Here is a 57671-nt window from a genome sequence, read left to right on the forward strand (position 1 = left end):
GGGTGTAGAGCGAGAGTCGGTCGATTCCCTTGAGCTGCTGGGCCTCCTTGACGATGACCACCTCGTACTGCCCCATCATCGGCATCTGTCGGCAGAGGTTGACGATCTGCCCGGCGTCCGAATCGCGGCCGTAGACGGTGATCTGGTTGAAGGCGCGGGCGGCCTCGTCGAGGATCGACGCGGCCAGCCGGTCGGCGATCCGGTCGATGAAGTAGCTCTCCTCGCCCATGAGCAGATAGATGCCCGCAAAGCGTCGGGCGGCGATATCGCCCATGATCCGCTCGAAATCGGCCACGGAGTCCTTGAATTTCAGCGTCGTTTTGGCCATTTCAGACGATCTCTTTGGTGATTCGCAACACGTTTTCGGTGGTGGAGGTCAGCCGGTAGCGGTCGTCGATGCGCCGGCCGACGAGCCAGACGATGTCGTCGCCCGAGAGCAGGACGAACTGCCGCTGCTTTTCGGGCAGCGAGACCTTGGCGTCGATCAGGAAGTCGCTGACCTTCTTGCGGCCGCTCATGCCGAAGGGGATGAACCAGTCGCCCTCCTTCCAGCGGCGCAGCGTGAGGGGGAATTGCAGGCGGTCGGCGTCGAGCTGGGCGATCTGCTCGGGGACGCCGAAGTTCTTGATCGTGTCGATGTCGCAGTATTCGAAGTAGAGGACGGCGTTTCCGCAGTAGCTTCGCTGCGTGCCCTTCGGGACGCTCACCAGACAGGGATCTTCCGGGGCGATCGGCGAGACGAGGATGCGTCCGCGGTCGATCGTGGCCACATGGTCGCGGGCGTAGAAGCGGCGGCCGGTTGCGCCCTGCTCGAGGGCGTGGCACAGCGAGTCGATGACGTCGCCCTTGAATCCGTAGGCCGAGTTGAGCAGTTCGTAGATGACGAATTCGCGTGGGAAGGCGGGGTCGATGCGGTCGAGATGGATCGTGTCGATGCCCGCGTCGGAGGTGACGGCCAGGGCGCGGATGCGTTCGATGCCGTGGTTGATGAAGAGCTGGGCGTCGGTCAGACGGGCCAGGTTGCGGCACATCAGACTCGTGAACTTGGGGTTGATCTCGCGGATGCGGGGGATCAGCCCGAGGCGGATCTTGTTGCGCAGGTACTTGGTCGAGCGGTTCGACGAATCCTCGCGGTAGGGAATGTGGTTGGCGGCGGCATACTCGAGGATCTCGCGTCGCGAGGCGAAGAGCAACGGGCGGATGACCTTTCCGACCTGTGTCGAGATGCCGGTCAGGCCGCGCAGGCCGGTACCGCGCAGCAGGTTGATGAAGAAGGTCTCGATCGAGTCGTCGGCATGGTGGGCGATGGCCACGACCGTATAGCCCTCCTGTCGGCTCAGTTCGTCGAACCAGGCGTAGCGGAGCCGCCGGGCGGCCATCTCCATCGACTCGCCGGTGCGCTCCATCTCGGCGGCGGTTTCGAATCTCCGGTTGTAGCACGGAACGCCGTATTTGGCGGCCTCCTTCTGGACGAGCACCTCGTCCTCGTCGCTTTCGGCGCCGCGCAGCTGGAAGTTGCAGTGTGCGACCCCGACCGTGTACCCGCAGCGGACGAAGAGCGAGAGCATGACCATCGAGTCGACGCCGCCCGAGACGGTCAGCAGGATGCGGTCGTCGTGCGTGGCGAGGTTGTTCTCGTCGATGTAGTGTTGAAAAGCTTCAATCAGTGCCATGACTCCTTATAATAGATTGACCTCGGTGTCGATCCGGATACCGAACTTGTCGCAGACGGTCTGCTGGACCTTTCGGGCGAAGGCGATCACCTCGCCGCCCGTGGCGCCGCCGTAGTTGACCAGCACCAGGGCCTGGCGTTCGTGGACGCCGACCGCCCCTTCGCGGTGACCCTTCAGCCCGGCGCGGTCGATGAGCCAGCCGGCGGCCAGCTTCACGCGCCCTTCGGGGGCGGGGTAGTGGGGCATGTCGGGATACTGTTCGAGGAGCTTCCCGGCCACCGAAGCCTCGACGACGGGGTTCTTGAAGAAGCTCCCGGCGTTGCCCAGTACGGCCGGATCGGGGAGTTTCGCGCGGCGGATGGCGCAGATCGCCTCGCGGATGTTGCGGAGCGAGGCTCCGCCGCGGGCCTCGACCTCGCGTTCGACGTCGCCGTAGGCCAGCCGGGGGCGGGGCGTGCGGGAGAGTTCGAGCTCGATGGCGGTGATGATGACCCGTCCGCGGAGCGTATGCTTGAAGACGCTTTCGCGGTATCCGAAGGCGCAGTGTGCGGCGTCGAGGGTGAGCATCGAGCCGTTTTCGACGCAGAACATCTCGACGCGGCGGATCGTATCGGCGGCCTCGGCCCCGTAGGCGCCGATGTTCTGCACGGGGGCGGCACCGGCCCGGCCGGGGATGAGCGAGAGGTTCTCGAGGCCCCAGAGTCCGCGTTCGACGGCCCATTCGACCAGATCATCCCACTCGACGCCGGCCTCGGCGCGCACCCGCACCGTATCGCCCTGCTCGGAGAGGAGCGAGATCTGCCGGGCGACGGGCGTCACGAGCAGCCCGTCGTAATCCTGCGTGAAGAGGATGTTGTTGCCGCCCGAGAGGACCATCCAGCGAGGGGGCACTCCGTGGGCGAACAACGCGCGCAGATCGTCCGGGTTTTCGAACTCGACGAGGCGCGCCGCCTGCTGATCGACGCCGAAGCTGTTTCGGTCGCGCAGGCTGATGTGGTGAAATTCTCGGATCATGATGTGCAAAGTTACGAATAATTTGCGTAACTTTATTGCATGAAACCCCTAACCGATATGTTTACCGAACAGGATTTACAGCAAATTGCCGACCACGGGCTGACCCCGGCCCGGGTCGAAGCGCAGTTGGAGAATTTTCGCCGCGGTTTTCCGTGGCTGAACGTGGTGCGGGCCGCCTCGCCGGGCGACGGCATCGTGATGCTTGACGCGGCAGCGGCCGACGCCGCGGCGGCACGCTACGAGAAGGCCGCCGCAGGGCTCGATATCGTGAAGTTCGTTCCGGCGTCGGGAGCCGCCACGCGCATGTTCAAGGAGCTCTTCGCCTTCGTGAACGAGGGCAAGCGGGGTCCGGGCATCGACACGCTGCTCGAGAACATCGAACGCTTTGCCTTCTGGCCCGAACTGAAGGCGGTGCTTCCGGCCGGGGCCGACGACCGGGCGACGGTCAACGCCATCGTCAACGATGGCCTGGGCTACGGCCACAAACCCAAAGGGCTGGTGACCTTCCATGCCTACCCCGAGGGGGCTCGCAAGGCCGTTGAGGAGCACCTGGTCGAGGGGGCTGCCTACGCCTCGTCGAACGGCGTGGCGCGCATCCACTTCACCGTCTCGCCCGAACACATGGAGGGCTTCAAGGAGTTGTTGGCCCGGAGGGTGCCCCTCTATGAAAAACGCTTCGGGATCCGCTACGACATCTCGTTCTCGGTGCAGAAGCCCTCGACGGACACCATCGCCGTGAACCCCGACAACACCCCCTTCCGGCAGGAGGACGGGCGGCTGCTGTTCCGTCCGGCGGGCCACGGGGCGCTGATCGAGAACCTGAACGAGATCGACGCCGACGTGATCTTCATCAAGAACATCGACAACGTGACGACCGATGCGCGGCGCGGCGATACGATCCGCTTCAAGAAGGTGCTGGCCGGCGTGCTGCTCGACCTGCAGGAGCGGGTCTTCGAGTACCTGCGGGCGCTGGATGTCGACGGCTGCGAACTGGCCCCGATTGCGGAGTTCATCGAGCGGCGGCTGTGTGTGAAGCTGCCCGCGGACTACAACACGGCGCTGCTGCGTGCGGTGCTGGACCGTCCGATCCGTGTCTGCGGCATGGTCCGCAACGAGGGCGAGCCGGGCGGCGGACCCTTCTGGGTGGGGAATCCCGACGGCACGGAGTCGCTGCAGATTGCCGAGTCGAGCCAGATCGGTCCCGACGACCAGCCGCTGATGAAGTCGGCCACGCACTTCAATCCGGTGGATCTGGTCTGCGGCGTGAAGACCTCCAAGGGGGGCAAGTTCGACCTGCGGCAGTACACCGACCCCTCGACGGGCTTCATCTCGTCGAAGTCGAGCGGCGGCCGCGAACTGCGGGCCCAGGAGCTGCCCGGGCTGTGGAACGGTGCCATGGCGCGCTGGAACACGGTCTTCGTGGATGTTCCGATCACGACCTTCTCGCCCGTAAAGGTGGTGCAGGACCTGCTGCGTCCCCAGCACCAGTAGCGGTACGCTTTGAGTCCATGAAAAATCCCCGATCCATTTGTGGATCGGGGATTTTTTTGCGTCAATTTGCGTGGGATGCCCCTCTGCTGAGGCAGACCTCCTGTTGCGTTTCTTTGCAGAGTTTGTCGGGGGCTCGTTTCTCCTATTTCAAGGTATAGCCGTCCGGGGTTTTGCAGACGGTTCCCTGCTCGACCATCTGGCCGATCATGCGCGAAAGCGACGGACGTGCCACGCCGAGGATGAAGGCGACCTCCTGCAGGTTGCGGATCGAGTGGTTGTCCTTCAGATAGCTCACCACGCGCGAGGCGAGGCTCTGCAGGGCGAATTCGTTGATGCGCCGGCTGAGGAAGAGGCTGTGGTCGGAGATGATCGTCAGGAAGTTGCGCAGTACGGTGCGGTCCTGTTCGAGGATCTCGCGCAGGCTTTCGCGGGAGAGGACCCAGAGGCGGCAGTCGGCCTGGGCGATGATCGATACGGGATAGCGGTTTTCGGTTCCGAAGACGAATGCCGAGGCGAGCGTATCGGGGGCCGAGAGGGTGTCGAGGGTCAGTTCGCGCCCTTCGGCGCTGGTCATCTGCGCGTAGACGCTCCCCTCGCACAGCAGGAACAGTGTTCGGCAGACATCGTCCTGCAGGGCGATGAAATCCCCCTTTCGGTAGGAGGCGTATCGGCCCGGGGAGCGTTGCAGAACCGCCTCCAGAACCATCCGGTCGCCCCCGCGGAAGAGGGGCATGTCGTAAATTTCACACTCCATCGAGGGTCGAATTTTGCAGTTGTGGATCCGGCGTAACATGGGTTACGCAAAACGTCGTTCGGGGGTTCTACTTTTGCACCCGGTTCGAAGGGGCGTTCTCCTCGGGACAGGATCCGACGGTGCTGCCCTTCGCCAACACGAACGAACGTACAAAGATAACAATAAAAAGGCCAAATGAGCAGATTTTTGACTGTTGTTTTATGGAGCAGCCTCTTGCTGACGGGGTGCCGGCAGGACGACTGGAGTCCGTCGGTACCGGCTGCGGCGGGCGATGCGGCGGTGTTCCGTCTCCGCGGCGGGGCCTACGATGGAGCGGCGACCCGCGTGGAGGATCTCCGTATGGATTACGACCGCGTGGAGTTCCGCGTGGTTGACGCCGCCTCGGGGGATGCGATCGGCGATCTGAGGGGGCTCTACCACCCCGACGGTTCCGAACTGCGGATCGAGGGGCTTCGCGAGGGCGACTACCGGCTGCTGGTGCTGGGCATCCGCGGCGACTGGTCGCGTGACGGCGTGGAGGTACACCCGATCTCGCACATCGACGAGGAGTGGGTGAGCTTTCCGGCCGATCCGGGCGAGCCGCTTGCGGCCGAATACTTCTATTCGCAGAGCCCCTTCACGGTGCGGACCGACATTTCGTCCGAGGGCATCGTCACCTCGCAGGTGACGGGCACGGAGACCCTCCAGCAGCGGATCATCGGGCGTGCCGACTTCACCTTCGCCTACGAGAATCCCTATATCCGCACGGCGCTCGTGTCGTTGCGTGCGACGCTCGGCGGGGCCCGCTTCCATACGGGAATGACCGGTGCCGGGGAGTTCACCGGCGAGAGCGGCGAACTCTCGCTGGAGACGGATCTCGAGGAGGCCTCCACCTATTGTTTCCTGTCTCTGGCCGGGGGGACGTCGCTGCGGGGCGAGATCGAACTGGTGACGCGCACCTACCGCGGAGGCGAAGTGCGCCGCACGTTTGCCTACGAGCTCGCCGATCTGGAGCCCAACCGCATCGAACGGATCCATACGCCGGTGGTCCATCCGGACAATACGTCGGGTACGATGTTCATCACGCCGCAGGCTTACGCCGAGGGCTCGCACGGAGAGATTCTGCAGGACGGCGAGCCGAAGACGGTCTACACCGATCCCGCGCAGCGGCGTTTCAATACGGCGGCGCCGCTTCAGCTCTCGGTGACCGACGCCGGCGAGCTCCATGCGCGGTTCTACTCGCCGCGCCCCCTTTCGAGGGTGCTGGTCCGGGCGCGGATTCCGCGTGTCGACAGCGAGTATCTGGATCTGGCCTGGTTCGACAGCATACCGCCCTTTGCCGACTTCTGCGAGCGGCTGCCGCAGCTCGAACGTCCGACGCAGTGTCTGTCGGAGTCGGGCCGCTGGGTCGACCTTCCGCAACTGACGGCGGCCGATTTCGAAGGGGTTGAGTTCGCCGTCGAGTGCGAGGACCCCTACTGGAAGAAACTGCGGCAGATCATCCACGGCTGGACCATTGCCTTCAGCCTTTTCAACGGTGATCCCGACCGTCCGGACGGCGGACCCTCGGGCAACTGGATGGGTATCCGGCCCGTGCATTGCCGCGAGGCGGTGGCCTTCTTCCTGAACTTCACCTACATGATCGACATGCCCGAACACGAGGTGATCCTGCGCGAGAATCAGGACCGTCTCTACGGCAACGGCGGTGTCAACGACAAGGTGACCCCCGAGCGGGTGTTGAGCCAGATGCGCCAGAGCCGCAGCCTGAATGTCGGACTGGTCTATCCGGGCAACGGCATCGTGGGTCTGGGCGGCGGTTCGTCGTACGGCGTCTACCAGCAGGCATGGCTGCAGCACTACTTCGACACCTATTCGTGCGAGATCATGTTCCACGAGCTGGGACACGTCATGGGCTACAACCACAGCAGTTCGTTCACCTACGGACCCTGGGCGCAGGAGCTGATGAACCATTTCTACGTCAACCACCTCGATCAGATGCCGATCGACTCGCCCTCCTATCTGAACAGCAGTCAGAATCCGACTTTATATTGAACCGATGATGAAGATGCGACGTACTATACGCCTGGCAGCCGCGCTGTTGCTGCCGCTGCTTGCCTCGACGGGCTGTTCGCGCGACGAGGTGCTCCCGATGTCCGCTCCTGCGGCGTCGACGCTGGTCCTGCGGCTGTCGGCCGCAAGCCCCGATGGCGGGCTTGCGGAGGCTTCCGATGCCGAGTCGGTGATCCATGCCGTGACGGCCTGCCGCTTCGAGGCGGGACGGCTGCAGGAGGTGATTCCGGGGGTTGCCGCCGCCGGCGAGGGGCTCTACACCTTTTCGACGGCCACGCCGCGCGGCGAACTCCGCCTGGTGGCCAACGGCGCCGGCGTTGAGGCGCTCGGGAGCCTGCTCCCCGGCGTTACGACTCTTGCCGAATTCGAACGGCTCGAAGCCTCGCTCGGGGAGATGACCCGCGAGGGGCTGGCGATGACCGGCCAACTGACGCTCGACGCGGCGGAAGGGGCGGCCGGGGAGCGTGCCGTGACGCTGCGCCGCAGCGTGGCACGCATCGACCTGAGGTCGCGCGAGGCCGGGGTCGAGGTTCACTCGGTCGTCATCCGCCGGGTGGCAGACCGCGGATACCTCTGGGAGCCGTTGACCCCGGCCACGCCCTCCTCGGCCGCCCGCGACGAGTTACGTCGCGACTACGGCGACCGACCGCTGACGGGGGCGGGTGAGACGCTGCTCTACCTTTGCGAGCAGACGAACGACGCCATGGAGATCGAGGTGACGGTCCGTTTCGGCGGTGGCTGGCACCGCCTGCGGAGTACGCTCCCGGCCGCAATTCGCCGCAATACGGTCTATACGCTCGAGGTGCGCGGCCACGGTGCCGCGGCCGGCATCGAGGTGATCTCCGGCAGCTGGGAGACAGGTCCGGGCGTGGAGTCGACGCCGGTTGCCGAGGGGTTGATCGACGTCGCGTTGTCGGAACTCCCCGATGACGTACGGGTCAACGCCGCGTGCGACACGCTCTACATTCCCCATACGCCCAGCCGGCTGCGCGTCGTGCTGCGCGGCGGGGCGGGCTCCGAGGTGACGGTCGACGGCGCGGTGCGCGGAGTCGAGGTCACGCCGCAGCGTCTGACCCGCGGACTGGAGCAGGTGGCGGCCGTGGAGGTGAGCAGCCCGTTGCGGGTTCCGGGCACGAAGACCGGTTACGTCGGTCTGACGCTCTGGCGCGACGGGGTCACCTCGGGACGCGTCGTACTCTGCTTCGCGGCCCACCCCGTGCGGGTCGAGGGTGAGTTGTCGTTCGACGATGCCGGACTCTGCGACTTCGGCCGCTACATCGAGGGCGAACTGGCCCGCATCACGCTCCCCGAGGGGATGCAGTTGCGGCTGGAGTTTGCCGACGGCGAGTCGCGGTGGATGGATCTGGCCGGAACGGAGGAGGGTGCGTGGCGCCTGCTCGGCGGCTGGAAGCCCAACGACCCGACGGCCGACGGCCGCGAACAGGAGGGACAGCTGGTCATCACCGATGCGGCGGGCGGTCACGCGGAACGCTACACCGTGCGGCGCCGCAACTGGGGGCTTCCGGTGGTGAAGATCGGCGGCGAGTGGTGGTGCAAGTACAACCTGCGGGGCAATGCGAAACGTTTCGAGGATCAGGTCCCGATTGCGGGCGATCCTGCGGCGGACGGTGCGCTGGCCGACCATTTGATCGCCTGCGACGGTGTGGAGCTGCTCACGCTGCTGGGCGACCAGTACCAGGCGTGCAGCCCCGAGGGGCTTCCGCTGCGCCACAACGGCACGGCCTTCTACCACGAGGGAATGGTCTCCACGACGCAGAACTACGGAACGCTCGATCCGGCGGAGATGGCCCCCTGCGGCTACCGGATCCCCGATTACGACGACTATGCCTTCTTTACGCGCAACGAGAACTACAACATCGGCGGAGTGGGCGAGCGCACGTATACGAATGCCGCCGGCGAGTCGATCACGGTGCGCATCCAGGAGCGCGAGGCCGAATTCCTGGGCCACGCCTACGGGACGATTGCCGTCTACGAATTCCGCTCGGGCGATGCCGTGTGGGTGCTGGCCGGGCTGGGCCACCAGTGGAACACCACGGCGGGCAGCATTTCGCCGATGATGCTGCTGTTGGCTACCTGGGGCAATGCCTCGAAGACGTGGGTCATGGAGGGTTACGCCGCGGCCGACCGCCCGGGACAGAACTGGATCAAGTTCATGGCCCAGAATACGACCAAGACGCGTCTGGTGCGCTGCGTGAAGACGCCCGTCGAATACATCTACGACTGATCATCGAACAAGCAACCACATAACCTTAGGTAAACAAAACGTTAAACAAGACAAAGACCATGAAAACGAACAAGATGACGACTGTGAAGACGATTGCTTTTGCCGCCGCCATGGCCCTGTGCCTGAGCTCCTGCTCCGAGCGGATGGAGACTCCGGCAACGCCGGATGCACCGGCGCTGTTGCCGGTGGTGAGGGCGCAGCTGGCAGCCTTCGAGGGCGGAGGCCAGGCGCTCGAGGGTGAGAATACGCTGACCGACCTGCGCGCCTGCCTCTTCGTGGATGGCACGCTGGCGAAGGTCTACACGCTGCCCGTGACGCCCGATGCCGGCCGCGGCGTGCAACTGGAACGCCACGCCGGAACGCTCTACGTGGTGGCCAACACCGAGGGGCTGCTGGATCTCGATGCCCTGCAGCAGGGCAGCCTGAGCGAGAGCGACTGGAAGAAGATGGCCGTAACGACCGCCGGCAAGGCTCCGGCGAACTTCTTCTCGGGCAGCATCTCGCTCGACGGGCTGGAGAACACGCAGACGGAACTTCCGGTGACGCTCCGGCGTGGCGTGGCTCGTTTCGACCTGCAGATCCGCACGGCCGGCAAGGCTTCGGTAAGCAGCATCACGCTGAAGAATGCCGCGCAGTCGGCCTACCTCTTCCCGGTCGAGGGTGATCTTTCGCCCGAAGCCGTGTCGCGCCAGGATGTCGCCGCAACGATCTCGGAGCCGCTGACGCAGGATACCCCCGCCGTGCTCTACGCCTACGAGCAGGAGAACGACAACCTCACGGTGGAGATCGTGGCCGAGATCGACGGTCAGGTGAAGACCCTTACCAAACAGCTCGGCATGGCCCTCGAGCGCAACAAGATCTACACGCTCACGGTGCGCAAGGATGTCATCGACGTGAGCCTCGACCTCTCGTTCGACGAGTGGGAGCCGGGCGGTGACACCGAGCTCACGCCGGCACGCCGATAACCCGTCCGTCCGGACGACCGTACGTTTCACCCGTTCAACCTCGAAAAAAGCTGCAAATTCATGAAAAGACGAAATGATCTGTTGATGCGGACCCTGGGGTCGATGGCCCTGTGCGCAAGCCTTCTGGCGTGTGCGGAGTCTCCCGGGACGATTCCGGGGGATGCCGGCTCGGGCGGGGTGGTCCGGATTTCGGCCACGTCGTTCGCCCCGGGCGGCGACGCCCCGGCGGTGGCGGGCGAGGCGACGGTCGGAAGGGTCGACGCCTACCTCTTCGAGGCGGGGCGTCTGACGCGGATCTTTAGTGAGCTCCCGCTCGTGGGATCGGGCTGCAGCCTGCCGCTCGAAAGCCTCTCGGGACGGCTCTACGTGGTGGCCGACGGCCGCCCGGAGCTTCTCGACGCGGCGCCGGAAGAGGGTCTCTCCGAGCAGGAGTGGCTCGCCGCGACGATCGGCGGTGACGCCCCGGCGGCCGAGCGCTTCTCGACCGCACGGCTCGATCTCTCGGAGGTGACGCCCGGCACGGCCTCCGTACCGCTGGCGTTGACCCACGGTACGGCCCGCGTCGACCTGCGGCTGCGGGTGGCCGGGGAGGCCGAAGTCCGTTCGATCACCTTCGCCGATGCCGCCTGTGCGGGTCCTCTCTGGAGCCGTGACGGGGCCGCCGTGAAGACCGGCACCGCTCTGCGCGATCTGGAGATCCGGCCGGAGACACCCCTTGCGGAGGATACCCCCGCGGTGGCCTACCTCTACGAACAGGACAACGCCTCGCTGCGCGTGCGCCTGGAGGCGGAGATCGACGGCAAGCCCTCCTCGCTGGAGGGGGCGCTGCCGCGGCCGCTGCTCCGCAACCGCATCTATACGGTGACCGTGCGCAAGGATGCGACCGATACGGATGCCCGGCTGACGGTCGAGGCGTGGGGCGACGGCGGCGAGACGCCGCTCGATCCCGATCTCGACACTCCGCTGACGGTCGACACGGAGCGTTCGGAACTCCCCGACGGGGTGCGGGTCGAGGATGGAGGGTCGACCCTTGTGCTGCCCTACACCGAGACCGAGGTGATGCTGGCTGTGGCGTGCGACAGCCAGCTGGAGGTGATCCCGATGCCGGATTTCCCGCTGGTGGTCGAGGAGGTATCGACGGGTGCTACGCCCGAGGATATCAACCTCTTCCGGATCCGCAAGGGGCTCTTCGCCCCGAACCGCGAGGCGGCCGAGATGCCGCTGCGCTTCCGCCGCAAGGGGCTCGAACAGTTCTACCCCGAGGAGCGGATCCTGCTGGTGCTGGAGGCCAACCCTTCGCGTACGCAGGGGGCGCTGGAGTTCGACAATGCCGAACACACGGTCGATTTCGAACGCTATGTTGACAACGAGCTGGGACGCTTCGTGCTGGCTCAGGGCAAACGCCTCGAGGTGGAGTTCGATCCGGGGGAGGATCCGTGGATCCGCCTCTCGGAAGCCGACGGCGACGCCCGGACGGTGCGTGTGGTGGCCGGCTGGCGCCCGAACGACCCGACGGCCGACGGACGCCGTCAGGCGGCCCGCCTGGTGGTGAGTAACCTTGAGGACGGTTCGCAGCGCGAGGTCTACACCGTCGTGCGCCGCAACTGGGGACTCCCGGTGACGTGGTTCCACGGCGTGTGGTGGTGCAAGTACAACGCCCGGGGCCGTTCGCGCCACTTCGAGGATCAGATCCTCTCGTCGGCCGACCCGGCCGTCGAGGCCGGCAAGAGCCTCTACGAATACCTGGGCTCCTGCTCGCCCGAGGAGTACTTCGACCTCTGGGGCTGGGGCTATCAGGGCGACAGCGGCCAGGGGCTGAAGGTCGTCGAGCAGGACGGCAAGGCCGTGCTCGAGGGTTTCTCGACCGGCGTGACCGTACATATCAACAAACTGCCGGCCGACGCCCTCTCGCCCGACGGCTACGAGCTTCCCTCGATGGAGGAGTTCAACCGTGTCTTCGACGCCACGGACTACATCTGGATGATGTGGAGCGGTTCGCATACGCTCCGCACCCCCTGGGAGGGCCATTCGGCCATCAAGCGCACGCAGCAGCGGCGCAGCGACGTCACGGTCGGCTCGCTGACGCTCAACGAACTGATCAGCGTGCGGATGTGGAGCCCCGACTTCCCCGATGACGAGGGGATCACCTGGTACGGCGCCGCCGCACAGTGGAATGCCGACGGCATCCGCCACTCGAACCACTACAACAACATCCTCTTCGGCGTCCACTCGCCTGAAGGCTCGGGTTGGTACATCAACGGCGGCATGACCAACCTCTACATGACCCGGAACGGCGCCGGTACGAAGGATACGCGCACGCTGCGCTTCAAGAAGTCGGCCGTGGAGTATGTCTACGGCCCCGACGCCGACCGCCCGATGCGATGAGTCCTCCGCCGCCCGATGGCTGTGAAGGATCCTCCGCCACCCGACGGACGCGACCGCCGCTTTGCCGGCCGGACGTCCCGATTCCGAATCACCCCTGTCCCGAAAGGAGCAGGGGTGATTCGCTTTCCCGGACGCGATGATCGTTTTACACCCGAAATTCGTCATTTGCGGATAAATTGTCGCCGGCAAATGCGGTTTATTCGTAATCTTTTATATATTTGTAGGCGCATTTGAAAAACAATAATCAAAACACGATAACATGATGGAAAACAAACTGCAGGAGTTGACCCGCAAACTCTACGACGAAGGGTTGGAGAAAGGTCGTGCCGATGCCGACCGGCTGATTGCCGATGCCAAGGCCCAGGCGCAGAAGATCCTCGCGGAGGCCGAGACCCGCGCCGCCGGGATCGTCCGCGCTGCCGAGTCCCGCGCCGAGGATGTGGAGAAGAACACCATGACCGAGATCGCTCTGGCCGGACGGCAGGCCGTCTCGAAGATCAAGTCCGAGATCGCCACGATGATCGTCACCAAGGCTACGGCCGAAGGGGTCAAGTCCGCGGCGCTCGATCCGAAGTTCCTCGAGGAGATGCTCATCGCCGTGGCCCGCAACTGGAACGGTGCCGAGGCGGGCAAGGTGACGCTCGAAGCCCTGCTCCCGGAGGATGCCCGTCAGACACTCGACGCCGCCTTTGCCAAGAGCGCCCGTGCGCTGCTCGATGCCGGCATCGAGGTGGGGTGGTCCCGCGAGGTGAAGACCGGATTCAAGATCGGCGCCAAGGAGGGCGGTTACTACATCTCCTTCACGGATGCCGATCTGGAGGCCCTGCTGGGCGAATACCTCCGCGACAAGGTCTATCAACTCCTCTTCAAGGCTTAGGGCATGTTCGCAACCCAATACTATACGCTGGTTGCCTCGCTGAGAGAGTACGCGCTCGATGCCGATACGAAGGGTTTCGATGCCCGCGAGATCATCGACTCGATTCTCGAAGGGGTCTCGGCCGCCGATGCCCGCCGCGTGCGGCTTCTGTACGGCTACTACGACTGCGAGAATCTGGCGGCCCTGCGCAGCGGCCGGACGGCCTTCAATGAGCTGGGCAACCTCTCGCGCGAGGAGCTCGAGGAGGAGCTCCGCTCGCCGCAGCGTCTCCCCGAGGCGCTGGCCCGCGTGGTGAGGGCCTACGCCGATCCCGAAGGGGAGGAGGCCGAGTCGGTCGATACGGCGCAGCGCTTCGAGAAGGAGCTCTTCGAGGCCTATTACGCGGCCTGCGAGGGGTCGCGCAGCCGTTTCCTGCGCGCATGGTCGGCCTTCGACCGCACGCTGCGCAACGTCACGGCCGCCGTGGCGGCACGTACGGCCGGCCGCAGCATCGACGAGGCGGTGGTCGGCCAGGGCGATGTGGCCGATCAGCTGCGGCGCAGTTCGGCGGCCGACTTCGGCCTGCGCGGCGAACTGCCCTGGATCGACGCCGTGATCGCCGCCCTGAACGACGAGGCCAACCTCGTCGAGAAGGAGCGTAAACTCGATCTGATCCGCTGGTCGGAGGCCGCGGAACTGGCTACGTTCGACTACTTCGACATCGACGCCATCCTCTCCTATCTGGTCCGTGTGAATATCGTGGCGCGCTGGACGCGGCTCGATGCCCGACGCGGCCGCGAGATGTTCACCCGCCTGATGGCCTCGCTCGACGGCCGGCAGCTCATTGAAAATAAACAATAAAACGATACCATGAAAACTACGGGACGTGTAAACGGTATCATCTCCAACATCGTGATCGTCAAGGCCGACGGACCTGTGGGCCAGAACGAGATCTGCCACGTGTGGACGGGTGATACGAAGATGATGGCCGAGGTCATCAAGGTCATAGGCGATGCGGCCTATGTACAGGTTTTTGACAGCACGCGCGGGCTGAAGATCGGCGACCGCGTCGAATTCGAGGGGCACATGCTCGAGGTGACGCTGGCTCCGGGTCTGCTGTCGCGCAACTACGACGGTCTGCAGAACGACCTCGAGAAGATGGAGGGGCTGTTCATCGCCCGCGGGTCGATCACCGATCCGGTCGATTTCGACGCCGAGTGGGAGTTCACGCCGCTGGCCAAGGCCGGTGACAAGGTCTCGGCCGCCTCGTGGCTGGGCGAGGTGCAGGAGAAATGGGTGCGCCACAAGATCATGGTCCCCTTCACGATGACGGGCCGCTATACGGTCAAGAGCGTGGCCAAGGCCGGCAAGTACAAGGTGCGCGACACGGTGGCCGTGGTGACCGACGACGAGGGCCGCGACCACGAGATCACGATGGTGCAGAAGTGGCCCGTCAAGCAGGCCATCCGCTGCTACACGGAGAAGCCGCGTCCGTCGCGCGTCATGGAGACCGGCGTGCGCGCCATCGACACCTTCAACCCCATGGCCGAGGGCGGTACGGGATTCATCCCCGGGCCGTTCGGCGCCGGCAAGACCGTGCTGCAGCATGCCATCTCGAAACAGGCCGATGCCGACGTGATCATCATGGTGGCCTGTGGCGAGCGAGCCAACGAGGTGGTGGAGATCTTCAAGGAGTTCCCCGAACTGGTCGACCCCCGCACGGGCCACAAGCTGATGGAGCGTACGATCATCATCTGCAATACGTCGAACATGCCCGTTGCGGCGCGTGAGGCGTCGGTCTACACGGGTATGACCATCGGCGAGTACTACCGTTCGATGGGTCTGAAGGTGCTGGTCATGGCCGACTCGACGTCGCGCTGGGCTCAGGCGCTGCGCGAAATGTCGAACCGTCTGGAGGAGCTTCCGGGTCAGGACGCCTTCCCGATGGACCTCTCGGCCATCATCTCGAACTTCTACTCGCGCGCCGGTCTGGTGAAGCTGACCAACGGCGAGACGGGTTCGGTCACCTTCCTCGGTACGGTGTCGCCCGCCGGCGGTAACCTCAAGGAGCCCGTCACCGAATCGACCAAGAAGGCCGCGCGCTGCTTCTACGCCCTTTCGCAGGGGCGCGCCGACTCGAAGCGCTACCCGGCCATCGACCCGCTGGACTCCTACTCGAAATACCTCGAATACCCGGAGATCCGCGAATACCTCGACGGCCATATCGAGAAGAACTGGGTCGACCTGGTCTATGCCGGCAAGACGATCGTGCAGCGCGGCAAGGAGGCCAACGACCAGATCAACATCCTGGGTGACGACGGTGTGCCGGTCGAGTACCACGAGCGCTTCTGGAAGTCGGAGCTGCTCGACTTCGTCATCCTGCAGCAGGACGCCTTCGACGCCATCGACGCCAACTGCCCGATCGAGCGTCAGAAGATGATGTACGAGATGGTGCTGGGAATCTGCCGGAAGGAGTTCTCGTTTGCCGATTTCGAGCAGTGCTCGCAGTTCTTCAAGGGGTTGATCAACCTCTTCCGCCAGATGAACTACTCGGAGTGGAAGTCGGAGAAGTTCGAGAACTACAAACGACAGATCGAAGAGTATGTGAGTGAAAAAAACAACTAAGCCATGACAACACGCGCATTTCAGAAGATATATACCCGCATTGACAACATCACCAAGGCCACGGTGACGCTCCGGGCCCAGGGGGTCGGCAACGACGAACTGGCCACCGTGGGCGGCAAACTGGCCCAGGTGGTGAAGATTATGGGCGAGAACGTGACGCTTCAGGTTTTCGCCGGCACCGAGGGCCTCGCGACCGATTCGGAGGTCATCTTCCACGGCGAACCGCCGAAGTTGCGAGTTTCGGACGCCCTGGCCGGGCGCTTCTTCAACGCCTACGGCGAACCGCTCGAGGGCGGTGAGATCGTCGAGGGCGAGGCCCGCGAGATCGGCGGCCCGACGGTCAACCCCTTCAAGCGTATCCAGCCCTCGGAGCTCATCGCAACGGGTATCGCCGGCATCGACCTCAACAACACGATCGTCACGGGCCAGAAGATCCCCTTCTTCGCTGACCCGGACCAGCCCTACAACGCCGTGATGGCCAACGTGGCCCTGCGTGCCAAGGCCGACAAGATCATCCTGGGCGGCATGGGTCTGACGAACGACGACTTCCTCTACTTCAAGTCAGTCTTCGAGAACGCCGGTGCGCTGGACCGCATCGTCTCGTTCGTCAACACGACGGAGAATCCGCCGGTCGAGCGTCTGCTTGTCCCGGACATGGCGCTGACGGCGGCCGAATACTTCGCCGTCGACAAGGGCGAGAAGGTGCTGGTGCTGTTGACGGACATGACGCTCTACGCCGATGCCCTGGCCATCGTCTCGAACCGTATGGACCAGATCCCCTCGAAGGACTCGATGCCCGGATCGCTCTATTCGGATCTGGCGAAGATCTACGAGAAGGCCGTGCAGCTGCCCAACGGCGGTTCGATCACCATCATCGCCGTGACGACCCTTTCGGGCGGCGACATCACGCACGCCGTGCCCGACAACACGGGTTACATTACGGAGGGTCAGTTGTTCCTGCGCAACGATTCGGATACGGGCAAGGTGATCGTCGACCCGTTCCGTTCGCTGTCGCGTCTGAAGCAGTTGGTCATCGGCAAGAAGACGCGTGAGGACCATCCGCAGGTGATGAACGCCTGCGTGCGTCTGTATGCCGACGCAGCCAACGCCAAGACGAAGCTCGAAAACGGTTTCGACCTGTCGGACTACGACGAACGGGCCCTGAAATTCGCCCGCGACTACTCGGAAAAACTGCTGGCGATCGACGTCAACATCGGCATCACGGAGATGCTCGACACGGCGTGGAGCCTCTTTGCGAAGTACTTCTCGAAGGAGGAGGTCGCCATCAAGGAGGAACTTATCAGGAAATACTGGAAGGAGGCGTAAAAGAAGATGGCCATCAAGTTCCAATACAACAAGACCTCGCTGGGCGAACTCGGCAAGCAGCTGAAAATGCGGCAGAAGGCCCTTCCGACGATCAAGAGCAAGGAGTCGGCGCTGCGTTCCGAGGTGAAGAAGGCGAAGGACTCCGCAGGCGACTACCGTCGGCAGCTCGAAGCCCTGAAGGCCGAGTACGACTACATGGTGTCGTTGTGGGGAGAGTTTGACAGTGACCTGCTCCGCATTGCGGATGTGGATCTGGCCGAGCGCAAGATCGCCGGTGTCCGCATCCCCGAGCTGGAGGGGGTCCGCTTCGAGGAGAAGGCCTACGACCTCTTCTCCTCGCCGGCGTGGTTTGCCGACGGGGTGGGGATCCTCAAGCGGCTGGCACGCCTGGGCCTCGAATACGAGGTCTATGTGCGGCGCATGGAGCTGCTGGATTTCGCCCGCCGCAAGACCACGCAGAAGGTGAATCTCTACGAAAAGGTGCAGATCCCGGGCTATGAGGATGCCATCCGCAAGATCAAGCGCTTCATGGAGGACGAGGAGAACCTTTCGAAATCGGCCCAGAAGATCGTCAAAAACAAACAACAGGCTGCCGGGGAGGGCGCTCTGCTATGATAGCCAGAATGTCGAAATACGACTTTGTGCTCTATGCGGCACAGAGCGAGGATTTCATCGCCCGGCTGCGTGAGCTCGGGCTGGTGGACATCACCACCACGGGGTGGGAACCCTCGGAGGAGGACCGGCAGCTGCTGCTCGACATCGAGGGTTGCACGAAGGCCGCGGAGTTCCTCAAGGCGTTCCGCGCCGACAGAAGCCACGATGCCCTGCGCGGCGAACCCTTTGCCTCGGGACGCGAGGCCTACGAACACTATGCCGCGGCGCAGCGCGAAGCAACCGCCATCCGCACGGAGATCGCACGGCTGGAGAAGGCGGCCGACGAGTTGCGTCCATGGGGAGCGTTCGATGCGGAGCGCACGGCGCAGCTGGCGGCCGACGGCGTTGTGCTGCGTTATTTCTCGGTGCAGCGCAGTACGTTCGACAAGATGAAGGAGGAGTGGGCGGACAGCTATACGCTCTCGGAGATCTCGCGCACGGATGCTGCGGTATGGTTCGTCGTGGTGACGGCTCCGGGTGAGGAGGTGGCCATCGACGCCCAGGAGATGAAGACCCCTCAGATGGATATCCGCGAGGCGGAGCGCCGTCTGGCGACCGAGCGGGAGCGTCTGTCGGCGCTCGACGCGGAATTTGCCCGTGTGGCGGCCTCCGAAGAGCTGCTGGCACAGTATGCCGCCGAACTCAGGGAGCGGCTGCAGGGCGTGCGCGTCGAGGCGACGGCCCGGCACGAAGCCGACGGCTCGCTGGTGATCATGGAGGGGTGGGCCGAGACCGAAACCTCGGCGAAGGTCGACGCGCTGCTCGAGGCGTACCCCAATGTCGTCTGGCTCAAGAGCGATCCGACGCCCGAGGACGATACGCCCGTCAAGCTGAAGAACAACCGCTTTGCGCGGATCTTCGAGATGATCGGCGACCTCTACGCCCGGCCGAAGTACGGCACGCTGGATCTGACGCCCTTCTTCGCGCCGTTCTACATGCTCTTCTTCGGCATCTGTCTGAACGATGCCGGATACGGTCTGGTATTGCTGGCCGCGGGACTCTTCATGCTGCACAAGTTCCGCGAGCCGGGCATGATGCGCCGCGCCGCGTGGTTCGCCACGCTGTGCGCCCTGACGACGGTCGTCTTCGGCGCCATCTGCGGCTCGTTCTTCGGTCTGAGTCTCAACGAGTACTTCCCCTCGATCCCGTTCTTCGACTTCCAGGGCAAGTTCTTCATCATCTCGCTGGTGATCGGTCTGGTGCAGATCCTCTTCGGCATGGCGCTCAACATCTGGACGACGACGCGTTGCTTCGGCATCACGCACGCCTTCGGACAGTTGGGATGGTTCATTATCCTCGTCTCGTGCTCGCTGGCCGTGGCGCTGCCCATGGCCGGGATCACGATTCCGGGCTTCACGTCCGGGTCGGTGGCCTTCTACGTGGCGCTGGGAATCGGCGGTGTGCTGCTGCTGGTGCTCAACAACCCGCGGCGCAATCCGCTCGTTAACGTCGGAGCCGGACTGTGGGATCTCTACAACAACATCACCGGCCTGCTGAGCGACGTGCTGTCGTACATCCGTCTGTTCGCCATCGGACTGTCGGGCGGTGTGCTGGCACTGGTCTTCAACACGCTGGCCGAGGGCTTCGTCCCCGAGGGCGCCAACATCGTAGTGCGGCTGCTGGTGATGATTCCGATCCTGCTGATCGGCCACGGCATCAACCTCTTCATGTCGACCATCTCGTCGTTCGTTCACCCGATGCGACTCACCTTCGTGGAGTTCTTCAAGAACGCCGGCTTCGAGATGGCCTCGCGGTCGTTCGACCCCATCCGCAAAATGGACAAGACAAACGAATAAACAAAACAATAATCAAAAACTTTTCAAAACACTATGGAAACAACAACAGCATTGGTAATGGCTTACGTCGGCGTAGCGTTGATGGTGGGCCTGGCGGGCATCGCATCCTCCATCGGAACGGCCATCGCAGGCATGGCTTCGGTCGGTGCCATGAAGAAGAACGGCGACGCCTTCGGTAGCTACATGATCCTCTCGGCGCTCCCCGGTTCGCAGGGCCTCTACGGCTTCGTCTGCTTCTTCCTCGTGCAGGGCGGACTGACCAACCCGACGATGACGCAGGGCGCAGCCATTCTGGGTGCCGGTATTCTGGTCGGTATCGTCAATCTGGCTTCGTCGATCTATCAGGCGAAGATCTGCGCCAATGGTATCGCCGCCATCGGAAACGGTCACGACGTGATGGGTAAGACGCTGATTCTGGCCGCCTTCCCGGAGCTGTACGCCATTCTGTCGGTTGCCGCCACCTTCCTGATCGCCACGCTCGACGGCGTGAATCTCTTCTAAGGAGGCGCATTTCCGCGATGCAAAAAAGCCCCGTCCATTTCGGACGGGGCTTTTGCGTGTTGGGGGCAGAATCGGCACGCCGGGGCAGAACCCGCGGGTAGCGGCGGAATCGGCGGGCGGGGGGGCATCGGCAGGCCGGCTGGGCGGTGAGGTGCGGGCATCCCGATTGGGGCAATGCGGATGACACTCTCATACGGGCCCCATGCGCGACACCCTCGTATGTGTGCCCATGTGCGACTCTCTCATACGGGCATCCTTCACGACTCCCCACATACGGGCGTCCGCGCACGATACCAGTCCCCCCCCCTCCGGAATTACCGGCCGCGGCGGCGCGAGGAGTGGCTCACCTTCGGCCCTGAACCTTTGTCAGAGGCCTTGCCTTTGCCCTTGCCGCGGCTGCGGTCGTCGGACGACCCGGAGCGGCGGTTCGGCAGTCCGGGCAGCAGCAGCTCGAAGTCGAGCTGGCGCTTCTGCAGGTCGGCCCGCTTGACGCGGATCCGCACGGGGCTGCCTAGCGTCAGCTTGATGCCGGTCGAGCGCCCGATCACCTCGTACTGCTGTTCGTCGAAGAGGAAGAAGTCGCCCGGAATATCGCGCAGGAAGGACATGCCCTCGATGTGGGTCTCGTCCAGTTCGACGTAGATGCCCCATTCGGTGAGCCCCGAGACGTGGCCGTCGAACTCCTCGCCGATGTGCTCCTTCATGAACTCGACCATCTTGTACTTGATCGAGGCGCGTTCGGCCTCGGCGGCGATCACCTCGCGCTCCGATGCCCGCACGCAGAGCTCCTCGACGGGATCCTTCGGTACCGACTTGCCGCCCTCGAGGTAGTGGGCCAGCAGACGGTGGACCATCATGTCGGGATAGCGGCGGATCGGTGAGGTGAAGTGCGTGTAGTAGGGGAAGGCCAGACCGTAGTGGCCGATGTTGTCGGTCGAGTAGTAGGCCTTGGCCATCGAGCGCACGGCCATCGTCGTGACGGCGTTCTCCTCGGTTGAACCCTTGACCTGCTTGAGAAGTTTGTTCATCTCCCGGGCCACGGCGCGTCCCTTCGAGGCCTTGAAGATGTGGCCGAAGCGGAGGATGAACTGCCGGAAGCGGTCGAGCTTCTCCTCGCTGGGCGAGTCGTGGACGCGGAAGACCATCGTGCGGGGCACGGCGCGCCCCTTGTCGTTGCGGCGGTGGGCGCAGAATTCGGCCACGCGCCGGTTGGCCAGCAGCATGAACTCCTCGATCATCTGGTTCGACTCCTTCTGCTCCTTGAAATAGACGCCCAGCGGCTTGCCGCTCTCGTCGAGCTTGAACTTCACCTCCTCGCGTTCGAAGGCGATGGCGCCGTTCTTGAAACGCTGGGCCCGCATGGCCTGGGCCAGGCGGTTGAGCGTGAGGATCTCCTCGGCGTAGTCGCCCCGGCCGGTCTCGATCACCTCCTGCGCCTCGGCGTAGGTGAAGCGGCGGTCGGAGTGGATCACCGTGCGGCCGAACCACTCGTCGAGGATCTCCAGGTTCTCGTTCATCGTGAAGACGGCCGAGAAGCAGAGGCTCGTCTCGTTGGGCCGCAGCGAGCAGAGCTCGTTCGAGAGGCGCTCGGGGAGCATCGGAACGGTGCGGTCGACCAGATAGACCGACGTGCCGCGTTCGACGGCCTCGTCGTCGAGCACCGAGTGGGGCTTGACGTAGTGGGTGACGTCGGCGATGTGGACGCCGATCTCCCAGACGCCGTCGCGCACCTTGCGGACCGAGAGGGCGTCGTCGAAGTCCTTGGCGTCGGCCGGGTCGACCGTGAAGGTCACCACCTGGCGGAAGTCGCGCCGGCTGGCGATCTCACGGGCCGTGATGCTGCCGTCGATGGCCTTGGCCGCCTCCTCGATTTCGGGTTCGAAGCGGTAGGGGAGTTCGTATTCGGCCAGGATGGCGTGCATCTCCGTATCGTTGTTGCCGGCGATGCCCAGCCGCTCGACCAGTTCGCCCACGGGGCTCTTGCTGCCGGGCTGCCAGTCGACAATGCGCACGACGACCTTCTCGCCGTCGCGCACGTCGGGATAGGCGCGTTTCGAGAGGTAGATGTCCATCGGCATGCGGCGCGAGTCGGCCCTGACGAAGATCTGGTGGGCGCCGACCTCGGCCACGCCGACGTAGGGCTTGTGACACCGTTCGAGGATGCGCGTCACCTCGCCCTCGAACTTGCCGTTGCGGCCGCGGTGGATGACGGCCACCTCGACGCGGTCACCGTCCAGCGCATTGGCCGTGTTGCGCGGGTTGACGAAGATATCCTCCTCCTGCCCCTCGACCTCGACGTAGACGGCTCCCGACTGCGTCATGCTGGCCACACCCTCGTAGAGCGGGCGGTGCTGCTGCGAGAGGCGGTACTTTTCGCGCGAGCACTCCTCGACGATCCCCTCGTCGAACAGCCGGCTGAGGATCTCGAACGTCTCGCGGCGCCCCTCCTTCGAGGCTCCGCCCGAGACCGATGCCAGGTATTTGAGCGTGAACTGCGTGTTGGGAAAATCGCGGAACATGTGAAGAATGATCTCTTCACGGGCCGATCGCTTGTTTTTGGCCCCCTCTTTCGGGGTCCGTTGTTGTCTCTTGTTCATATCGTGTGTCTTTATTTTTCGAGAATCCGCAGGGCCAGTTCGTGCATGAAGGCGATGCCCGGTTCGATAGCCCCCTCGTCGGGAAGGAACGTCGCCGTGTGGGAGCGTCCGGCCGCGGCGCCGACCCCGAGGCGGTAGAAGAGCGATGGATACTCCCGGCAGTAGAAGCCGAAATCCTCGGCCGTGGTCCGCAGCGGAAGCATCTCGATGTGGCGTCCTTCGTGGCGGGCGATGGCCACGGCCAGTTTGACGAGGATCTCGTCGTTGACCACGCACGGGTAGCCGTGGCTGATCTCCACGCGGGTCTTCACGCCGCGGCGCGCGTCGATCTCGGCGGCGATGTTGGCGATGCGCTGGTGGAGGATCTTGCGCTGGCGTTCGTCGAACGTGCGCAGCGTCCCCTCCATGTAGACCTCGTCGGGGACGATGTTCGTGGCGCCGAGGGCCTCGAAGCGGCCGATCGACAGCACGCACTCCTCGCCGTTGAGGGCTACCAGCCGCGTGAGCAGTTCGGCTCCGGCGGCCACGGGGTCCTTCAGCAGCTGGCGCATGGCGCCGTGGCCGCCCGTGCCGTGGATCCGCAGCCGCAGTTCGTCGCTCGAGGCCATGTACTTTCCGGCTCGGAATCCGAAGCTGCCGACCTCGAGCTGCGCATCGACGTGTTCGCCCACCACGGCGCGGATGTCATACCCCTCGAAGGGCTTTTCGGCCAGCACGAGCGATGCGCCGCCCGGGTTGCACTCCTCGCCGGGCTGGAAGAGCCCGAAGAGCGTACCGCGGAAGTCGGGCCGGGCGGCCATGCGCTGCAGCACGCCGTAGAGGACGGCGGCATGCATGTCGTGGCCGCAGGCGTGCATCACGCCGCGGCGCTGCGAATGCCACGTACAGTCGTTCTGTTCGTCGATCGGCAGGGCGTCGATGTCGGCCCGCAGCACGACGGCGCGGCGGTCGTCGGCCACGCTTTTCGATCCGCGGATCGAGGCCAGGACGCCGGTCCCGGCCACGCGGCGATGGGCGATCCCCAGCGCATCGAGCCGCTCTTCGATATAACGGGCCGTCTCCTGCTCCTGGAACGAGAGTTCGGGATGGGCGTGCAGATGGCGTCGGAATTCGACGGGGGTTATCTCCTTGTTACTTTCCATATAACCTTTGAAAGAAAATAGCTTGTCGGAGGCCGCTCCCCGGACGAATCGTCCGCCCGGTGCGTGACTCCGCGTTGTTCTTCTTTCGGGGCGGGAGGGCGGTCCGATCTGTTTTCCGGCCCGGACGCATCCTCCCCCCCCCTCTCTCTTTGATCAGAAGAGTGCCGAAACGATCTTCTGAATGTTTGTTGTGCGACTCATTGTATAATAGTGCAGCACCGGGACGCCGGCGGCCATCAGCTCGCGGCTCTGGGCGATGGCCCATTCGGTGCCGATCTCGCGGGCGCTTTCGGGGTGGGCCTTCACCTCGCGGGCCAGCTCCTCGGGGATCGAGACGTGGAACGTCTCGGGCAGCACCTCCAGATGGCGGGGCGTCGACAGCGGTTTCAGTCCGGGGATGATCGGTACGGTGATTCCCGCCTCGCGGCAGCGGCGCACGAAGTCGAAGTACTTGCGGTTGTCGAAAAAGAGCTGCGTGATGACATACTCGGCGCCGGCGTCGATCTTGGCCTTCAGGTGGGCGATGTCCGAGGTGATGTCGCGCGCCTCGAAGTGGACCTCGGGGTAGCCGGCCACGCCGATCGAGAATTTCGAGTGGTGGCACTCCTCGACCTCGCCGTCGATGAAGCGGCCGTGGTTCATGTCGTCGATCTGCCGCACCAGGTCGATGGCATGGGCATGGCCCTGCGGATGGGGCATGAAGCGGCGTTCGTTCTGCGACTTGTCGCCGCGCAGCGCCAGCACGTTGTGCAGTCCGAGGAAGTCCATGTCGATGAGCGTGTCCTCGATGTCGTATTTCGACAGCCCGCCGCAGATCAGGTGCGGAACCACCTCCACGCCGTAGCGCTGCTGGATGGCCGCCGAGATGCCGACCGTGCCGGGGCGCCGCCGCACGACGTGCCACTCGATGCTGCCGTCCTCGCGTACGGTCTCCTTGATTGCCTCGCGGTGGAACGTGATGTTGATGTAGGCCGGGCGGTAGGGCATCAGCGGCTCGATGGCGGCGAAGATCTTCTGGCTGCCGTCGCCCTTGAGCGGCGGCAGGAGTTCGAAGGCGAAGCGCGTGCGCTTCGTGGCGATGGCTTCGCGGATGATATCGACTACGTTCATGGCTGTGTCAGAGATTGTTGGGAATGAGTTTCTTGATCTGCTCGACCTCCATGCCGCGGCGGCGCGCATAGTCGAGCAGCTGCTTGGTGTCGATCGTCCCGACGGAGAAGTACCCGCCGTCAGCGAACATCAGTCCGCAGATCGCCTCACCCGGATTGATCATCCAGTTCTCCGTCAGGCGCATGCCGGTCGTCGTTTCGACGGCCAGCAGGTCGAAGACCTCGCGCTTGAGCGAGTGGTCGGGCGCCGAGGGGTAGCCGAAGGCCACGCGGCAGCCGCGGTAGTGGCCGCGGATGATCTGCTGCGGGTCGATGCCGCCCTCGGTCTCGTAGCCCCACATCTGGCGCCGTACGAAGGTGTGCACCGCCTCGCCGAAGGCCTCGGTCAGCCGGTCGGCCAGCAACTTCGACAGGATGGCCGAGTAGTCGTCGGCCTCCTTGCGGAAGCGCTCCTCGAGCTCCTTGAGCCCGATGCCGGCCGTCAGCGCAAAGCAGCCGATCCAGTCGTTCTGCGGGGCGATCCGGTCGGCCAGCGACTGGTTCTCCTCGCCGCGCGTCTGGTTGCGCAGCATCGGGAGCCGTTTTTCACGCCCCTTGGTGTCCGTGATGAGGATGTCGTCGCGCTCCGAGCGGGCCGGGAAGATCCCCACAACCCCCTGCAGCGTCAGCAGATGCTCCTCGCGGATCCGCTTCAGCAGCGCCTGGGCATCGTCGAAGAGCTTGCGAGCCTCGGGACCCTTCTCGGGGTGGTCGAGGATCTCCGGGTAGCGACCCTTGAGCCCCCAGGCCGGGAAGAAGAAGTTCCAGTCGATGAAGGGCTCGGCATCCGAGATGTCGAAGTCGGGGAAGACCAGACGCCCCGTGTGGAGCGGCTTGACGGGTTCGTGGGGCGGCAGCCCGCGGCGCGCCTTGTGCACCTCGACGATCGGAATCAGATCGCGCTGGCGGAGTTTGCGGGCATACTCTTCGCGCAGCGCGGCCTGCTGCCGCTTCACCTCTTCGGCATAGGCCTCGGAACGGTTGCCCAGCAGCCGGGCCAGGATCTGCGTGTTCTGGCTGGCGTTGGCCGAGTGGATGACCGCCCCCGAGTAGACCGGGGCGATCTTCACGGCCGTATGGAGATCCGACGTCGTGGCGCCGCCGATGATCACCGGAATGCGCAATCCGCGCCGTTCGAGCTCCTCGCAGATGCGGGCCATCTCGTCGAGCGACGGGGTGATCAGTCCGCTCAGCCCGATGACCTGCGCCCCCCACGCCACCGCCTCGTCGACGATGCGTTCGGCCTCGACCATGACGCCCAGATCGCGGATCTCGTAGCCGTTGCAGGCCATCACCACCGAGACAATGTTCTTGCCGATGTCGTGGACGTCGCCCTTCACCGTGGCCACCAGCACCTTGCCGGCCGAGTGGGTCGTGGTGGCGGCCCCCTGCTCGATGTAGGGGGTCAGCACCGCCACGGCGCGCTTCATCACGCGGGCCGTCTTCACGACCTGCGGCAGGAACATCTTCCCCGCACCGAAGAGTTCGCCGACCTGCTCCATGGCGGGCATCAGCAGCCGGTCGATCACCGCCATCGGGCTGCCCAGTTCGCGGTAGGCCTCCAGCGCATCCTCCTCGATGTGGTCGGCAACGCCCTTGAGCATGGCGTAGTCGATGCGTTCGCGGAGCGTGCCGCTGCGCCAGGCATCGGCCTGCTGCGGCTCCTGTTGCGCCGTCTGCTGCACCTGATGGGCATACTCCGTGAGGCGTTCCGAGGCATCGGGCCGGCGGCACAGCAGCACGTCCTCGACCCGTTCGAGCAGTTCGGGCTCGATCTGGCTGTAGACGCGCAGCATCTGCGGGTTGACGATCCCCATGTCCATCCCGGCGCGGATCGCATGGTAGAGGAAGGCCGAGTGCATCGCCTCGCGCACGGCGTTGTTGCCGCGGAAGGCGAACGAGAGGTTCGACACCCCGCCCGAGACCTTCGCCCAGGGCAGGTGTTCCTTGATCCAGCGTGTGGCGTCGATGAAGGCCTTGGCGTAGCCGTCGTGTTCGGGAATACCCGTCGCCACGGCCAGTATGTTGGGGTCGAAGATGATATCCTCGGCCGGGAATCCGTTGTCGGTCAGCAGGCGGTAGGCGCGCTGCGCCACCTCGATCTTGCGTTCGCAGGTGTCGGCCTGCCCGCGCTCGTCGAAGAGCATCACCACGGCGGCGGCTCCGTAGCGGTGGATTTCGGCCGCACGCTGCAGGAACTCCGCCTCGCCCTCCTTCAGCGAGATGGAGTTGACCACCGACTTGCCCTGCACGACCTCAAGCCCGGCGGTGAGCACCTCCCACTTCGACGAGTCGATCATCACCGGCACGCGGGCGATTTCGGGCTCCGCGGCCATCAGGTTGAGGAACGTGCGCATGGCCTCCACGCCGTCGATCATGCCGTCGTCCATGCAGACGTCGACCACCTGCGCTCCGGCCTCGACCTGCGCCCGGGCCACCGAGAGGGCCTCTTCGTAGTTGCTCTCGCGGATGAGCCGCGCAAAGCGGGCCGAGCCGGCGACGTTCGTCCGCTCGCCGATGTTGATGAAGTTCGCCTCGGGGACCACCCGCAGCGGTTCGAGTCCGGCGAGCACCGTTTCGTGGCGCGGCTCGGGCAGCGGACGCGGGGTATATTGGCCGACGATTTTCGAGAGTTCGAAGATGTGGGCCGGAGTGGTTCCGCAGCAGCCGCCGACGATGTTGACCAGTCCGCGGCGCATGTACTCGCCCAGATCCTCGGCAAACATCACCGGGGTCTCGTCGTAACCGCCCATGACGTTGGGCAGTCCGGCGTTCGGGTGAGCCGAGATGCGGGTCTGGGCCACCTTGGCCAACCGTTCGAGGTAGGGCATCAGCTGCCGGGCCCCGAAGCCGCAGTTCAGGCCGATCGACAGCAGCCGCGCGTGGGAGAGCGACGCGGCGAAGGCCTCGACGGTCTGTCCCGAGAGGGTGCGGCCGCTGGCATCGGAGAGCGTCCCGGAGACCATCACCGGGATCTGCCGCCCGAGCTCCTCACACAGACGGTCGATGGCGTAGAGGGCCGCCTTGGCGTTGAGCGTGTCGAACACGGTCTCGACGAGCAGCACGTCGACTCCGCCCTCCACCAGTCCGCGGGCTTGGTCTGTGTAGGCGTCGACCAGCTGGCGGAAGGTCACCTCGCGGGCTGCGGGGTTGGCCACGTCGGCCGACATCGAGGCCGTGCGGTTCGTGGGGCCCATCGACCCGGCGACGAAGCGCGGTTTCTGCGGGTTGCGCGCCGTGAAGGCGTCGGCCGCCGCGCGCGCCACCTCGGCGGCCGCGCGCGAGATCTCGCGGGCCAACCCCTCGAGCCGGTAGTCGGCCAGCGAGACGGCATTGGCGTTGAACGAATCGGTTTCGATGATGTCGGCACCGGCCGCCAGATATTTTTCGTGGATTTCGCGTACCACCTCCGGGCGGGTCAGCACCAGCAGGTCGTTGCAACCCTTGAGCTGCACCTCCCACGTGCGGAAGCGCTCGCCGCGATAGGCCGCCTCGTCGAGTCCGTAACTCTGGACCATGGTGCCGAATCCGCCGTCGAGCAGCAGGATGCGGTGCTCGAGCAGCGCTTGCAGCGTCTTGTTTTTCGTTTCTGCGGGTATCATTGTTCGATAATCTCTATTTCGAAGAGTTTGCTCCAGTTCTTGCCCGTGACGAAGAGGCGTTTGGAGACGGGGTCCCAGGCTATGCCGTTCAGCACGTCGGTCGAGGGGGTGCGCTCCCCGTCGGGCAGCAGCCCCGTGAGGTCGACCACCCCTTCGACGCGGCCCGTTGCCGGGTCGATGATGACGAGCTGGTCGGTCATGTAGACGTTGGCCCAGATGCGGCCGTCGATCCACTCCAGTTCGTTGAGGAAGGGGACCGGTTCGCCCTTCAGGGTGACGGTCACATGGCCGCTGCGGCGGAACGTCGCCGGGTCGACCGTGTAGAGGTTGGCCGATCCGTCGGTCATGTAGAGCTGTCGTCCGTCGGTGGTGATTCCCCATCCCTCGCCGGCGTAGCGGTGGTCGCGGAGCTTCTCGAGACCGCCCTCGGTGATGCGGTAGACGTGGGCGGTGTTCGACTGCCAGGTGAGCTGGAAGAGTTCGTCGCCCAGAATGGCGATCCCCTCGCCGAACTCCGAGCGCGGCAGCGTGGCCAGCACCCGGCTGCGGCCCGAGGCCGGATCGAGCGTCTGCACGACCGATTCGCCGTACTGGCCCGTCCCCTCCCACAGCGCGCCGTCGTGCCACAGCAGACCCTGCGTATAGGCCTTCGTGGAGTGAGGGTGGGAGGCCTTGACGCGGTAGGTGTAGTGTTTCGGTTCGGCGGGCACGGAGGCCGTCGTATGTTTTCGGGCCGTCGAGCGTGTCCTGGCCGGGGAGTTCCCGCAGGCCGTGAGCAGGGCGCTCGCCAGCAGAAGAGTCGTCACAAGTTTCATCGTTCGCGGAGATAAAGCCTACAAAGGTACGAAAAGCAAACCACAAATCATAATTTCACCTATAATATGGAGCTATCTGTTGGGCGGATCGGAATAATTTCGTATCTTTGCCTCCCGATTCCGAGTGGAAAAACGCAAGAAATCAGATATAACAAACTCATTATGAAGATCGTAAGAGAACAACACGGCGAGAATAACTCGCTGATCCGCGTGACCGTCGGTCAGGACGATTACGGCCAGGAGGTCGAAAAGGCGCTGCGCGAGTATCGTCGCAAGGCCAATATTCCGGGATTCCGTCCCGGCATGGTCCCGATGGGCATCATCCGCAAGATGTACGGCAAGGGTGTCGTGGCCGAGCAGTCCTACCGCAAGGCCTCGAACTCCGTCTTCGAGTACCTCCAGAAGGAGGGCATCGACTACCTGGGCGACGTCATCCCCGCCGAGGAGCAGGGTGCCTTCGATTTCGAGAACAACACCGAATTCGAGTTCGTCTTCGAGATCGGTGAGGCTCCGGCCATCAACCTCGAGCTCTCGGACAAGGACAAGCTGACCTACCACTCGATCAAGATCGACAAGAAGATGCACGACGACTACCGTTCGAACTACCTGCGCCGCTACGGCCGTCTGGTCGACGCCGACGAGGTGACCTCGGACGAGGCCCTGACCGTGACGCTCGACAACGGCGACATGAACGTGGCCGATGCCTACGTGGGTCTGATCTCGATGACCGACGAGGAGCGCAAACCCTTCCTCGGCAAGAAGGTCGGCGACAAGATGAAGGTCAACATCAACGAACTCTACAAGACTCCGGCCCAGCGTGCCGCCTGCCTGCAGGTCAAGGAGCATGAGCTCGACGGCATCAATCCCGAGTTCGAGATGGAGATCACCAAGATCCGCCGTTTCGCCGAGCCCGAACTCAACGAGGAGTTCTTCAAGATGGCCTTCCCGCAGGGCAACGTCACCTCGGAGGCCGAGTTCGACAAGTACCTCGACGCTCAGATCGAGAGCGAACTGCGTCGTGAGAGCGACTACCTCTTCACGTTGCAGCTGCGCGACTACCTCCTGAAGAAGGCCGATCTGAAGATGCCGGTTCCGTTCCTCAAGCGCTGGCTCTATACGATCAACGAGGGCAAGTTCACGATGGAGGAGATCGAGAAGGACTTCGATCAATTCCTGAAGATGTTCACTTGGAACTATCTGCAGAAGCACTTCATCAAGGCCGACAACCTCACCGTGACGAAGGAGGAGGCTACGGCCGAGGCCAAGGCGCTGGCTGCCGCCCAGTTCGCGCAGTACGGCATGCCGTCGGCACCGGATGACATGCTGGCCGGATATGCCGAGAAGATCCTCGCCGACAAGGATCAGGGTCAGAAGATCTACGAGAGGCTCTACGAGACGAAGGTCGTCGACGACATCAAGTCGAAGATCAAGGTGACGGAAAAGGCCGTTTCCGCAGAGGATTTCGCCAAATTGGCAAAGGAGCTTTAGGATTCGCGGATTTTTGATTATCTTTGGACTTTGCAGGCGCGATGTTTGCAAAGTCCTTTTTTATGCGGGGGGCCGAGAGAGTCGGGCCGGGCGTTGTGAACGGCGGCCGGGTGCTGGAAAGGGCCGGACGTTGTGAGTGCCGGTTGGTGTGAAGGAGCTAGCCGGGTGCTGGAAAGGACCGGGAAGCTGTGAGGACCGGTTGGTGCGAAGGAACTCGCCGGGTGCTGTGAACGGCGGCGGGAACGCAGGGAAACGCTGCGGTCGGTCGGTTGCCGGATTCGGTGATTGACGCCGGACGCGGGCCCGCCCAAACGCGGATCCCGTAGGCAGATCCCCCTCTCCGCAAATGTGTGTTGAAAGGATAACGAATCGAAGAATATGTCTGAATTTGAAAAATATGCCCGGAAGCATTGCGGGATCAGCTCGCTGAAACTGCATGACTTCCAATCGGTCAGTGCGGCCTATGTCTCGCCGACGATCATCGAGGAACGCCAGTTGAATGTCGCCACCATGGACGTCTTTTCGCGTCTGATGATGGACCGCATTATCTTCCTCGGAGCACCGATTTACGACGATGCCGCCAACATCATCCAGGCCCAGCTGCTGTTCCTGGAGTCGGTTGACCCCGACAAGGATGTCCAGATCTACATCAATTCGCCCGGCGGTTCGGTCTCGGCCGGACTGGGTATCTACGATACGATGCAGCTCGTGTCCTGCGACGTGGGGACCATCTGCACGGGACTGGCCGCCTCGATGGGTGCCGTGCTGCTGACGGCCGGTGCCGCCGGCAAGCGCGCCGCGCTGCCCCATGCCCGGGTGATGATCCACCAGCCCCTCGGAGGCGCTCAGGGCCAGGCCTCCGACATCGAAATCACGGCCCGCGAAATCATGAAGACCAAACGCGAGCTCTACGAGATCCTCGCGGCCCATTCCGGCGTCTCGATCCGCAAGATCGAGAAAGACGCCGATCGTGACTACTGGCTTTCGGCCCCCGAGGCCAAGGAGTACGGACTGATCGATACCGTACTCTCCAAACGTGAGAAGTAACCTCCATGGCACAGAATCGCAACAACAACAAAACCGACAATACGAAGAACGGCGGCGACAGCTGTTCGTTCTGCGGCGCCAAACGCTCCGAGGTGGAGATCATGTTCCAGGGCATGGACGGCGCCAACATCTGCAATAAGTGCATCGAGAACGGCTACCGCATCCTGCTCGACAACGACATGGTCGCCGCAGAGGGGCGCAAGGGTCGTTCGAAGGCGGCTCCCCTGAAGAAGGAGGAGCTGCTCAAACCCGCCCAGATCAAGGAGTTCCTCGATCAGTACGTCATCGGGCAGGACGCCGCCAAGCGCTACCTCTCGGTGGCGGTCTACAACCACTACAAGCGGCTGCTCTACGCCCCGAAGGAGAACGACGTCGAACTCGACAAGTCGAACATCGTGCTGGTGGGCCCGACGGGAACGGGAAAGACCCTGATGGCCCGCACGATCGCCAAACTGCTGAAGGTCCCCTTCACGATCGTCGACGCCACGGTGCTCACCGAGGCCGGTTACGTGGGTGAGGATGTCGAGAGCATCCTCTCGCGGCTGCTGCAGGTGGCCGACTACGACGTCGAGCAGGCCCAGCGCGGCATCGTCTTCATCGACGAGATCGACAAGATCGCCCGCAAGGGGGACAACCCCTCGATCACGCGCGACGTCTCGGGCGAGGGTGTGCAGCAGGCCCTGCTGAAGATCCTCGAGGGTACGGTGGTCAACGTTCCGCCCCAGGGCGGGCGCAAGCACCCCGAACAGAAGTTCATCCAGGTCGACACGCGCAACATCCTCTTCATCTGCGGCGGTGCGTTCGACGGCATCGAGAAGAAGATCGCCCAGCGGCTCAACACGCGGGCAATGGGCTACGGCCGCATCAATGCCGACCCGATCGACCGCTCGAACCTCATGCAGTACATCACGCCGCAGGATCTGAAGTCGTTCGGACTGATCCCCGAACTGGTGGGGCGTCTGCCGGTGCTGACCTACATGCAGCCGCTGGGACGCGACGCCCTGCGTTCGATCCTCACCGAACCGCGCAATGCCATCATCAAGCAGTACGTGCGGTTGTTTGAGATGGACGGCGTGAAACTGACCTTCACCGACGAGGCGCTCGACTACATCGTCGACAAGGCCGTGGAGTTCAAGCTCGGAGCCCGCGGTCTGCGGTCGATCTGCGAGGCGGTCATGATGGACACGATGTTCGAACTGCCGTCGACCGGCGCCAGGGAGTTCACCGTGACGCTCGACTACGCCCGCGAGAAGGTCGAGAAGGCCAATCTCCCGGTGCTGAAGCAGGTGGGGTGATCCTCGATAACTACGACAACCAACGCTTAAATAACTGCAACAACAATGTCTACAACGAATTCAAAACTGACGCGCGTAGCCGACAACGTCCGTATTCTGTCGGCGGCGATGGTGGAAAAGGCGAAATCGGGACATCCGGGCGGAGCCATGGGCGGTGCCGACTTCATCACGGTGCTCTATGCCGAATTTCTGCGCTATGATCCCGACAACATGGCCTATCCGTTCCGGGACCGTTTCTTCCTTGATCCGGGCCACATGTCGCCGATGCTGTATGCGACGCTTTCGCTGGCGGGCCACTACTCGACCGAGGATCTGCAGTCGCTTCGGCAGTGGGGCAGCGTGACGCCGGGGCACCCCGAGGTCGACGTCCTGCGCGGAGTGGAGAATACGTCGGGTCCGCTCGGACAGGGTCATGCCATGGCCCTCGGAGCCGCCATTGCCGAACGCTTCCTGGCGGCGCGCTTCGGCGAGTGGATGGCCCACCGGACCTATGCCTATATCTCGGACGGCGCCGTCGAGGAGGAGATCTCGCAGGGCGTCGGCCGTATTGCCGGCCACCTCGGGCTCTCGAATCTGGTGATGTTCTACGATGCGAACAACATCCAGTTGTCGACGAAGGTCGACGAGGTCGACACGGAGAATGTGGCCATGAAGTACGAGGCCTGGGGCTGGAACGTCCTCTCGATCGACGGCCACAACATCAACCAGATCCGCGAGGCGCTGGTGGCAGCCCAGAGCGAGACCGAACGTCCGACACTCATCATCGGCCATACGACGATGGGCAAGGGTGCCAGGGGGCCCGAGGGCGAGAGCTACGAAAACCGCGTCTCGACCCATGGCCAGCCGCTCAGTGCGGCCGGAGCCGATTTCGCCGCCACGGTGAAGAATCTGGGCGGCGATCCGGAGAACCCGTTCGCCGTCTTCGAGGAGAGCCGCGAGGTCTTCGCCGAGCGTCGCGAGGCGCTGCGGGCCTGGGCTGCCGAGCAGGCCGCCGTCGAGAAGTCGTGGCGCAGCGAACACCGGGAGCTGGCCCGCAAACTCGACGAATTTCTCTCGGGACATCTGCCCGAGATCGACTACAAGCTGATCGAGGTGAAGCCCGACGTGGCGACGCGTGCCGCCTCGTCGTCGGTGCTGGGTGTCTATGCCGAGAAGATCGACAACATGATCGTCTCGTCGGCCGATCTCTCGAACTCGGACAAGACGGACGGCTATCTGAAGAAGACCAAGGCCTTCACGAAGGGCGACTTCACGGGCAAGTTCTTCCAGGCGGGCGTCTCGGAGCTGACGATGGCCTGCGTGATGAACGGCATGGCGCTGCACGGCGGCGTGATCCCCGTATGCGGCACCTTCTTCGTCTTCTCGGACTACATGAAGCCGGCCGTGCGCATGGCGGCGCTGATGCGTCTGCACGTGATCTACGTCTGGTCGCACGACTCGTTCCGTGTGGGTGAGGACGGTCCGACCCACCAGCCCGTCGAGCAGGAGGCCCAGATCCGTCTGATGGAACATCTGCGGAACCACGAAGGGAAACGTTCGATGGTCGTGTTGCGCCCGGCGGATGCCGAGGAGACGGTCATGGCCTGGAAACTGGCCGTCGAGGAGCACCGCCCGGTAGCGCTGGTCCTCTCGCGTCAGAACATCAAGAACCTGCCGACGCTGGGTGCCAGCCGCCGCGAAGAGGCCGCCCAGATCTCCAAGGGTGCCTACGTGGTGATGGATGCCGCCAAACCGGCCGCCGTGCTGATCGCCTCGGGTTCGGAGGTCTCGACGCTGGTCGAGGGTGCCGAACTGCTGGCTGAGGAGGGCATCGCCGTTCGGGTGGTTAGCGCTCCGAGCGAGGGGCTCTTCCGCGACCAGCCCCGGTCGTACCAGGAGACGGTGCTGCCTGCCGGACTGCCGCGCTACGGCATGACCTCGGGCCTGCCGGTGAACCTGCTGGGACTCGTCGGCGAGAAGGGCATGATCCACGGTCTGGACCACTTCGGATATTCGGCCCCCTACAAGGTGCTCGACGAGAAGTTCGGCTACAACGGCAAGACCGTAGCCGCCGAGGTGAAGAAGATGCTGGGCCGTTAGCCCGGGGCCGGGGGGGGCGGAAAAAAGGTGCCAGTTGGAGGAGCGCCGCAATTGGGAGCTACAGCCGGGGTGCTGAAACCGGAGGATCGCAGCAACCCCTCCCCACCCGAAACAAGATACACAAGAGGAGAGGAGCCATCCTGAAGATGGTCCCTCTTTTTTTATATATAGGTGAGATGCCCGATTCTGCGGTTTTTTGAAAAAATTCCCGAAAATCCATTGCCAATCCACGAAAAGCCCTTATCTTTGCGATCCCGTCTGTCAAGCGGGGAATGTGGAAAGATTTGACTGATTGCAAACCACAATAAAAAATCGCTAAAACAGCACGTTTTTTATTTTTCCAACAGCCAATTTTTCCCATTTTAGACGTTTAACCTTAAAAAAAACGGTTCAAAATGGGTTTTTTGTTTACATCGGAGTCCGTTTCGGAAGGACACCCCGATAAGGTCTCGGATCAGATTTCCGACGCCATTCTCGACGAATTTCTTCGTCACGATCCCAATTCGAAGGTCGCCTGCGAAACGCTCTGCACCACGGGCCTTGTGGTCGTTGCGGGTGAAGTGCGCTCGGAGGCCTATGTCGACGTGCAGGGCGTGGCCCGGCGCGTGATCGAACGCATCGGCTATACGAAGAGCGAATATCAGTTCGACTGCAACTCGTGCGGCGTGCTGTCGGCCATCCACGAACAGTCGTCCGACATCAACCAGGGTGTCGAGCGCGACGAGGAGTACGAGCAGGGGGCCGGCGATCAGGGCATCATGTTCGGCTACGCCTGCAACGAGACGCGCGAGATGATGCCGGCGACGCTGATCCTTTCGCACGTCATCCTGAAGGAGCTGGCCGTTATCCGCCGCGAAGGCAAGGTGATGACCTATCTGCGCCCCGATTCGAAGTCGCAGGTGACGATCGAGTACGACGAGCGGACGAACAAGCCGCTGCGCGTCCACACGATCGTGGTCTCGACGCAGCACGACGAATTCATCCGCCCGGGCAACGGCCTGAGCGAGAAGGAGGCCGAGCGGCAGATGCAGGAGCGCATCCGCGAGGATGTGCGCACGATCCTCATTCCGCGTGTGAAGGCGCGTCTGGAGCGTGCCGAAGACAAACTGGCCGACCTGATCGGCGACGACTATATCCTGCACGTCAACCCGACGGGCAAGTTCGTCATCGGCGGCCCTCACGGGGATACGGGTCTGACGGGCCGCAAGATCATCGTCGATACCTACGGAGGCCGCGGTGCCCACGGCGGAGGCGCCTTCTCGGGCAAGGACTCCTCGAAGGTCGACCGTTCGGCCGCCTATGCCGCCCGCCACATCGCCAAGAATCTCGTGGCGGCAGGTGTGGCCGATGAGGTACTCGTCGAGCTGAGCTACGCCATTGGCATCGCCGAGCCGCTGTCGATCTACGTCGACACCTGCCACTCGCCGCGCCCGAAGGCCCTCGAGGGGATGACCGACGGCGAGATTGCCCGTCGCATCGGCCGCCTCTTCGACCTGCGTCCGGCCGCCATCGTGAAGCGTTTCGGTTTGAAGAACCCGATCTTCGAGGCGACGGCTTCGTACGGACACTTCGGCAACCGCCCCTACAAGAAGGTGGTGAAAGTCTGGGAGAAGGGCCGCGAAGTGGAGCGCGAAATCGAGTTCTTCGGCTGGGAGAAGCTCGACGCCGTGGAGGCCATCCGCAAGGAGTTCGGGCTCTGATGCACGAAATTTGCGACAATCGGGACATTCCGCGGGAATGTCCCGATTTTTTTGTGCAAAATGGCATACTAACCCGACAATTCCGACCGTTTATCCCACAAAAGAAATTCAGAACAAAGCCTATGCGGAAAAAATTGCCTCCGAAAGTTAGACACTAAACTCTTGAACAACTATGAAAAAGGCATTTTTGATTTTGGGACTTGTTGCCGTGTCGGCCGCAGCCGGCGGTCTGACAGCCTGGGCCGTGAGCGGAAAGCAGAACGGTTCGGTGGCATACGTCGAGCGCCAGGTCGAGCGTACGCCGGCGCTGGGCAACCACTTTACCTCTTACCAGAATGAACAATATCCCGACCTGACCTATGCCGCCGAGAATGCGGTCAAGGCGGTCGTAAACATCGAGGCCATCCAGCAGGTGGAGATGCCGCGCCGGGGGTATGACCCCTTCCTGGAGTTCTTCGGCATCCCGCAGGATTACGGCGACGGCCGTCCGCAGTACCGCGAACAGCGGGCCGGCGGTTCGGGCGTCATCATCTCGGAGGACGGCTATATCGTGACGAACAACCACGTCGTCGACGGTGCCACGAAACTCCGCGTGAAACTCAACGACGGCCGCATGTTCGACGGCAAGCTCATCGGTACGGATTCGGCCACGGACCTGGCGCTGGTGAAGATCGAGGCCAAGGATTTGCCGACGCTGCCCTTCGGGTCGTCCGATGCGCTGCGTCTGGGCGAGTGGGTGCTGGCCATCGGTTCGCCGTTCGACCTGCAGTCGACCATCACGGCCGGTATCGTGAGCGCCAAGGCGCGTCAGCTGGGGGCCATCCCCAACGATTTCCGCATCGAGTCGTTCATCCAGACCGACGCGGCGGTCAACCCCGGCAACTCGGGCGGTGCGCTGGTCAACACGCACGGTGAGCTGGTCGGCATCAACACGCTGATCAAGTCGCAGACGGGCAGCTACGTGGGTTATTCGTTCGCCATTCCGGAGTCGATCGTCCGCAAGGTGGTCGTCGACCTGAAGGAGTACGGCGTCGTACAGCGCGCCATGCTGGGCATTCAGTTCCGCATGGTGGATCAGGACTTCCTCGACTCGGGAGGCAAGGATCTGGGCATCAAGGAGCTTGGCGGCGCCTATGTGGCCAGTGTCTCGGAGGGTGGTTCGGCTTCGGAGGCCGGCATCCGCAAGGGCGATATCATTCTCGATATCGACGGGGTGAAGATCACCGAGCCCTCGACGCTCCAGGAGCAGATCGCCAAACGCCGACCCAACGATACGGTCAAATTATCGGTAAAAAGGGACGGCAAGGTGAAACAATTTGTGGTCACTTTACGTAATAAGGCTGGTAAAACGGAATTGATGACCAAAGAGGACGTCGACGTGGTCGAGGCCCTTGGCGGAAAGTTCGCCGATGCCGGGACGAAACTGTGCCGCGAACTCGATATTCGGGGCGGTGTACAGGTCGTCGGGATCAAGGCGAACGGGATTCTGGCCCGCGCCCGCGTCAAGCAGGGATTCGTGATTACCCACATCAACGATCAGGCGGTCTATTCGCTGAGCGACATGCAGCGCATGACCGACAAGATCCGTTCGATCGACGGTATCTATCCTAACGGCCGTTCGGCAAGCTACATGCTTGTCGAGTAGCCGGCGATTCGGAGGCGGGTTTCGTGTCGAATGGAACGGAAACATTTTAGGAAGTTAGGATAAAGATATGCGTCAACTCAAGATTACAAAGTCCATCACCAACCGCGAGAGCGCCTCGCTGGACAAATATCTCCAGGAGATCGGCAAGGAGGAGCTCATCACGGTGGAAGAGGAGGTGGAACTCGCCCAACGAATCAAGAAAGGCGATCAGGAGGCCCTCGAAAAACTGACCAAGGCGAATCTTCGCTTCGTGGTCTCGGTCGCCAAACAATACCAGAACCAGGGGCTGAGCCTTCCGGACCTGATCAACGAGGGTAACCTCGGTCTGATCAAGGCCGCCGAGAAGTTCGATGAAACCCGTGGCTTCAAGTTCATCTCCTATGCGGTGTGGTGGATTCGTCAGTCGATTCTCCAGGCTTTGGCCGAGCAGTCGCGTATCGTGCGTCTGCCGCTGAACCAGGTCGGCTCGCTCAACAAGATCAACAAGGCCTTCGCCCGCTTCGAGCAGGAGCACGAGCGTACGCCGTCGCCCGAGGAGCTGGCCACGGAGCTCGAACTCCCGAAGGAGAAGGTGACCGATACACTGCGGGTGGCCGGACGCCACGTCTCGGTGGATGCACCGTTTGCCGACGGCGAGGACAACTCGCTGCTCGACGTGCTGGTCAACCCCGATTCGCCCAACGCCGACCGCGGACTGATCAACGAGTCGCTGTCGACCGAGGTCGAGCGGGCGCTCGAAACCCTGACCGAACGCGAACGCGATATCATCAAGTACTTCTTCGGCATCGGCTGCTCGGAGATGACCCTCGAGGAGATCGGCGAGAAGTTCGACCTGACGCGTGAGCGTGTGCGTCAGATCAAGGAGAAGGCGATTCGCCGTCTGCGTCACTCGTCGCGCTCGAAGCTGCTGAAATCCTATCTGGGATAGAGGGGCCGGAGAGGGCCGAGGACTGAAAGGGTTGGTGCCTTGAGAACCGGAAAAATATGAAAAACCGGAGGCTATAAAACCTCCGGTTTTTTTGTGTCGTTATGTGTCGGGCCGGTGTTGCTCTGGGAGCCGGTGTTGCTCCGGGGAACGGCGGTGTTCCGGAGGGTATCGGCGGTATTCTGGGTCCGGTGATGCTTCGGGGCGGCGGTGTTCCGGAGTGCCCCCTCCTTTGCTTCACCCCCCCCCATCTCCGGATAACCTTGCAGGGCCGGAGAGCACAGGGGCGGCGTGTTTGTGGCGCCTACCAGTCGATGGGCTCCTTGCCCTGGCTGCGGAGGTAGTCGTTGGCCTGCGAGAAGTGGTGGCAGCCGAAGAATCCCCGGTAGACCGAGAGCGGCGAAGGATGCGGCGCCTTCAGAATGAGGTTGCGCGAGGGGTCGGCAATGGCCCCCTTGCGCTGGGCGTAGCTGCCCCAGAGCATGTAGACGATCCCTTGTTTGCGCTCGGCGATGGCCCGCACGACGGCGTCGGTGAAGGTCTCCCAGCCACGTCCGGCGTGCGAGGCGGCTTCGTGGGCCCGGACCGTCAGTACGGAGTTCAGCAGCAGAACGCCCTGTTCGGCCCAGCGGTCGAGATTGCCGCTTGCGGGGATCGGACGTCCGGTGTCGTCGGAGACCTCCTTGAAGATGTTCTGCAGCGAGGGCGGAAAGGGAATGCCGTCCGAGACCGAGAAGCAGAGCCCGTTGGCCTGTCCCGGGCCGTGATAGGGGTCCTGGCCGATGATGACGACCTTCAGCCGCTCGAACGGGCATTTGTCGAAGGCGCGGAAGATGTTGCTGCCCCGCGGGAAGATGCGGTGCGTGGCGTATTCCTGACGCACGAAGTCGGTGAGTTGGGCGAAGTAGGGCTTTTCGAACTCCGGAGCGAGGAGTTCTTTCCAGTCCGGGGCAATCTTTACATCCATGTTACAAGGTGGTTAAACTCGTGTAAAGGTAGTAAAAAGTTCGCGAAAAGGGCTTATCTTCGCTCCGAATTCAAGCATGAAGGATGAAAATGAGGGGATGGATTCTTTTCGCGATGCTCGTCGCGATGACGACGGTCCGGGGCTCGGAACCTGGTGAGGTGCGCAGTCTGATTCTGATGATCGGCGACGGCATGGGGCTGGCTCAGGTCTCGATGCTGCAGCTGGAACAGGGCGATACGCTGACGTCGTTCGATCGGGCGCAGGGGGTGGCACTGATCCGCACCCGTTCGGCCAACAGCCGGGTGACCGATTCGGCGGCGGCCGCCACAGCCCTCTCGTCGGCCTCGAAGACCGGCAACGGCATGTTGGGTGTCGATCTGCAGGGTCATCCCCTGCGGTCGATGATGACTCGGGCCCGTGAGGCAGGGATGCCCACGGGCATTGCCGTGACCTGCTATCTGCAACACGCGACTCCGGCGGCCTTCTATGCCCATGTGCCGGATCGCAACGATACCCGATCCATTACCCGTGATCTGTTGGCGAGTGGCGTCGACGTGCTGTTCGGGGGCGGCTGCAAGTGGCTTGCGGAGGAGTGTCCCGAGGGCGGCAGCGGTCTGGACGCCCTTCGCCGGCGCGGGTATTTTGTCGCCGGTTCGCTCGCGGAAGCCGATACCGTGACGCAGGGCCGCCTCTTGTGCGTGGCGGCCGACGAGCACCTGGCTCCGGCCCTTGGGCGCGGTGATTTCCTGCCCCGGGCGACGCGCAAGGCCCTCGAACTGCTCGATCGCGAGGCGGCACGGCGCGGAACGGGTTTTCTGCTGATGGTCGAGGGCTCGCAGATCGACCTGGCCGGGCATGCCGGTGATATTGCGTGGATGCAGGCCGAGATGCGTGATTTCGACCGGGCGGTGGCCGAGGCGATGGCCTATGCCGACCGCACGCCGGGCGTATTGGTCGTCGTGACGGCCGATCACGAGACGGGGGGCCTTTCGATTCCGGCCCTCGAGGCGGACTTCACCCGGGCCGACAGCGGGATCGACTACCACCTCTCGACGCACAACCATTCGGCCACGATGGTGCCCGTCTATCTCTACGGCACGGGGGCCGACCGTATTCACGGCGTGATGGACAACACCGAACTCTCGCGGCGGATCATGGAGCTGCTCGGCCTGCAGTAGCCGGGGCCGGAGGGACCTTCTGTCGGGATTGAAAAAGGGCCGGACTCAACGTCCGGCCTTTCGGGCCTCTTCGGCATCCTTTTCGAGTTTTTCGTCCTCCTCCCAGTCGAACCAGGGGAAGTCGCGGCGTCCGTCGAGGCGGAATCGCGTGTAGGTGATCGGCAGCCCCATGCCGAGGAAACGCTCCTCGTAGGCGGTCTTCACCGAGAGCACCTCGTCGGCATATCCCGAACCGTAGATGTCCGGCTCGGAGACTTCGCACGGAAGGCCGAAGCGCCGGATCACTTCGTTCGTATAGGCGTAGAGGTGTTGCGAGTCGGTCTTGAGGTTGATGGCACCGTCGGGACGCAGCATCCGGGCGTAATACGCCAGAAAGAGCGGCGAGGTGAGGCGTTTCTTGGCGCGGCGCGTCTTGAGCTGCGGATCGGGGAAGGTGATCCAGAGTTCGGAGACCTCGTTTTCGGCGAAGAGTCCGTTGATGAATTCGATCCGCGTGCGGAGGAATCCGACGTTGGACATGCCGCGCTCGGTGGCGGTCTTCGCTCCGCGCCACATGCGGGCACCTTTGATGTCGATGCCGATGTAGTTGCGTGCGGGGTCGCGTTCGGCCAGCGCGACGGTATATTCACCCTTTCCGCACCCGAGTTCGAGGACAATCGGGTGGTCGTTGTGGAAGAAATCGCGGTTCCAATGCCCCTTCAGCGGGTGGTCGTGGCGGAAGACCTCTTCGAATTCGGGTTGTACGAAGCAGGCAAAGGTGAGGTTCTCGCTGAAGCGACGGAGTTTGTCTTTTCCCATGTGGTCGTGTTGCTGATCGTGTGAATGGTTTTCCTGGGGTCTTGGTGTTTCTGGTTTTTGGGGGACGCAGGGCTTCCGGTCAGCCTGTTGGCCCCATCGGGCTTGCCCCCCCCCTCGGACCGGGTCAGCGGCTCTCCGAGAGTTGGATCCCGATGGCCTCCACCCCGCGGACGGGACGGATCGGCGTGATGAGGAAGCGATACTCGCCCGTACGTCCGAGCCGGACCCGGTGACGGTAGGGGACGAGGTATTCGCGCATCAGGGCTGCGGGTCCGTTCGTACGGGTGAGAGCCAGCAGAAAGGGCTCCTCGAAGCGGAGCGAATCGGGCGAGAGCGCAGCGATGCGCACCGTGAGGGTATCTTCCGTGAAGCGGTCGTTGCAGCGCAGAAAGAGCGCCGCATTGCGCAGCATCACCGTATCGACATTTTCCAGCCGGATTTCGGCCGGAGCCTCCCAGCGCCGCGGCGAGACATCCGCGGCTGCCGTCTGACAGGGTGACGAGCAACCTGTGGCTCCCGCCAGCAGGAGCCCGAGTGTCAGCATCGCCGTAATCTGTTGCAATCGTCCGTTCACCTTTCTCCCGTCCCGGCAACTGCCGGATGTTTTTCTCTATTCGTTGGAACTGTTGACCGGGGCCGTACCTCCGCCATTGGTCTTGCTGCCGTTGGCTTCGCCGTTGCCGTTGTTGCCGCCGTTGCCGCCGTTGCCGCCATTTTGGCCGTTCTGGCCGCCCCGGCGATGGTTGCGGCGATGGTTGCGTCCCCCTTCACGGCGTCCTTCGCGGTTGCCGTTGTTGTTGGCGTTGGCGGTGTCTCCTCCGTTGGCCGGCCGTGCGCCGTTCTCACGCGGCTCCCGGTTATCCTGACTCTCTCGGTTATCTTGGTGGTCTCCCCGGTTTCCCGGACCTCCCTGGTTCTCCTGTCGGTTGCCGCGATTTTCCCGATTGCCCCGGTTGCCGCGATTGTTGCGGCGGCCGTTCTCGGACCGCGGTGCCGAATGGCCGTCATTCGCGGAGGCGGCTCCGTTTGCCGGATTGGTCTCCTGCTCCTTCTGTCCGTTCGGGGTGTTCTCTCCGGCGTTCTGACCCTTGTTGTTGCGGTTCCGCGGGTTGCGGTGCTGGGCGTTTTCCGCCGATTGCTCCCGGGCGGCTTCGTCACCCTGTTCCGACGCCCCGGCCGGTTGCTGGGCCCGGGCCGTCCGGCCGTTCTGACCGTTCGGATTGTTGCGGTTCTTGTTTTTGCCTCCGCGCTTGCGGCGTTTGGCCTGGTCGAAACGCGTGATGCTGTCCTCCTCCGAACGGTAGGTCGGCTCCTCCTCGGTCGGGCGGATATCGTCGGCATGCTGCAGCCGTTCGGCCTTCTTGCCCTGCCGGTTCAGCGCCAGAATCTCCTTCACGCGCGAAACGGGCAGCGTCGTGAGGTTCGACATCGTCTCCTTCGACGAGGAGAAGGTCATCGTTCCGGCCAGCACGTCGCTCTTGACGAGGAACCATTCGCCCTCTTCGGTCTGGAGCGGTTCGCGCAGCCGCGGGAACTCCTTCCGCGCATCGACGTAGGCGTCGTATTCGTACATCATGCAGCACTTGAGCTTCGAGCACTGCCCGGCCAGCTTCTGCGGATTGAGCGAGATGTCCTGCACGCGGGCCGCACCGGTCGTCACGCTCGAGAAGGTCGACATCCACGACGCGCAGCACAACTCACGGCCGCAGGCTCCCAGACCGCCGATGCGGCCGGCCTCCTGACGGGCGCCGATCTGCTTCATCTCGATGCGGATGTGGAATCGCTCGGCGAAGACCTTGATCAGTTCGCGGAAGTCGACTCGCTCGTCGGCGATGTAGTAGAAGATGGCCTTGATCTTGTCGCCCTGGTACTCGACGTCGCCGATCTTCATGTTCAGCCCCATGTCGGCGGCGATCTGACGCGAGGCGATCATCGTTTCGTGTTCGAGGGCGATGGCCTCCTGCCAGCGTTCGATGTCGTAGGGTTTGGCCTTGCGGTAGATCTTCTTGTACTCGCCGTTGTAGGGGTTGAAGCCGATGCGTCGCATCTGCCGGGCCACCAGGTCGCCCGTCAGCGAGACGATTCCGATGTCGTGGCCGGGCGAGGCCTCGACGGCGACGATATCGCCGCGCTTGAGGTCCAGGTGGTTGACATTCTGATAGAACGACCGCCGGGTGTTCTTGAATCGCACCTCGACGATATCGGTCGGTTCGTTAACGGGATATTCGTCGAGCCAGGGGGTCTCGTGCAGTTTGAAGCAACCGTCGCAAAGCCGGACTTCGGGTTCGGCGCCGCAGTTGCAGAAGGCGCATCCGCGACCCACTTCGGGTTTGAAGGCGCCGGTATCATGTGTTTTTTCGATCTCCATTTCGGGTATAATTTGCGTAAAGATACGAAAAAAAATTGAATCCGCCGTCTAAACTTTTGCCGTTCGGAGTCGCCGCACGCTGTGGCGGATGCGCAGGATCATCAGCAGGGCGGCCGCCGAGAGCCCGAACGAGAAGCCCAGGAAGAGTCCCGAGGGCCCCATTCCGAGGGTGAATCCCAGCAGATAGCCCACCGGGAGGTTGAGCAGCCAGTACGACACGAAGGCGATGGGCATGATGATGCGCACGTCCTGGATACCGCGCAGAATGCCCACCGAGACATTCTGCAGACCGTCCGAGAGCTGGTACAGCGCCGCCAGCACGAGCAGTTGGGAGGTGATGGCGATGACCTCGGGATTCGAGGTGAAGAGCGTCGGGATGACATGCCGCAGCGAGATGAAGAGCACGGCGGCCAGGGCGTTCCAGGCCAGCACGAGGTGATACGAGGCCCGGGCGGCCAGCGAGAGTTCGCCGAAGTTGCGGGCGCCGTAGCAGTGGGAGACGCGGATCGTGGTGGCGGCGCCGATCGACATGACGATCATGAAGGCGCAGTTGCCGATGGTCATGGTGATCTGGTTGGCGCTGAGGGTCTGCTTGTCGAACCAGCCCATCATGATGCCCGTGCCGACGAAGGCCGATGATTCGAGGAACATCTGCAGCGAGATCGGGCCGCCCATGCGGAAGAGTTCGCCGATGCGCCGCAGCGAGAAGCCCCGCCACGAGAACCACCCGAAATACTGCCGGTAGCGGCTCCGGGCGCAGAAGTATCCGATCATGATCGCCATGCCGATCACGCGGGCCAGCAGGGTTCCCAGTCCGGCCCCTTCGGCCCCCATCTCGGGGAATCCCCAGTGGCCGTAGATGAATATCCAGTTGAAACCGATGTTGGCCACGTTGGCGACGATCGTGGCGTACATCTCGGCGCGGGTGTTCCCGACCCCTTCGAGGAACTGCTTGAAGGCGAAGAAGAGCATCACCGGCGGCATGCTCCAGACGAGCATCTTGTAGTAGGGGATGGCCATGTCGACCACGTCGGCCGGCTGGCGCATGTGGTAGAGCAGCGGGATGGCGGCATACTGGATGGCGGACATCGCCACCCCGAGCAGGCCGTAGAAGAGGATTCCGTTCTGCAGCAGGCGGGCCGAGTGGATGCGGTCGCCCTGTACGTAGCGCTCGCCCACGAGCGGGGTCATGCCCATGGCGATGCCGATCGAGGCGATGAAGAGGATGAAGAAGACCGAGCCGCCGAACGAGACGGCAGCCAGCGGCAGGGGGTCGTTGCCGCCGTAGCGGCCGACCATCAGATTGTCGGTGAACTGCGTGAGAATCTGTCCCAGCTGGGTCAGTACCACGGGCAGGGCCAGACGCAGATTCTGTCGGTATTGTTCCTTGTAGGTCGAAAAACGGTACATCATGCGGATCGTTTCGGAACGGCAAAGGTACAAAAATCTTTCCGAAAAGTGCACTGGGCCGCCCGGCTATTTGGCCGGGGCTTCCGTGGTTTCGGGCTCTTCGTCGCGGCGGTGTGTCGCTACCCGTCGGACAGCAGTTTGCCGGCGAGCTGTTCCGGAGGCTGGGGCAGTGATCCCCGCGGTGGGTGCGGACAAACGCAGGGCGGACGGATTCTTTGTGAATCCGTCCGCCTTTTTCACAGATGCCGGGGAGGTCGTTCCGGCCGCCGCCGTGTCAGGCCACGCGCAGCCGGATGCCGTGCTGCTTGTCCGATTCGACGATCACGGTGCCGCCGGCCGGCAGTTTGCCGTCGACGATCAGCGTCGAAAGCGGCTCTTCGACCTCGTCGGTGAGGGTGCGTTTCAGCGCCCTGGCTCCGTAGCGCGCCTCGTAGCCCATGCGGGCCAGGCGGCGTTTCGCACCGTCGGTGATGCGCAGCCGGTAGCCCAGCCGGCGGGTGCGGTCGAGCAGCTGCCGCAGCTCCAGATCGACGATGCGCTCCACGTCCTCGACCCCGAGCTGGCGGAAGACGACGATGTCGTCGATGCGGTTGAGAAACTCCGGCGAGAAGGTGCTTTCCAGCGCCTTGCGGTATTCGGACTGCGGGGTGCTGTCGACGGCCAGGTGCTTCGAAGGGGTGGCGAAACCCACCTGTGCGGAGCGGACGGCGACGGTTCGCGATCCGACGTTCGAGGTCATGATCAGGATCGTGTTGCGGAAGTCGACCCGGCGTCCCGCACCGTCGGTCAGATGGCCCTCGTCGAAGATCTGCAGCAGGGCGTTGAAGACCTCGGGATGGGCCTTCTCGATCTCGTCGAAGAGCACCACGGCGTAGGGCTGCCGGCGGACGGCTTCGGTCAGCTGTCCGCCCTCGCCGTAGCCGACGTAGCCCGGAGGGGCTCCGATCAGCCGGGCGACGTTGTGCTTCTCGGCGTATTCGCTCATGTCGATGCGGATCAGCCCGCGGCGTTCGTCGAAGAGCCAGCGCGAGACCTCCTTGGCCAGCAGCGTCTTGCCCACGCCCGTGGGCCCGACGAAGAGGAAGACGCCGATCGGCCGCCGTTCGTCCTTCAGTCCGGTGCGCGAGCGGAGAATCGTCCGCGAGATGCGTTCGACGGCCTCCGGCTGGCCGATGACCCGGCGGGCGAGGTGGTCGCCCAGCTGTTGCAGACGATGCTGCTCGCCGGTGGAGAGCCGTTCCGTGGGGATGCCCGTCATCGAGGCCACCACGGCGCGGATCTGCTCCTCGCCGATCTCGGCCGGATGCGTCTCGAGACGCTGCCGCCATGCGTTGCGGCTCTCGTCGATCTTCGTGCGCAGGGCCATTTCGCGCAGCCGCGCCGTGGCGGCCCGCTCGTAGACCAGTTCGCGAACCGCCTCGCGGTGTTCGCTGCGCGCCTGCTGCAGTTCGGCCTCCATGTGGCGCAGCTCTTCGGGCTGGGCGGCCGATGCGAGGTGGACGCGCGATCCGGCCTCGTCCAGCAGGTCGATGGCCTTGTCCGGGAAGTATCGGTCCGGGATGTAGCGGTCGGCCAGCTGCACGCACGCCTCAAGGGCCTCTTCGGTGTAGCGCACGCGGTGGTGGTGTTCGTAGTGCGGGGCGATGTGGTGCAGGATGCGCAGCGTCTGTTCGGGAGTCGTGGGCTCGACCATGACGCGCTGGAAGCGCCGTTCGAGGGCCGAATCGCTCTCGATGTCGGCGCGGTACTCGTCGAGTGTCGTGGCGCCGATGACGCGGATCTCGCCCCGGGCCAGTGCCGGTTTGAGGATGTTGGCCGTATCGAGGCTTCCCTGCGTGGCGCCGGCCCCGACGATCGTATGGATCTCGTCGATGAAGAGGATCGTGTCGTCGGCGCTGCGCAGCTCGTCGAGGAGCTGTTGCAGACGCTCCTCGAACTCGCCGCGGAACTTCGTTCCGGCGACTACGGCGGCGAGGTCCAGCGCAAAGAGCCGCTTGTCGGCAATCGTGTAGGGGACCTCGTCGCGCGCGATGCGCAGCGCCAGCCCCTCGACGATGGCACTTTTGCCCACGCCCGCCTCGCCGATCAGAATCGGATTGTTCTTCTTGCGGCGCGAGAGGATCTGCACGACGCGTTCGATTTCGGCGTCGCGTCCGATGACGGGGTCGATGCCTCCGTCGCGAGCCAGCCGGGTAAGGTCGGTGCCGAACTTGTCGAGCAGTGCGTTTTTCCCGGCCGGGCGGTTTTCCTCGTGGAAATTCAGCAGGTCGGTCATCGGGATTTCGATGTGCAGGCCGTCGCCCGAGGCGAAGCGGCGGAGCCCCTCGGCGATGGTGGCGGCCGTGATGCCGTACATCTCCAGCACGCGGGCCGTGACGCTCGCACGCTCTTCGGCGATGCGTTGCAGGGCGTGGGCCGTGGAGATGCTCTTCACCTCGGGGAACGCTTCGAGCAGTTCGCGGGTGAAGTTGCGGTAGAACTCTTCGGGCGATCCGTCGTCGGGGCTGCCCGCTGCGTCGATTTCGCGTTCGATGCGCAGGCGTACCTGGTAGAGTTCCCAGTCCCTGAGACGGGCCGAAAGAAGTTGGTAGGCCAGGGACCCCTCCTCGCGCAGCAGTTCGAGCGTAAGTCGGTCCTTGAGCGAGCGGGTGATCTCGGCCTTGGTGGTGTTGAATGCCGCCCGGGCGATGATGCCCTCCAGCGTCTTTGAGATTTTCGGTTGCATGTTGCGTCGTCGTTAGAATTCGCATCACTAACGGCCGGACGCTTCTGTTTAGTATATGGCCGGAATCGTCTATTCGGACACCTCCGTGCTATCTGCCTGACGGCGGGGCCATTCGCCGACCTCCATGTCGTGCATTTCGCCGCCATCGATCTTCAGGCGGATGGCCGTGCGGACCCGGTGGAAGCCGCGTTCGCCGGCGGCCCCGGGGTTGACGGCCAGCATCTCGTAGACGGGGTCGTAGATCACCTTCAGGATGTGCGAGTGGCCGGCGATGAAGAGCTTCGGCCGCAGCGCCTGGATCCGGGCGACGGCCCGCGGATCGTAGTGGCGCGGATAGCCGCCGATGTGGGTCATCAGCACCCGCACCCCCTCGCATTCGAACGACTGGAAGAGCGGGTAGACGCGGCGGGTGATCCCGTCGTCGATGTTGCCGCTCACGGCGCGCAGGGGCTTGAACGCAGCGATGCGGTCGGCCAGCTCGAGCGAGCCGATGTCGCCGGCGTGCCAGATTTCGTCGACATCCTTCAGAAATTCGCGCAACGGTTCGTCGAAGGTCCCGTGCGTATCGGAGATGATTCCTATCCTTTTCAATGCTGCTTCGATTAGATTATCGGTAGGTCGATGAACAATGTATAGACAACGGTCCTGCCATCGGCTTTTTTTACGGTATATATGGTTTCTCCCTGAAGGTCCAGCCCTTTCCGCTGCTCTTCCCAAGGTATATCTTTCACCGGACGGCCGTTTATGGCGATGATGATATCCCCGATTTCGATGCCCGCCTTTTCGGCTATGCCGTCTCTGTAGAGTCCATTGACAACCCAGCCGTCGCAGATGTCTGTACGGTCAAAAGCTGCCATGTGTGTTACGGACGACTGCATGTAGGTCCCTTTGTCCGCATTCCGCTTCACCCACACCGAAGCGTTTGCCGGATCCAGGACAATATCATATAGCGACCATATCCCGTTGCCAATCAAACCGAGGTAGGGTTTGTCGGACGACAGGGCTCCCTTTTCATTGAGCGAATAGCTTATTACGAGGTTCCTGAGCGTATCGGCCATGCAGAATTTTGCCGCCCGTATCGTAACTTCGTCCGAGCCGCCCCCGATTCCTCCGGCTTGAGTGCGGAAACAGGCTTTGGGCAGCTCTCCCAGATTGAGTGTCGAGGCTGCTTCATTTGTGAGAATAACGGTGGAGCCGCATCCCAAATCCATTCTGAACCATCCCTCCAGCGTATTTTTATCGTCAATCTGCAGCCTTGCCCTAATATCGATGCGGTTGTTTTCGAATCGGGCTTCGAGTTTCACGTAATCGGCAAGCCTTTCGGTCGGAACGGGCGCTTTGAGCGGAAGCATGTAGCCCTCGCTGAAATTGATCTCCAGAGGGGATCTTAACAGGTGCGTATTGCCTAACAAGCCGTCCGTATGCCTCCCCAGAATATCACGTAACGCGATTATGGGGGTAATCTTGTTTTGATATTCCATTGTTCCGCAACGGATCCGGACCGGGTCGATAAAGATCTCCGTGAGTTGGGGTCCGCTGTTTCCCGCCCCTCCCATTTTTGCCTTGCCCCTTCTTCCGAAAGCGTCTTGAAGATCGTTGAGCTTCAGGAAGTCCTTGTCAAGATAGAGAAAATCGGCTCCGGTATCGTAAACAACGGTAACGGGAATCGAATCATTCAGGGTAACCTGAAGGTACAGATGCCTGTCAAAGATAAACGGAATCGCTCCATCCGGAACTGCGGCGACGCTCTTCAAGGAGAACAGAACCGGAAAAAACAGATATGCCAGGGTGTTTCTCATAATTTGATGTGGTATTTTTGTGGTAAGGCGTCGAGGTATCGTATGCCGAGACCGCTCGCACCGGGACCCGCATGTGGTCGCTGTTCTATTTATACTTCTCTTTCCAGAGGCGAGCGATGCGTTCGGCGATCTTGGCCTCGGCGGCATTCTGTGTGTCGGGTTCGTAGAATTTCGTCCCCGCGAGCGATTCGGGCAGGAACTCCAGCTCGGCGAAGTGCCCCTCGTAGTCGTGGGCGTACTTGTACCCCTCGGCATAGCCCGCCTGCTTCATCAGCCGCGTCGGGGCGTTGCGCAGGTGGAGCGGCACGGGACGGTTCGTCGTGTCGTGTTCGACCATCGCGAGGGCCTTGTTGATGGCCATGTAGGCCGAGTTGCTCTTGGCCGAGGTGGCCAGATAGATGGTCGTTTCGGCCAGCGTGATGCGGGCCTCGGGCATGCCGATCTTATGCACCGTGTCGAAGCAGGCGTTGGCCAGCAGCAGGGCGTTGGGATTGGCCAGCCCGATATCTTCGGAGGCGAGGATCACCAGCCGCCGGGCGATGAAGCGCGGCTCCTCACCGCCGGCCAGCATCCGCGCCAGGTAGTAGATGGCGGCGTTGGGGTCGCTGCCCCGAACGGACTTGATGAAGGCCGAGATGATGTCGTAGTGCTGTTCGCCGTTCTTGTCGTAGAGGGCGATGTTCTCCTGGAGGCAGTCCTGCACGTATTGGTCGGTGATCGTCACCTTGCCGTCGGTGGCCCCCACCACGATGTCGAGAATGTTGAGCAGCTTGCGGGCATCGCCCCCCGAGAAGCGGAACAGCGCCGCGGTCTGCTGCACCTCGATCTGTCGTTCGCGCAGTTCGGTGTCCTTGGCCAGTGCGCGGTCGAGCAGTTTCTGCAGGTCGGCATCCTCCAGCGCCTTGAGGATGTAGACCTGACAGCGGCTCAGCAGCGGGGAGATCACCTCGAACGAGGGGTTTTCCGTAGTGGCGCCGATCAGCGTGACGATCCCCTGCTCGACGGCCCCGAGCAGCGAATCCTGCTGCGACTTGTTGAAGCGGTGGATCTCGTCGATGAAGAGGAACGGGGGCTGCTGGTCGAAGAACCGCTGCTTGCGGGCCGACTCGATCACCTCGCGGACCTCCTTGACGCCCGACGTGACGGCCGAAAGGGTGAAGAACGGACGGTTGAGCTGCGAGGCGACGATCCGCGCCAGCGTGGTCTTCCCGACTCCGGGAGGCCCCCAGAGGATGAACGAGGGGACGTTTCCCGTCTCGAAGAATTTGCGGAAGACGCCCTTCGGACCCACGAGATGTTCCTGCCCGATGTACTCATCGAGGGTCTGCGGGCGCAGGCGTTCGGCTAAGGGGATATTCGGCATGATTCGACGCGTTTTGACGGATCAAAGATACGGAAATAATAATGAGAAACATAAAAATGGATCAATCGTCGATTGATCCATTTCTTATTAATTATGAAAAGCTATAGTATGATTGGCATATGTATTCCATGATGGTTCATAATCATCAGAAGCTTGGTTTCCCCACATGTCCCATCCTTCTCTATTTCCTCTTGCAAATAGTTCGAGATAAGGAGATTGCGAACAATTTTCAATCAAAGTAATAAATTCATCGGGTTTTCTTGAATGTTCGCGTTTTATTGATCGTATTAAATTTACTTGGCTTCTACCAGCTTTTAGTGTTCTATTATTTTCACCTCTGATTCCGAATAACAAGATTTCTGTGACATTTCTAAAATAGAAGCCTACACCCCTGCCGTCAGGAAAACCGTCTTTTCTAATTTTTTCCCAAATAATATTTGTTTTATATTCAAATCCCCAAGCCTTCATCACTTCTAGGCCTTCAGGCAAGAGAGCATTGGGAACCCATAAATATAAATGACATTTGGTGTCGGCAACTTCTGAAACCGGAAGACTTTTGATCTCTTCAAGGGTCATGGTTTCATATCTTGTAAGTCTTTTGTGTTCTGGCGCAACTTTTCCAGTCCTGTTTTGAAACTGCCATGGAGGGTCGGCATAAATTGTTTTGTACTTTTTACCCGCTGTATAACACTTAAGGCTATCTATTGTTTGTTCTAATATAGATTTCATAATAAAGACTTATTCATATCCTTCAACACAAGCTTTTTTTATCCCTACAGCTAAAACTGGACACCCTCCATTTCTTCGGGACTTAAGACGATATTCTAGTTTTCCCAGCCAAGTTGTGCTTGCACCATATTTTTTTATAAGAGGGTTCCCTTGTCTGTCTTGTAGGTTTTTGAATATGTCATTAAGTTCTTTGGAACGGGTAACGATTAATCCAACATCAATTAAGCCGCAATCGAAGTATGTTCTTAAAGCAAGTAGGTCTCGATCAAATGTTTGATCTTTACTATTCCATTCTAGGTCAAAAGCAACCCTCCCTTTTATAAAGTCAATATTATGTCCGTCGATATAGCCTTCAATGATTTTTTGGTCAAAAGGTTCGTCAGTAAAACGTCCTCTCTGATTTGCTCTCCGGGGATATATTTTGACTAATAAATCTCCTGTTATTCTAAGTTCTTTCCAGCCTCGGGGATATAAAAAATCATCGAATTTTTTAGGTATAGCAGTTTCATTTCCTCCTGCAGAAGTTATATCTTCGGTCGATATGACTAACTGTTCCAAGCAATCCTGAATTTCTTGCCATTCGTTAGGAAAAGCTTCACTTAGAATTTCTAAAGCATGTCCAAAATTGAGAAATTCATATTTGGATAAGAGTTGTTCTCGAATATAATTTGCCATGCCTATTTGATTATTAATCCTATGCCTCGGGCTTGCGCAGCGTGAGGTAGAGTTCGTCGAGCTGCGACTGGTCGATGAAGTTCGGCGCGTCGAGCATCATGTCGCGGCCGGCGTTGTTCTTCGGGAAGGCAATGTAGTCGCGGATCGAGTCCGAACCGCCGAAGAGCGCGCACAAACGGTCGAAACCGAAGGCCAGACCTCCATGAGGGGGTGCGCCGTACTTGAAGGCGTTCATCAGGAAGCCGAAACGGGCCTGAGCCTGTTCGGGCGTGAAGCCCAGCAGTTCGAACATCTTCTCCTGGAGTTTCGAATCGTGGATACGGATCGAGCCGCCACCGATCTCCGTACCGTTGCAGACGAAGTCGTAGGCGTTTGCCCGCACGCGGCCCGGGTCGCTGTCGAGGAATTCGATATCCTCGGGTTTGGGCGAGGTGAAGGGGTGGTGTACGGCGTAGAAGCGCTGCGTCTCGTCGTCCCACTCGAACAGGGGAAAGTCGACGACCCACAGCGGCGCGAACTTCTTCGGATCGCGCAGCCCCAGCTGCTGGGCCACCTCCAGACGCAGGGCGCACAACTGCGGCAGCACCTTGAACTTCTTGCCGCAGAGGATCAGGACCAGGTCACCGGCCTTGGCGCCGCAACGCTCGGCCATGGCGCGCACCTCCTCGGGCGAGTAGAACTTGTCGATCGACGACTTGACGCCACCTTCGGCCTCCATACGGATCCAGATCAGCCCCTTGGCGCCGATCTGCTGCCGTTTGACGAACTCCGTGAGGACGTCGATCTGCTTGCGCGTGTAGGTGGCGCAGCCCGGAGCGGCGAAGCCGGTGACGTATTCGGCCTGGTCGAAGACCGAGAATCCGTGTCCCTTGGCCAGGTCGGTCAGATCGGAGAACTCCATGCCGAAGCGCAGGTCGGGTTTGTCCGAGCCGTACTTCTCCATGGCCTCGATCCAGGGCATGCGGCGCAGCGGCTCGGTGAAGTCGATGCCCAGCACGGTCTTGAACATGTGCTTGGCCCAGCGCTCGAAGACCTCGAGAACGTCCTCCTGCTCGACGAACGACATCTCGCAGTCGATCTGCGTGAATTCGGGCTGACGGTCGGCGCGCAGGTCCTCGTCGCGGAAGCAGCGCACGATCTGGAAATACTTGTCATAGCCGGCCACCATGAGCAGCTGCTTGAGAATCTGCGGCGACTGCGGCAGGGCGTAGAACTGGTTGGGCGACATGCGGCTCGGGACGACGAAGTCACGGGCGCCTTCGGGCGTCGAGGCGACCAGATAGGGGGTTTCGATCTCGAGGAACCCCTCGTCCGAGAGGAAGCGGCGGATCTCCTGGGCCATCTTGTGGCGCAGGATCAGGTTGCGCTGCAGGGGCGGACGCCGCAGGTCGAGGTAGCGGTATTTCATGCGCAGGTCGTCGCCGCCGTCCGAGACCTCCTCGATGGTGAAGGGCGGGATCTCGGCTTCGTGGAGCACCGTGATGCGGCGGGCCGAGACTTCGATGTCGCCCGTGGGCATCTTGGGGTTCTTCGACTGGCGCTCGACGACCTCGCCCTCGACCTGGATGACCCATTCGCGGCCCAGGCGGGCGGCCGTCTGGCGGGCTTCGGCGGGGGAGTGCTCCTCGACGACGATCTGCGTCAGGCCGTAACGGTCGCGCAGGTCGATGAAGGTCATGGCGCCGAGGTTTCTGACTTTCTGCACCCACCCGGCCAGGGTGACGTTTTCGTGGACATTGCAGGCCCGGAGGCACCCGCAGGTATGAGTTCTGTACATTGACGTGTAAGTTTGTTTGTCCGTGAGTGAACGTAGGTTTGTTTCAAACAACCCACAAAGGTAATAACTTTTGCGGAGAAAAAGCCGCCGGGGCTGAAAAAAAGGAGCTCCGGAGTCGGAACCCCGTTGCGGGGAGTTGCGAAAATTTGGAAAATCGCGGAAAAATCGCGTTTTTTGCAGAAAAACCGATATGGATCAGCGTCAAATCGATGAAAAATTCATGCGCCTGGCACTAAACGAGGCCCGAAAAGCGTTTGATATGCAGGAGGTGCCCATCGGGGCGGTCGTCGTGTCGGGCGATGCGGTGATCGGCCGCGGGCACAACCTCGTGGAGACCTTGTCCGACCCGACGGCCCATGCCGAGATGCAGGCCCTGACGGCTGCCGCCTCGACGCTCGGAGGTAAGTATCTGCCCAAGTGTACGCTCTATGTGACGGTCGAACCGTGCATCATGTGTGCCGGGGCGATCGCGTGGGCACAGGTGGGCCGGGTGGTCTGGGGCGCGGACGATCCGAAGCGGGGTTTCCGCCGCTACAGCGAACGGGTTTTCCACCCCAAAACGGAGGTTGCGAGCGGTGTGCTGGCCGGAGAGTGTGAAGCGCTGATGACCTCTTTTTTCGCCTCGTTGCGGAATTAAATTTGGCAAAAGCGGAAATTTTTTTGTATTTTTGTCCCCAACGCGCCCTACACGGACGTTTTGATGACTCGGAACCTAAAAAATTAAAACGATTGAAAATGAAAATGAAAAAGATTTTTGTTTCGGCCGTAGCGCTGATGGCGGCCCTGTCGCTTTCGGCACAGGATGTGGCGACGCTCTACAACGAAGCCGGCGCGGCGTTCAACGCCAAGGATTACGCCGGCGCCGCAGCCAAGTTCGAGCAGGTGATTGAGCTGGGAGGCGACAACGAGGAGGTGGCCACGCAGGTTACCACGGCCAAGTCGACGCTGCCCAAATGCTACTACTACCTGGGCGGAGCCGCCATCAGGACCAAGAATTACGACGAGGCGCTGAAGAACTTCTCCAAGTCGGCCGAGCTGGCCGAGCTCTACGGCGACATGTCGCAGGCTGCCAAATCGAACGGCTGGGTGGCCAAGATCTACCAGCTGCAGGGCGGTGAGGCCTTCAACAACAAGGACTATGTGACGGCTGCCGGCATCTTCGAGAAGGGCTACAAGGCCGATCCCGACAACACGGCCATGGCGCTGAACCTGGCGATGAGCTACTGCGAGATGGGCGAGTACGAGAAGGGTATGGACATCTACGAGGCCATTGCCTCCAAGACCCACCCGAAATATGCCGAGGACGTGGCCAAGGCCAAGGAGATGATGGCCCTCTATACGAACAACAAGGTGGCCGAGATGCAGACTGCCGGTGATTTCGACGGCATCATCAAGCTGGCCGACGCACAGCTCGAGAAGAACCCGGAAAGCGCTCTGTTCCAGAACGTGCGCCTGCAGGCCTATGCCAACAAGAAGGACTACGACAAGGTGATCGAACTGGCTCAGGCTGCTGCCGATGCCCAGACCGAGGAGGAGGACAAGAGTCTGATGTACTACCTGCTGGGTGCCGCCTACAACGCCAAGGAGATGAAGGCTCAGGCCATCTCGGCCTTCCAGAAGGTGACGGCCGGACCGGCTGCCGAGAATGCCAAGGCTGCGCTGACTGAACTGCAGAAGTAATTTCGACGCCGGAGTTCTCCGGTGCGGATGATAGAAGGAGCGATCCCGCTTGCGGGGTCGCTCCTTGTTTTTCTCCAGCCTTCTTTTCCCGCGTGGAAGAGACTCCGGTACGATAGTGCAGGAAACCGGGCCACATCATTCAACGCAACGACATGGAAAAGCAAACGTATGAAAGCCCGGAGATCGAGGTGCCGGGGCTTAGCGTCGGGTCACGCATCGCATTCGCCTCGAGGCGGCCGTTCCGGCGTCGCGCACGCAGGGGCCTCCTCCTATACGCTTTACGCCTGTTATCCCTATTCAGCTGCGGTCCGTCTCTTCGGGGGCGGGCCGCACGTCGTCGCAAGGCCTTGCGGCCGGCTCCGCGGCGATATTGCCGCGGATGCGC

43 protein-coding genes and 1 pseudogene (1 of these 44 running past the window's edge) are annotated in these 57671 nt (G+C 62.5%); 22 read left to right on the forward strand and 22 right to left on the reverse strand.

What is annotated here, in order from left to right:
• From B5E60_RS07565 to murB, 3 genes and pseudogenes are all read right to left on the reverse strand, one after another.
• Nucleotides 1-328: pseudogene (locus B5E60_RS07565) on the reverse strand (DNA polymerase III subunit delta); the annotation flags it as partial.
• 1 nt (nt 329) lies between these two features.
• Nucleotides 330-1673 carry a tRNA lysidine(34) synthetase TilS gene (tilS, locus tag B5E60_RS07570; RefSeq protein WP_087310909.1) on the reverse strand — a complete coding sequence of 448 codons (1344 nt, stop codon included), beginning with the start codon at nt 1671-1673 and terminating at the stop codon, nt 330-332.
• Nucleotides 1674-1679: 6 nt separating this feature from the next.
• A complete protein-coding gene (murB, locus tag B5E60_RS07575; protein WP_204246453.1) occupies nt 1680-2687 on the reverse strand; it encodes a UDP-N-acetylmuramate dehydrogenase in 1008 nt (335 codons plus the stop codon).
• Nucleotides 2688-2744: 57 nt separating this feature from the next.
• On the opposite strand from murB, the gene B5E60_RS07580 reads away from it, so the two are divergent.
• Nucleotides 2745-4178: a DUF4301 family protein gene (locus B5E60_RS07580; protein ID WP_087310911.1), complete on the forward strand. Its 1434-nt coding sequence runs from the start codon at nt 2745-2747 to the stop codon at nt 4176-4178.
• 142 nt (nt 4179-4320) lie between these two features.
• Here the strand turns inward: B5E60_RS07580 and B5E60_RS07585 are convergent, their stop codons facing one another.
• On the reverse strand, nt 4321-4932 hold the full coding sequence (locus tag B5E60_RS07585; RefSeq protein ID WP_162611608.1) for a Crp/Fnr family transcriptional regulator: 612 nt from the start codon (nt 4930-4932) through the stop codon (nt 4321-4323).
• Nucleotides 4933-5106: 174 nt separating this feature from the next.
• On the opposite strand from B5E60_RS07585, the gene B5E60_RS07590 reads away from it, so the two are divergent.
• From B5E60_RS07590 to B5E60_RS07640, 11 genes are all read left to right on the forward strand, one after another.
• Nucleotides 5107-6963 (forward strand): hypothetical protein, encoded by a 1857-nt coding sequence (locus B5E60_RS07590; RefSeq protein WP_143260691.1) that lies wholly within the window; start codon nt 5107-5109, stop codon nt 6961-6963.
• A gap of 13 nt (nt 6964-6976) precedes the next feature.
• Nucleotides 6977-9226, forward strand: coding sequence for a hypothetical protein (locus B5E60_RS07595; RefSeq protein ID WP_143260693.1), 2250 nt, complete (start codon nt 6977-6979; stop codon nt 9224-9226).
• A gap of 59 nt (nt 9227-9285) precedes the next feature.
• Nucleotides 9286-10191 carry a hypothetical protein gene (locus B5E60_RS07600; RefSeq protein ID WP_087310915.1) on the forward strand — a complete coding sequence of 302 codons (906 nt, stop codon included), beginning with the start codon at nt 9286-9288 and terminating at the stop codon, nt 10189-10191.
• A 60-nt stretch (nt 10192-10251) separates the two neighbouring features.
• A complete protein-coding gene (locus B5E60_RS07605; RefSeq protein WP_143260694.1) occupies nt 10252-12576 on the forward strand; it encodes a hypothetical protein in 2325 nt (774 codons plus the stop codon).
• A gap of 262 nt (nt 12577-12838) precedes the next feature.
• Nucleotides 12839-13453, forward strand: coding sequence for a hypothetical protein (locus B5E60_RS07610; RefSeq protein ID WP_087311018.1), 615 nt, complete (start codon nt 12839-12841; stop codon nt 13451-13453).
• A 3-nt stretch (nt 13454-13456) separates the two neighbouring features.
• On the forward strand, nt 13457-14293 hold the full coding sequence (locus B5E60_RS07615; RefSeq protein ID WP_087310917.1) for a DUF2764 family protein: 837 nt from the start codon (nt 13457-13459) through the stop codon (nt 14291-14293).
• 9 nt (nt 14294-14302) lie between these two features.
• Nucleotides 14303-16057 carry a V-type ATP synthase subunit A gene (locus B5E60_RS07620; protein WP_087310918.1) on the forward strand — a complete coding sequence of 585 codons (1755 nt, stop codon included), beginning with the start codon at nt 14303-14305 and terminating at the stop codon, nt 16055-16057.
• A gap of 3 nt (nt 16058-16060) precedes the next feature.
• Complete coding sequence (locus B5E60_RS07625; RefSeq protein ID WP_087310919.1) at nt 16061-17383, forward strand: V-type ATP synthase subunit B; 1323 nt, start codon at nt 16061-16063, stop codon at nt 17381-17383.
• A gap of 6 nt (nt 17384-17389) precedes the next feature.
• Nucleotides 17390-17998, forward strand: coding sequence for a V-type ATP synthase subunit D (locus B5E60_RS07630; RefSeq protein WP_087310920.1), 609 nt, complete (start codon nt 17390-17392; stop codon nt 17996-17998).
• Nucleotides 17995-19833 (forward strand): V-type ATP synthase subunit I, encoded by a 1839-nt coding sequence (locus B5E60_RS07635; protein ID WP_239403270.1) that lies wholly within the window; start codon nt 17995-17997, stop codon nt 19831-19833. The genes B5E60_RS07630 and B5E60_RS07635 overlap by 4 nt, the downstream gene beginning before the upstream one ends.
• Before the next feature lie 57 nt (nt 19834-19890).
• Entirely contained in the window at nt 19891-20334 is a 444-nt protein-coding gene (locus B5E60_RS07640; RefSeq protein ID WP_087310922.1) for an ATPase, read from the forward strand.
• Nucleotides 20335-20648: 314 nt separating this feature from the next.
• Here the strand turns inward: B5E60_RS07640 and rnr are convergent, their stop codons facing one another.
• From rnr to B5E60_RS07665, 5 genes are all read right to left on the reverse strand, one after another.
• Nucleotides 20649-22931 carry a ribonuclease R gene (gene rnr / locus B5E60_RS07645; RefSeq protein WP_087310923.1) on the reverse strand — a complete coding sequence of 761 codons (2283 nt, stop codon included), beginning with the start codon at nt 22929-22931 and terminating at the stop codon, nt 20649-20651.
• An 11-nt stretch (nt 22932-22942) separates the two neighbouring features.
• Nucleotides 22943-24055 carry a M20 family metallopeptidase gene (locus tag B5E60_RS07650; RefSeq protein WP_087311019.1) on the reverse strand — a complete coding sequence of 371 codons (1113 nt, stop codon included), beginning with the start codon at nt 24053-24055 and terminating at the stop codon, nt 22943-22945.
• Nucleotides 24056-24226: 171 nt separating this feature from the next.
• Nucleotides 24227-25183, reverse strand: a complete 957-nt coding sequence (locus B5E60_RS07655; protein WP_087310924.1) for a methylenetetrahydrofolate reductase — start codon at nt 25181-25183, stop codon at nt 24227-24229.
• A gap of 7 nt (nt 25184-25190) precedes the next feature.
• Entirely contained in the window at nt 25191-28823 is a 3633-nt protein-coding gene (gene metH / locus B5E60_RS07660) for a methionine synthase (RefSeq protein WP_087310925.1), read from the reverse strand.
• Nucleotides 28820-29638, reverse strand: a complete 819-nt coding sequence (locus B5E60_RS07665) for a glutaminyl-peptide cyclotransferase (protein WP_087310926.1) — start codon at nt 29636-29638, stop codon at nt 28820-28822. The genes metH and B5E60_RS07665 overlap by 4 nt, the downstream gene beginning before the upstream one ends.
• A gap of 162 nt (nt 29639-29800) precedes the next feature.
• Between B5E60_RS07665 and B5E60_RS07670 the strand changes: the two genes are divergently transcribed.
• The 7 genes from B5E60_RS07670 (at nt 29801) to B5E60_RS07700 (ending at nt 39820) form a co-directional block, all read left to right on the forward strand.
• Nucleotides 29801-31126 carry a trigger factor gene (locus tag B5E60_RS07670; protein ID WP_087310927.1) on the forward strand — a complete coding sequence of 442 codons (1326 nt, stop codon included), beginning with the start codon at nt 29801-29803 and terminating at the stop codon, nt 31124-31126.
• Between the two features lie 378 nt (nt 31127-31504).
• Nucleotides 31505-32173, forward strand: coding sequence for an ATP-dependent Clp endopeptidase proteolytic subunit ClpP (gene clpP / locus B5E60_RS07675; RefSeq protein ID WP_087310928.1), 669 nt, complete (start codon nt 31505-31507; stop codon nt 32171-32173).
• A gap of 5 nt (nt 32174-32178) precedes the next feature.
• Entirely contained in the window at nt 32179-33468 is a 1290-nt protein-coding gene (gene clpX, locus B5E60_RS07680; protein WP_087310929.1) for an ATP-dependent Clp protease ATP-binding subunit ClpX, read from the forward strand.
• A gap of 45 nt (nt 33469-33513) precedes the next feature.
• Nucleotides 33514-35547: a transketolase family protein gene (locus B5E60_RS07685; RefSeq protein ID WP_087310930.1), complete on the forward strand. Its 2034-nt coding sequence runs from the start codon at nt 33514-33516 to the stop codon at nt 35545-35547.
• 395 nt (nt 35548-35942) lie between these two features.
• The gene (gene metK, locus B5E60_RS07690) at nt 35943-37247 is read left to right on the forward strand and encodes a methionine adenosyltransferase (protein ID WP_087310931.1); all 1305 of its coding nucleotides are present in this window, start codon (nt 35943-35945) and stop codon (nt 37245-37247) included.
• 172 nt (nt 37248-37419) lie between these two features.
• Nucleotides 37420-38892 (forward strand): trypsin-like peptidase domain-containing protein, encoded by a 1473-nt coding sequence (locus B5E60_RS07695; RefSeq protein WP_087310932.1) that lies wholly within the window; start codon nt 37420-37422, stop codon nt 38890-38892.
• Between the two features lie 67 nt (nt 38893-38959).
• Complete coding sequence (locus B5E60_RS07700) at nt 38960-39820, forward strand: sigma-70 family RNA polymerase sigma factor (RefSeq protein ID WP_087310933.1); 861 nt, start codon at nt 38960-38962, stop codon at nt 39818-39820.
• Nucleotides 39821-40121: 301 nt separating this feature from the next.
• Here B5E60_RS07700 and ung read toward each other — a convergent pair whose 3' ends face one another.
• Nucleotides 40122-40784, reverse strand: a complete 663-nt coding sequence (gene ung, locus B5E60_RS07705; RefSeq protein WP_087310934.1) for a uracil-DNA glycosylase — start codon at nt 40782-40784, stop codon at nt 40122-40124.
• Between the two features lie 83 nt (nt 40785-40867).
• On the opposite strand from ung, the gene B5E60_RS07710 reads away from it, so the two are divergent.
• Nucleotides 40868-41962, forward strand: coding sequence for an alkaline phosphatase (locus B5E60_RS07710; RefSeq protein WP_087310935.1), 1095 nt, complete (start codon nt 40868-40870; stop codon nt 41960-41962).
• A gap of 45 nt (nt 41963-42007) precedes the next feature.
• Here B5E60_RS07710 and trmB read toward each other — a convergent pair whose 3' ends face one another.
• From trmB to aspS, 11 genes are all read right to left on the reverse strand, one after another.
• Nucleotides 42008-42760 (reverse strand): tRNA (guanosine(46)-N7)-methyltransferase TrmB, encoded by a 753-nt coding sequence (trmB, locus tag B5E60_RS07715; RefSeq protein ID WP_087310936.1) that lies wholly within the window; start codon nt 42758-42760, stop codon nt 42008-42010.
• A gap of 124 nt (nt 42761-42884) precedes the next feature.
• A complete protein-coding gene (locus tag B5E60_RS07720; RefSeq protein ID WP_239403271.1) occupies nt 42885-43322 on the reverse strand; it encodes a hypothetical protein in 438 nt (145 codons plus the stop codon).
• A gap of 48 nt (nt 43323-43370) precedes the next feature.
• Complete coding sequence (ricT, locus tag B5E60_RS07725; RefSeq protein ID WP_087310938.1) at nt 43371-45128, reverse strand: regulatory iron-sulfur-containing complex subunit RicT; 1758 nt, start codon at nt 45126-45128, stop codon at nt 43371-43373.
• A gap of 48 nt (nt 45129-45176) precedes the next feature.
• Nucleotides 45177-46538 carry an MATE family efflux transporter gene (locus B5E60_RS07730; protein WP_087310939.1) on the reverse strand — a complete coding sequence of 454 codons (1362 nt, stop codon included), beginning with the start codon at nt 46536-46538 and terminating at the stop codon, nt 45177-45179.
• 274 nt (nt 46539-46812) lie between these two features.
• A complete protein-coding gene (locus B5E60_RS07735; protein WP_087310940.1) occupies nt 46813-49263 on the reverse strand; it encodes an ATP-dependent Clp protease ATP-binding subunit in 2451 nt (816 codons plus the stop codon).
• Nucleotides 49264-49332: 69 nt separating this feature from the next.
• Nucleotides 49333-49854 (reverse strand): metallophosphoesterase family protein, encoded by a 522-nt coding sequence (locus B5E60_RS07740; protein WP_087310941.1) that lies wholly within the window; start codon nt 49852-49854, stop codon nt 49333-49335.
• A gap of 11 nt (nt 49855-49865) precedes the next feature.
• On the reverse strand, nt 49866-51062 hold the full coding sequence (locus tag B5E60_RS07745) for a PDZ domain-containing protein (protein WP_087310942.1): 1197 nt from the start codon (nt 51060-51062) through the stop codon (nt 49866-49868).
• A gap of 85 nt (nt 51063-51147) precedes the next feature.
• Nucleotides 51148-52425 carry a replication-associated recombination protein A gene (locus tag B5E60_RS07750; protein WP_087310943.1) on the reverse strand — a complete coding sequence of 426 codons (1278 nt, stop codon included), beginning with the start codon at nt 52423-52425 and terminating at the stop codon, nt 51148-51150.
• Nucleotides 52426-52512: 87 nt separating this feature from the next.
• Complete coding sequence (locus B5E60_RS07755; protein ID WP_087310944.1) at nt 52513-53154, reverse strand: MT-A70 family methyltransferase; 642 nt, start codon at nt 53152-53154, stop codon at nt 52513-52515.
• A 9-nt stretch (nt 53155-53163) separates the two neighbouring features.
• Nucleotides 53164-53829 carry a BglII/BstYI family type II restriction endonuclease gene (locus tag B5E60_RS07760; RefSeq protein WP_087310945.1) on the reverse strand — a complete coding sequence of 222 codons (666 nt, stop codon included), beginning with the start codon at nt 53827-53829 and terminating at the stop codon, nt 53164-53166.
• A gap of 19 nt (nt 53830-53848) precedes the next feature.
• Nucleotides 53849-55606, reverse strand: a complete 1758-nt coding sequence (gene aspS / locus B5E60_RS07765; protein WP_087310946.1) for an aspartate--tRNA ligase — start codon at nt 55604-55606, stop codon at nt 53849-53851.
• A 190-nt stretch (nt 55607-55796) separates the two neighbouring features.
• Here aspS and B5E60_RS07770 point away from each other — a divergent pair, with 190 nt between their 5' ends.
• Both B5E60_RS07770 and B5E60_RS07775 read left to right on the forward strand, forming a co-directional pair.
• Nucleotides 55797-56243 carry a nucleoside deaminase gene (locus tag B5E60_RS07770; protein WP_087310947.1) on the forward strand — a complete coding sequence of 149 codons (447 nt, stop codon included), beginning with the start codon at nt 55797-55799 and terminating at the stop codon, nt 56241-56243.
• Between the two features lie 104 nt (nt 56244-56347).
• Nucleotides 56348-57286: a tetratricopeptide repeat protein gene (locus B5E60_RS07775; protein ID WP_087311020.1), complete on the forward strand. Its 939-nt coding sequence runs from the start codon at nt 56348-56350 to the stop codon at nt 57284-57286.
• A gap of 297 nt (nt 57287-57583) precedes the next feature.
• Here the strand turns inward: B5E60_RS07775 and queG are convergent, their stop codons facing one another.
• Nucleotides 57584-57671, reverse strand: partial view of a tRNA epoxyqueuosine(34) reductase QueG gene (gene queG / locus B5E60_RS07780; RefSeq protein WP_087310948.1) — the end only. Its footprint extends 878 nt past the window's final position; the window shows 88 of its 966 coding nt (coding positions 879-966); its start codon lies beyond the right edge, outside the window — the gene reads right to left on this strand; it ends in the stop codon at nt 57584-57586.

It is taken from the genome of Alistipes sp. An116, from assembly GCF_002161005.1.
GTDB lineage: Bacteria > Bacteroidota > Bacteroidia > Bacteroidales > Rikenellaceae > Alistipes > Alistipes megaguti.

Bases quoted from the DNA above. Each gene is read 5' to 3' on its own strand.
- tilS (WP_087310909.1), bottom strand. From the start codon at position 1,673: ATGGCACTGATTGAAGCTTTTCAACACTACATCGACGAGAACAACCTC.
- murB (WP_204246453.1), bottom strand. From the start codon at position 2,687: ATGATCCGAGAATTTCACCACATCAGCCTGCGCGACCGAAACAGCTTC.
- B5E60_RS07580 (WP_087310911.1), top strand. From the start codon at position 2,745: ATGTTTACCGAACAGGATTTACAGCAAATTGCCGACCACGGGCTGACC.
- B5E60_RS07585 (WP_162611608.1), bottom strand. From the start codon at position 4,932: ATGGAGTGTGAAATTTACGACATGCCCCTCTTCCGCGGGGGCGACCGG.
- B5E60_RS07590 (WP_143260691.1), top strand. From the start codon at position 5,107: ATGAGCAGATTTTTGACTGTTGTTTTATGGAGCAGCCTCTTGCTGACG.
- B5E60_RS07595 (WP_143260693.1), top strand. From the start codon at position 6,977: ATGCGACGTACTATACGCCTGGCAGCCGCGCTGTTGCTGCCGCTGCTT.
- B5E60_RS07600 (WP_087310915.1), top strand. From the start codon at position 9,286: ATGAAAACGAACAAGATGACGACTGTGAAGACGATTGCTTTTGCCGCC.
- B5E60_RS07605 (WP_143260694.1), top strand. From the start codon at position 10,252: ATGAAAAGACGAAATGATCTGTTGATGCGGACCCTGGGGTCGATGGCC.
- B5E60_RS07610 (WP_087311018.1), top strand. From the start codon at position 12,839: ATGGAAAACAAACTGCAGGAGTTGACCCGCAAACTCTACGACGAAGGG.
- B5E60_RS07615 (WP_087310917.1), top strand. From the start codon at position 13,457: ATGTTCGCAACCCAATACTATACGCTGGTTGCCTCGCTGAGAGAGTAC.
- B5E60_RS07620 (WP_087310918.1), top strand. From the start codon at position 14,303: ATGAAAACTACGGGACGTGTAAACGGTATCATCTCCAACATCGTGATC.
- B5E60_RS07625 (WP_087310919.1), top strand. From the start codon at position 16,061: ATGACAACACGCGCATTTCAGAAGATATATACCCGCATTGACAACATC.
- B5E60_RS07630 (WP_087310920.1), top strand. From the start codon at position 17,390: ATGGCCATCAAGTTCCAATACAACAAGACCTCGCTGGGCGAACTCGGC.
- B5E60_RS07635 (WP_239403270.1), top strand. From the start codon at position 17,995: ATGATAGCCAGAATGTCGAAATACGACTTTGTGCTCTATGCGGCACAG.
- B5E60_RS07640 (WP_087310922.1), top strand. From the start codon at position 19,891: ATGGCTTACGTCGGCGTAGCGTTGATGGTGGGCCTGGCGGGCATCGCA.
- rnr (WP_087310923.1), bottom strand. From the start codon at position 22,931: ATGAACAAGAGACAACAACGGACCCCGAAAGAGGGGGCCAAAAACAAG.
- B5E60_RS07655 (WP_087310924.1), bottom strand. From the start codon at position 25,183: ATGAACGTAGTCGATATCATCCGCGAAGCCATCGCCACGAAGCGCACG.
- metH (WP_087310925.1), bottom strand. From the start codon at position 28,823: ATGATACCCGCAGAAACGAAAAACAAGACGCTGCAAGCGCTGCTCGAG.
- B5E60_RS07665 (WP_087310926.1), bottom strand. From the start codon at position 29,638: ATGAAACTTGTGACGACTCTTCTGCTGGCGAGCGCCCTGCTCACGGCC.
- B5E60_RS07670 (WP_087310927.1), top strand. From the start codon at position 29,801: ATGAAGATCGTAAGAGAACAACACGGCGAGAATAACTCGCTGATCCGC.
- clpP (WP_087310928.1), top strand. From the start codon at position 31,505: ATGTCTGAATTTGAAAAATATGCCCGGAAGCATTGCGGGATCAGCTCG.
- clpX (WP_087310929.1), top strand. From the start codon at position 32,179: ATGGCACAGAATCGCAACAACAACAAAACCGACAATACGAAGAACGGC.
- B5E60_RS07685 (WP_087310930.1), top strand. From the start codon at position 33,514: ATGTCTACAACGAATTCAAAACTGACGCGCGTAGCCGACAACGTCCGT.
- metK (WP_087310931.1), top strand. From the start codon at position 35,943: ATGGGTTTTTTGTTTACATCGGAGTCCGTTTCGGAAGGACACCCCGAT.
- B5E60_RS07695 (WP_087310932.1), top strand. From the start codon at position 37,420: ATGAAAAAGGCATTTTTGATTTTGGGACTTGTTGCCGTGTCGGCCGCA.
- B5E60_RS07700 (WP_087310933.1), top strand. From the start codon at position 38,960: ATGCGTCAACTCAAGATTACAAAGTCCATCACCAACCGCGAGAGCGCC.
- ung (WP_087310934.1), bottom strand. From the start codon at position 40,784: ATGGATGTAAAGATTGCCCCGGACTGGAAAGAACTCCTCGCTCCGGAG.
- B5E60_RS07710 (WP_087310935.1), top strand. From the start codon at position 40,868: ATGAAAATGAGGGGATGGATTCTTTTCGCGATGCTCGTCGCGATGACG.
- trmB (WP_087310936.1), bottom strand. From the start codon at position 42,760: ATGGGAAAAGACAAACTCCGTCGCTTCAGCGAGAACCTCACCTTTGCC.
- ricT (WP_087310938.1), bottom strand. From the start codon at position 45,128: ATGGAGATCGAAAAAACACATGATACCGGCGCCTTCAAACCCGAAGTG.
- B5E60_RS07730 (WP_087310939.1), bottom strand. From the start codon at position 46,538: ATGTACCGTTTTTCGACCTACAAGGAACAATACCGACAGAATCTGCGT.
- B5E60_RS07735 (WP_087310940.1), bottom strand. From the start codon at position 49,263: ATGCAACCGAAAATCTCAAAGACGCTGGAGGGCATCATCGCCCGGGCG.
- B5E60_RS07745 (WP_087310942.1), bottom strand. From the start codon at position 51,062: ATGAGAAACACCCTGGCATATCTGTTTTTTCCGGTTCTGTTCTCCTTG.
- B5E60_RS07750 (WP_087310943.1), bottom strand. From the start codon at position 52,425: ATGCCGAATATCCCCTTAGCCGAACGCCTGCGCCCGCAGACCCTCGAT.
- B5E60_RS07755 (WP_087310944.1), bottom strand. From the start codon at position 53,154: ATGAAATCTATATTAGAACAAACAATAGATAGCCTTAAGTGTTATACA.
- B5E60_RS07760 (WP_087310945.1), bottom strand. From the start codon at position 53,829: ATGGCAAATTATATTCGAGAACAACTCTTATCCAAATATGAATTTCTC.
- aspS (WP_087310946.1), bottom strand. From the start codon at position 55,606: ATGTACAGAACTCATACCTGCGGGTGCCTCCGGGCCTGCAATGTCCAC.
- B5E60_RS07770 (WP_087310947.1), top strand. From the start codon at position 55,797: ATGGATCAGCGTCAAATCGATGAAAAATTCATGCGCCTGGCACTAAAC.
- B5E60_RS07775 (WP_087311020.1), top strand. From the start codon at position 56,348: ATGAAAAAGATTTTTGTTTCGGCCGTAGCGCTGATGGCGGCCCTGTCG.